A 57,671-nucleotide genomic window follows, 5' to 3' on the forward strand; every position below is an offset into this window, starting at 1 on the left:
AGAGGCCAACATAAGCCGCTACTTTTCCGGCAAATAAAATTCCTTGTCCGCCGAAACCGGCAAACAACACATTTAAATCTTTCATTTTTGCGCCTCCCAATCCTTGTATACACCAAGTGGGTAATAAGGCATCATATTCTCTTCCAACCATTTAAGGGATTCGACAGGCGAAAGTCCCCAGTTAGTCGGACAGGTGGAAAGCACTTCTACGATAGAGAAGCCTTTTTTATCGAGTTGATTTTGAAAAGCTTTTTTGATTGCTTTCTTTGTTAAACGAACATTTTTGACATCGTTCACATTTACGCGTTGAGCCAATGCTACACCATCAAGAGTGGCAAGCATTTCACAAATACGAATGGGATTGCCCGCTGTTTCTACATCACGCCCATAAGGTGTTGTCTGTGTAATTTGCCCTGGCAATGTTGTTGGTGCCATTTGACCGCCTGTCATGCCATAAATCGCATTATTAATAAAGATAACCGTGATATTTTCCCCTCTGGTTGCAGCATGAACTGTTTCAGCTGTACCAATTGCGGCAAGGTCACCGTCACCCTGATAGGTAAAGACTACGCTATCTGGTTTTGCTCGTTTCACTCCTGTTGCAACGGCTGGAGCACGGCCATGCGGTGCTTGAATCATATCACAGGCAAAATAATCATAACACATAACGGAACAGCCTACAGAAGCAATACCTACCGCTCTTCCTTCAATATTAAGCTCATCCATGACTTCTGCTACTAATCTATGCACAATACCATGAGTACAACCTGGACAATAATGCATGACTGCATCGGTCAGTGCTTTAGGTTTTTGAAATACAACTGCCATAATATTTTCCTTTAGAGATTTCAAAAAATCTCTAGCCTTTTGGCTCCTTTCTTACTTTGATTTTGAAGCTAATTCTTCAATCTTTTTCAATACCTCTATCGGCGACGGAATCATTCCTCCTGTGCGCCCTAAAAAATGAACCGGTGTGCGGCATTCTACTGCCAAACGGACATCATCTACCATTTGCCCCATGTTCATTTCAACCACCAAGATGTCTTTTACCTTCTGCCCATTGCTTCGCACAGCATCCACAGGAAAAGGCCACAAACTGATTGGTCTCACAAGCCCAACTTTGATTCCTTTCTCTCGTGCCTGCATGATAGCACCTCTGGCTACTCTGGCTGAAGCGCCATACGCTACAATCATCATCTCGGCATCTTCCATTTTATATTCTTCTGCCATCTGTTCAGTTTCTTGAATTTTTTGGTAACGCGCATAGCGCTCAAGCACCAAATCTTCGAGCTTATTGGGCGTTAAATAAAGTGAATTAATCACATTATGTTCTCTTTTATTGTCGTGTCCGCAAGCTGCCCACGGTTTACTGCTTGCTTCAGCAGTCTTTTCCTCCGGCAGTGTGACCGGTTCCATCATTTGGCCAAGCATACCATCTGCTAAAATCATAGCCGGCACACGATATTTTTCTGCGGTATCAAAAGCGTGCCCGACCATATCCATCATCTCTTGCACCGTGGACGGTGCATAGACCAAAATTTGAAAATCACCGTGACCTGTTGCTTTGGTTGCTTGCCAATAATCAGACTGCGACGGTTGAATGCCGCCAAGTCCCGGTCCACCACGCTGTACATTCACGATAAGTGCAGGTAGATCTGAACCAGCCATATAAGAGATTCCCTCCGCTTTCAGGCTGATACCTGGTGAAGAGGATGAAGTCATTGCACGCACACCGGCAGCTGCTGCCCCCAGTACCATATTAATTGCTGCTATTTCTGATTCTGCTTGTAAGTATGTTCCGCCCACTTTCGGCATGGTTTTGGCCATGTAAGCTGAAATTTCTGTTTGAGGTGTAATTGGATAACCAAAAAAGTGACGACAGCCTGCACTGACAGCTGCATGAGCCAACGCTTCGTTGCCTTTCATCAAAACTTTCATTTTACCACCTGCTTTTCTGCTTTTTCGCGAGTTTCTTTTTCCACTGTAATGGCGACATCAGGACACATCATGGCGCAGGACGCACAGCCAATGCATTTTTCCGGCTGTACACAACGTGCTGGATGATACCCTTTTGCATTAATTTCTTCTGCTAGTTCGATAATCTTGACCGGACAGGCAAACACACACATTCCGCAGCCTTTGCAGATGTTTTCATCTACTGTAATTTTGCCCATTTTCTTCTCCTTTTTACGACGGTTCCTTTTCCCAAGGAAATAGGACATATCGTTTGATAATTTTAATTTTGTAATTCATATTTTCCTTATATTTAAAATCTGATCCTATTGCGAAATCAGGTATTGTCGAATATAATAACGGCAACCCACAACGTTTGGCTGTTTCTTCTGCAAATGCAAATGAGTCAAGCACGGTCTGCGCCGTTGTTTCCACTCCTAGATGAGAATTATTGATGATTGCTGTCGCTTTCAGTCCACACGAATTCTCAATTTCACGCAACAAAACAGCGGATTCTTCCGCTGTTTGTGATAACACGCGATATTGATTAATGACATAAATCATTTCTGGTTTTTTGTCTGCCAATTGTTTTCTCATGCTGCCAAGCGCTTTTATCCCAACATCATCACCGCCGACATCCACAAAGACTTCCTCTCCGGGTTTATCAAAAGCGGCATACATTTGCGGCGGCAAAGACGGTGTATCCAATGTTGTATTGGCAAAAACAGGCTCAATGGTGTGGACACCATGCTGCGCCATAAAATGGTTGTAGTCGGAAGTGCGAAAATAAGGGTTCACAATATCCATATCTAAAACCGTAACCGATTTACCCTGACTGGCAGCTTCTAGCGCCAAGTTAATTGTTAGATTTGTTTTTCCTGAGCCATAGTGCCCACAAATTATATACATAAGCAATCAAATGCCCTTCTTAAAATCAATCTCGAAATCTCTCTATATAAATGAATTACTTTTACTCAATCTAGAATTATGAAACACATTTATCATATCACAATTTGCCGGTTGATTCAACTGAAAAGGAAGATTCTATTCCGATATTTTTAAAAATATATCCTTTTTTACCCGTATAATTCAACTGTATTCACAATGGACAAGTAAGAAAGTTGTCCTTTTTTGTTTAAAATTTATTAATGAATTACCCTAAAAAAGTTCAAGAATTTACCATTCTGTATTCATAAATAGATGTTACAATACTGTCATCAAGTAAAAGAAAGGCGGCGATATTCTGATTTTGTTCTTATTGTGAAAATAATCTAATTTTTATAAATCACTGTCTTTATCCTAACAGAATGAAATTCGCAAAAGCGTGTTTTTTGGAATTCTATGGATAAAGCAGACCAAAAATTATCACCCTTGCAAAATGAATGCAAGGGTGTTTTTAATTGTAAAAATAAATCTCACGCTTTGTGGAAGAGTAATTAAGGGCAGAAAATTGATGTGATGGAGGTGAATATTTGAAAAAAACTAAAAAAAATAATTCTTCAATTTCTAAAGCAATTAAACTGTTTGCTGTTTCTATGGGCGTAACGGCTGTTACCATGCTCACAAGCTCAGGTTTTATTGATTATCAAACTTCTTATTCTATTAATGATGTAAAAGAAGCGTCTTTGTTTAATCAAGACAGCTATTCCGCCGCAGCGCAAGCAAATGCATCTGAAAATAGTATAGACGGCAAAACCTATGTTATACCGCTCGGCACATCATTTGGTATCAAGCTCTTTACAGACGGCGTTATTGTCACTTCTCTAACGGAGATTCAATCCGGTGAGAATTTAAACTGCCCCGCACAAGACGCCGGTATCAAATCAGGTGACTATATTCTTTCTGTTAACGGTGAATCTGTCGCTAACAATGCCGGTTTGGCTCAATTGATCGGGCAAAGCGAAGGCAATCCCATTCAATTAAAAGTCAGACGAGGTGAAGACGTTTTTGAAGCAACGGTAACTCCCGTTTTTTCAGAAGGCGCTTTTAAAACCGGCATGTGGATTCGCGACAGTGCAGCAGGAATTGGTACCCTGACTTTTTATAATCCAGACAGCGGTGTCTTCGCCGGACTCGGCCACGGTATTTGCGATATGGATACCAATGGTATTATGGAGCTCAGTCATGGAGAACCGGCAGCCATTGAACTTTCTGGTATTGTAAAAGGTGAAATTAATAAACCAGGACAGCTAAAAGGTTATTTTTCCTCTGACGAATCATTAGGAGAATTACTCTCGAATAATGAGACTGGTGTATATGGTACTTTCTTTGCTCCCCCTCAAGGTGAGCTTATGGAAGTTGCTGCAAAAGAAGAAGTAAAAACTGGTGACGTTGAAATTATTGCAAGTATTGACGGAAACGGTCCGAAAAGATATCAAGCCGTCATCAAAAAAATCCTATCATCCGAAAAAAGAACTAAAAACTTAGTTATTGAAGTAACTGACCCTGCTCTTTTATCGCTAACTGGTGGAATTGTACAAGGAATGAGTGGTTGTCCCATCATCCAAAACGGAAAAATTATTGGAGCTGTGACACATGTGTTCACAGAAGACCCAAAAACAGGATATGGTATATTTGCAGACACAATGGTCCAAGAAAGTGTCGTATTTAGTATGTCGAAGTAAATCGTATTTCAGAATCTCTCGGTTTTGAGCCATATTTCGTCGTTTTTCGCTAAGATAAATTACCCAAAAATTCGTCTAAAACTATTGCTATAATTTGGAGCATATGGTAAAATAAATTCACTTTGAAAAATAAATAGGAGGTCCGTTATGGAAAAAGAATTAAAGGTAATTATTTGTGCGGAAGACGGCGAATGGGGCCGAGATGACACAGCACGTTTGCTTCAGAAAGGCCTCACCCCTATCTTCGTCAAACGCGACGGCAAAATCCTCTTACAAAAAATCCGAGAAGTAAAACCGCATCTTGTTCTCATGGAACTGTTTATGCCAAATCTTGACGCAATCGGCGTGATTCAATCGGCAGCAACAGAATCCGACATCAAAAAACCGCTCTACATTGTGACCTCGTCCTACACCACTCCTATGCTGGAACGCGAAATTCTCAACTCAGGCGCTTCTCTCTTCTTGCTATCCCCCGTCGATAAAACCGAAATTGCTGAAAAAATGGTTTCTATTTATGGGACAAAGGGTAAGCATTTTGAAAATGAGCCGTCTGCTCCTGGCCTGCGTATGCGTGTAACAGAAATTCTCCATCAAATTGGTGTACCTGCTCATATCAAAGGCTATCATTATTTGAGAGATTCTATTATCATGGCTGTAGAAGATCCAGAAATCATCAATGCTGTCACTAAACAATTATATCCAAACGTGGCAAAACAATACGCTACGACTAGCTCACGTGTCGAACGAGCCATTCGCCATGCTATTGAAGTTGCTTGGGATCGCGGCGACGTAGATGTTTTGAACTCCTATTTTGGGTACACCATCCACAACACACGCGGAAAGCCTACAAACAGTGAATTTATCGCCATGATTTCAGATAAACTCTGTTTGCAGATTGCTAATGTTTCTTGAGTACAATTTATCAAATTTAAAGGCTAAAATTTGTCGAAATCTAGGCAAACATATTGTTTTTACAAAGCTTTGATCATATCTACTATTATTTTACAATTTTATATGATTAATCACTACATATTGTACAATAATAACAAATGAGCTCGAATCACCACCAGTGGGAGATTCGAGCTCATTCATTTTTTGTTCTTATTCTTCAAGCTGTGACGTGTATAACTGCCAATATAAGCCTTGTTTAGCCAGCAGCTCATCATGGCTGCCAATTTCCGCAATCCCTTTATTGGCAATATACAATATTTTATCTGAATTCTTAATGGTTGACAGTCTGTGGGCAATAATAAAAGAAGTTCGTCCTTTTAATAAAGCTTGAATACCTGCTTGCAGTTGCCTCTCTGTCTTGGCATCTATAGACGATGTCGCTTCATCTAAAATCAAAATAGATGGATCAGAAAGAAGTGTTCTAGCCAAAGCAATTAACTGTTTTTGACCTTGTGACAGCCTAGAGCCTCTTTCGTTCACCTCGGTTTCATAACCTTTCTCCATTTCAACAATAAACTCATGAGCACAAACGGTTTTGGCTGCCTGCATAACTTGTTCATCAGTGGCGTCTAGCTTTCCATATCGAATGTTATCCATAATCGTACCGGAGAAGATAAAGCTGTCTTGCAGCATAATACCAACTTGTGAACGAAGCGAATGAAGCGTCACTTTGGCAATGTCATACTCATCTAACAGCAGCCTGCCTTCATTAATATTATAAAAGCGTGAGAGCAGATTCACTACGGTAGTTTTTCCTGCTCCTGTCGGGCCTACCAAAGCGATTGACTCGCCTTTCTTTACTTGCAGGTCAAAATGCTCTAAAATATTCATTTTGCCGTCATAAGAGAAGGTAACATCTTCAAAGGTAACTTGGCCCGTAATCGGCGGAAGTTCGATTGCATCTTTTTCGTCATCGACCTGAATTGGTTCATCTAAGAGTTCAAAAATTCTTTCTAAATAAGCCACAGCATTGATAAAAGTGTTATACAGATTGGATAGCTGTAAAATAGGCTGCCAAAAGCGCCATGCATAAGAAGCAATGGCAATTAGTGTACCAATTTGCATGGCCGGGCCTAACAGCATAAGACCAACAATATACATTGTGCCCACAACCCAAGTGGCAATGTTATCGACAAAGAACTGAATCAGCTTCGAGGTATATTGCGCTTTCATCCAGCTTTTGCGGTATTTCATGTTTAATTTATCAAAAATTTCTGCGTTTTCTTCTTCTCTTGTGAACACTTGTGTAATTTTCATACCTTCAAGACTTTCATGCAGATAGGCGTTCAGATTGGAACTCTTATTCGAAACATCTTGCCATGATTTTCTTTGCGCATTCTTGAGTAAAAATACGACAATCAAGAAAACCGGTACACCGGCAATTACGATAAAAGCCAATTGCACATTACAAATAAACATGAAAATGGCAATAATGATTAAGTTAAAAATTTCTAATACAAAATTGATAATGCCATTGGATAGAGCATCGGAAACGCCATTTACATAGTTAATAACACGTGTCAAAATTTTGCCGTGAGGGCGGTCATCATAAAACTGAAATGAAAGCTTTTGCAAATGAGAAAACAAATCCGTTCGAATATCATAGATAATGTCCTGCCCCACCACAATCATAATGCGTGAACGCCAAGTAGCCAACCAAACACTGACTGCAATAGAAACCAGCAGCGCAACCGCCAACAAAATCAATTGCTTAACGTCTTTTTCAGGTACTGCTACATTCAGTGCTCTTTGCACCATCAAAGGACCTAGCAGCCCTGTAATAGCCGATAGTAACGATAAAACCAAGGAAAGAATCATCTTTCCGCTATAGTTCTTTAAATAGACGCCTGCCCGCATTAAATGTTTTATATTAAATGGGGATTCGAGCCGTTCATCCACATCAAATCGGTTTCTTGCCATATGTATTTCCCCCTTTTAGCCAACTTGTTCTTCTTGAATTCCATTTTGCAGACAATATACTTCACGGTAATAACCGGGTCTTGCAATCAATTCTTCATGCGTGCCGATATCAACAATTTCACCTTCATTAAGTATGACAATTCTGTCTGCACGCTTAGTCGTTGAAATTCTCTGCGCCACAATTACTTTTGTACACTCAAAATCCAGAGAATCTAGCTGATTTTGAATATATTTCTCTGTTTCCATGTCAACGGCAGAGGTCGTGTCGTCTAAAATCAAAATAGAAGGACGTACGGCAAGTGCTCTGGCCAAAGCAATTCTCTGTTTTTGTCCGCCTGAAAGTCCTGTACCTCTCTCACCAATCAGCGTATCAAAGCCGTCAGAGAGCTTTTCAGCAAAATCGACAGCTGCCATTTTCGCAAACTCTTTCACCTTTTCTTCAGGTAACTTTGAATCACCATAAGCAATGTTGCCGTCCACTGTATCAGAAAAAAGAAAGACATCCTGCGTTGCAATGCCAATACATGACCGCAATTCTTTTAGGTTATATAAAGAAACTGATTCACCGTCTATTAAAACTTTCCCTTTGCCTACATCCATCATTCTGGGAATTAAATTGACCAAAGAAGTTTTTCCAGAGCCTGTCGGCCCCATAATGGCCACTGTTTCACCCTTATTAATTTTAAGATTAATATCTTTCAGTACCTCTTTTTTATCAATTTTGAGCGAGGCACCTCGAAATTCAATGTCACCCTTTATTTTTCCATCTTCCAACTTGAGCGCATCTTCTCGAGAAACAATGGTAGAACGAGCATAGAAAAGCTCGATGACTTTGTTGGCACTGGCAAAAAAGCGTTGCATATCGTTAATTAGCATGCCAATCATACGCATAGGGTTAGAAAGAGTCCAGCTAAGACCGTTAAAAAGCGTAAACTGGCCAATGGTAATGCGTCCTTGAATCAGAAAAAGACCGCCCACAAGCAACACCGCCACAGAAAGTGACTGAGAGAAACCTTCAATATAAGGTGAAAACTGCATCCACTTCATATTTGCTTTGATGTTGGCATCATGATAAGATTTATTTTTTTCGTCAAATTGCTTTTCTTCATATTCTTCACGGGCAAATGCTTTTACGACTCTGTTACCCGCTATATTTTCTTGCGCATTGGTATTGAGCTCTGAAAGCCGCTCTCTAATTTGAATAAACAGCGGATGTGCTGTTTTGGCAAAGCTTTTGGTCAGAAGAAAAATTATGGGTGTAATGACCAGCAGTGACAAGGCAAATTGCCAGTTAATCACTAAAAAGCAAACAGAAGCGGCGGTAAACATAAAAACGCAGTCCAACATCTGCGGCAAGACCCAGGCTGTGGCATGGCGTACCATATCCATATCACCAGTCAGTCTTGTCATTAAGTCACCGATTCTGTTGCGGGAATAGAACAACGAATCTTGCGCCTGCATATTGGCGTATATGTCTCTGCGCAGCTTATAAACCAATTTCTGTGAACAGGCCTCATAGGTAATAGTCGATAAATACTGAAAACTGGTTCGAAAGAAAGTAAAACCAATTAAAATTGAAACCAACATAATCAGCCGAGAACGAGCCTCTTCTGTGACAATACCGCTTTCTTGAATGGGATTAAACACGGTATCCATAATATTTGAGATAATGAGTGAGTTCCCAAGGCTTAATATCGCCAAGAGAATAGTCGAAAACAAGCCAAATACATAGCGTTTCCGACAACCTTCCAGATTCTTCCAAATCCATTTTACTTGAAACATTCTACACCTCCATGTGCTGTTTTGTTGTGGATGATTTTACAATTGGCAACTCCTCTTTCCCAATTGCTAAAAATCACCCTGGTTTAAAATCGTCTGTGCCCACTTTCTTCGACAAGAACAAAACAGGCTCTTTGCATTTAACTATTATAACGAAGATGAAAAATAATGAAAGGGTTTTTGCCAATTTTACCTTCGGCATTTTTAACAATCTTATTGATCAATTACTATAAACATTTATTACCGTTTTGGATTCCTAAAGGCTTCACCATTGGTTAGCTAAAACTTCGATAAAGAAAAGACAAAGAGAAAAAACCATTTGATTTACAAACAATTTTTTCTCTTTATCCTATATAGAACCTATCTTTTTCGTCGTTTTAATCTCTGAAATTATGCTATAAAACTCATCACTCTACCGTAGCAAATTGGAAAGGTTTAACGGTTTCATTAATTACGTCAAAACGGCAGCCTCTTTCTTTAAGCTGGCCGACAATCTGAGGTAAAACATCAATTACGCTATCTTTGCCGGGCATATTATGCATCAAAATCACATTCTTTGTTCTTTCAGAAGTTTCACGAAGAGTGCGCTCAACTTGCGCATCGGCTGCATAACCTTCGCTATCACCATTATGGGCGCTCCAATCGTGGTAGACAAAACCACGGCGATTCATTTCTTTTATTACATCATTGCGAATACCTGCATTGTACACCGCATTGCTCCCTCCAGGAAAGCGATAAATTCCGCTGCGTTTTCCGGTTGCTTCCACAATCACATCATCCATTTTTTTATAGTCTTGCAAGAAAGAATCTACAGAGCGATAAATATCTTTATAGGCATGTGTATAAGAATGAACAGCCACCTTATGTCCCCGTCTGTCAATCTCTTTAATACCATCTATCAAATCTTGTCCTTTGGCAAATTGAGCCGTTACAAAAAAAGTCGCTTTTACCTCTAAAGAATCCAAAACGTCCAAAAGTCTCGGCGTAGTTTTGCAAGGTCCGTCATCAAAGGTGAGATAGATCACCTTATCGTCTGGGTCATGTTCTATGTAATCTGTTTTCTGCACAGCCAAGTCAGGGTACAAATTCATATAGGCCGGTGAGCCCGACTCAGCGGGAGGCAGTACAACGTTATTTTCGTTTTGACTTGGCGGAGAATTCTCTGGTACATATACTGATGAACCCCCATTTTCGCCGTTTGGCACTGTACTTTCACTGTTTTCTGGAGATGAAGTCAGCGGTGCCGAGACCGCCGAAGATGTCTGTGTATCCTCTGGAATCACTGCATAATCTGATTCTGAAACGGCTGGATTAACCTCTCCTAAAGTCACATTAAGAAGACCTAATGATTTTGCAGAAAAAAGAGCAATTAAGACAACCGCTGCTGCCAAAGATATCTTGGCAACCCAGTTCATATGGGTTCGAGAAGATCCCTTCCCCATTCTTGACCGCCTGATTACTCCGTGTTTGCCTACTCTTGTACCTTGCGTTTCTTCTGCATTTTGCGTTACGTATAAAGGCGTAACTCTTTTCCTTCTCTTGATTTGGTGATTTCTCATATCCTCCCTCAAATCCCCACAAATTTAGCTCTTATGGCCTTTGTTTTAATTCCCTCTTTTGTAAACATGATTTCATGCTCTGTCAAATGATTTTCTATGTTAGTTTCTTGGTGCAAATCTTTGGTTTGAAAAAAGATAGAAAGTCCAGCTTCTTCAAAATAGCGCAAGGAAGCTAAATATAAATCATCGTTGTCTGTTTTAAACCAAATTTCAGCCCCCGGTGACAAAATTCTCTGATAGGCTTTTAATTGCTTTGTGTAGGTCAGCCTTTTTTTGTGATCTCCGGCTTTAGGCCAAGGGTTGCAGAAATTAATATATATTCTCTCTACTTTATCCGCCGGTGAAAGAACATCTTCCAGCTTTTCAATATTATAGGAAAAAAGAGAGATGTTTTCTACCTTTTTTTCTTCAAACTTTGCTTCTATATTTCTTCTGGCAACACCAAGAATATCGAAACTGATATCCACCCCTATATAATGCACGTCCGGATTTTCAAGTGCTATCTCTGCCAAAAACACGGCTTTCCCGCATCCTAAATCTAAATGAATCGGTTTTCCAGCTGCTATTTCAGTATTCCAAATGCTTTTGTTCTGCTGTGGATTTTGATAAAAATAGGAGCATGCTTCCAGCTCTGGTCTTGCCCAAGTTTTTCGTCTAATTCTCATAATGTATCCTTTTATTTTGATATTTTCATTATACCGAAGTCTCTTCGTCATTTCAAGGTGGCTTGCAAAGAAAAAATATATGTTGTAAAATATGAAATATGTTTTACAACAAAAAGAAGGGAAGTTACCAGCGAATGAAAAAAGCTTTAGTTTTAGAAGGCGGCTCTCTGCGGAGTATGTTTTCTGCCGGTGTCTTAGATGTTTTCTTGGAACAAGGAATTGACTTTAACGGTGCTTTCGGTACATCTGCCGGTTCCTTAACACTCATTAGTTTTATTGCCGGACAAGCTGGCAGAACCAAGCGAGTGAATCTCAACTTTGCACAAGAAAAAGACTATGTCGGCTATTACACCTTTCTTAAAAATCATAGTGTTTTCAATTTTAACTATATGTTCAAAGAAATTTCAGATATATTAATTCCGCTTGACCGAGAAAAATTCGAAAATTCTCCTTGCGATTTTACGGCCACTACCACCAGCTGCCAAACAGGAAAAACAGTTTATCACAACAAACACACTTCTTCTAACATTTATAAAGCCATTGAAGCGGGAAGCAGTATGCCAATTCTTTCTCCTATTATTAACATTGATGGTGAGCCTTATCTAGACGGCGGCATAACCGACGCTGCCCCCTATCAAAAAGCACTTGATGAAGGTTATGATAAAATTGTGCTTGTCCTCACACGTGAACACGGCTTCTTGAAATCGATGCCTTCGCCTATGCTTGCTCGTCTATACGCCAAGCACTATTCACAATATCCGCAGTTTTTTCATGCTCTTATGAATACATCGAGAATGTATGAACGACAAATGCGTGAAATAGACCGACTAGAATATGAAAAACGTATTTTTGTAATTAGACCTGAAAAACCTGTTAATGTTTCACGAATGGAGCGAGACACAACAAAACTGCTGCATTTGTATGAGGAAGGACGACAAAACGCTGAAAAAAATCTTGAGAATTTAGCTCAATATTTCGCAAATAAATGAATCTTGTTTTTCTTTTCTATTTTGGCAACTAGATATTTGATTTTTGTTGAAATTCATCGGATTCTATACTATAATGGTAGATAGTTTGTAAATTGGAATCACATCAAATATGCCCTGAAAGACAACTTTTGGAGAGTGGAACACAAAATGGTAGGAACTGATTTGGCTATTGACTTAGGCACATCGATGTTTAAAATATTTCTTGACGGCAAAGGGATTGTTCTGCGTGAGCCTTCCATTATTGCTGTTGACAAAACAAATGAAGAAGTTCTTGCTGTTGGCCGAGATGCCTATGAAATGTTTGGCAGAACTTCTCGCCGTATTTCCGTCATTTATCCTCTGAAAAATGGCGTTATCTCTGATTTTTCTTTAGCAGAGCATATGATTAAAACCTATATCAAGCGTATTAGCATGAATAAGATGTTTTTACCGCGCGCTGTTGTCAGTGTCCCCTGCGGAATTACTGAGGTAGAGAAGCGCGCTGTGGTTGATGCCATCGTATCAGGCGGAATCCGCAAAGTATGTATTATTGAAGAACCTGTTGCCGCTGCAATTGGCGCTGGGGTTGATATTTCTGAACCACACGGCTCGATGGTTGTTGATGTTGGTTCTGGTACAACAGATATGGCGGTCATCTCTCTTAACGGTATTGCTGTCTCTAACTCTATTCATATCGGCGGTGTGCATTTTAACGAAGCAATTGTTCGCTATGTCCGCAAGAAATTTAATTTAGCTATCGGCGATCAAACCGCTGAAGCCTGCAAAAGAGCAATTGGCTGTGCTTATCCGCATAAAAAATTGCTTACCCATACACTAAAAGGGCGCAACACTTTGAGTGGTTTGCCAGAAACAACCGTCATTAATTCAGATGAAATGATGGAAGCTTTGATTGAGCCCGCCATCCAAATTGTAAAAACTGTACAAAGTACGTTGGAGGTAACCCCTCCTGAACTGCTTTCTGATATTTTTACTGATGGCATTTATTTAACCGGCGGCTCTGCCAATTTATTTGGACTTTCTACGCTCATCTCAAAAAAGACGAAGGTTCCGGTCATTAATTTTGAAAAGCCGGAAGATTGCGTTGTTTTAGGCGCCGGAAAAGCAATTAAATTTATTGATAAAATGGACGGAACCAACAAAACAAATCCTTTGGTTTCCTACACATAGCCATCATTATTTTTGTTATGGGAGAATATTTATGCGTAGAAGAGATCGTCAAGTCGTCGATTTAGCTGAAATTCAAAAAATTGTTGAGCGCATGAAAGTTTGTCGTTTGGCTTTTCTTTCGGATGAAGCACCTTATATTGTTCCCTTGAATTTTGGTTGTGAATGGCAAGATGACAACTTAACCTTGTATTTTCATGGTGCCGAAAAAGGATTAAAAATGGATTTATTGGCAAAAAATCCTTCTGTCGGCTTTGAAATGGATGGTGGTCATGAAATAACCTTGACCGATGAAGATAATGCCTGCACCTATAGTTATCGCTTTGAGAGTGTAATTGGCAGTGGAACTGCGCGAATTCTCCAAACTGACGAGGAAAAACGTCATGGGTTGCTGAAACTAATGGAACAGCAAACCGGTCGAACTGATTTTGAATTTCCTCATCTTAGCGGTGTTGCCGTATTTGCTGTTTCTGTTAAAAATTTTACGGCAAAGCGTCATTTATAATTAACATTTATAGAAAAACTTGTATTTGCATTTGACTATGCTCATAAGGTATAATAGGACTCAACTTAAGTTGAATGTATTGCAGAAATGTATTGTCGACATAAAATACCCCCTGGCACAAATGTCTACGTCCATTTTAAAGCAGTTTTATGACTTATCTAGAAATTAACTGTTTGAAAACTTTTATCCTTATAGAAAGTTGGGATTATTTGAAATTTCATTCTTTAAAAAAATTTTTTGAGTCGAAAAATACAGATTCCGTTTTTATTTGGTATAGAGAGCATTATTCTGATCTCTACGCACAATGCGGTATTGTCAATATGCAAGGATTTACTCAACACGGAAAAACTTCTTGTTTGCTGCACTGTGCAGCTGTTTCTTATTATAGCTATCGATTGGCTCTTAACTTACGTTTACGCTTGAATTATCGAGATTTAATCAGAGGCGGTCTTTTGCACGACTATTTTCTTTACAATTGGCGTGAACCAAATACTCCTAAATGGCATGGCTTTTCTCATCCAAAAACTGCTCTTAAAAATGCTGAAGCAGAGCTGACGCTAACTGATGTTGAACGAGATGTCATCGTGAACCATATGTTCCCTTTAACATTAACGCCGCCCAAATATCGTGAAAGTGCATTAGTTTGCTTAATCGATAAAATCTGCTGTGTACATGAATTTTTTCATCGCAAAAACCCTTATCCTTTTTTAAATGATAACCTTGTAAAAGATACGACATCAGAACGTATTTTCACTCAAACTACAGAAATTTAATGAAAGCAGCCAAGGTAAAATAGAACTTACCTTGGCTGCTTTTTTGCATTCATACTAAATTTGCCTAATAAAATATTCCCATATCAAACGGCCATCCACTGTGTCGTTTCTTTTATGGCCAAACGACATTCGCTCGGGATGAAACTGCACAGCATATATTCTCTTCGTTTCATCTTGAAGAGCTTCACAAATACCGTCTTCGGCAAATGCTGTATAACTTAATCCATCCCCAGGTAACTGACAACCTTGGTGATGTGCACTGTTAACGGCAAATTCTTTCCCATATAATCCAGAAAGAAAACTCTCTTCTCTGCAAGTGATTTTGTGCACTTGATCTCCGCTTTTTTCTTGATAGGCATGTAAAACAGGACTTTTGATATCTTGCAGCAAATCACCTCCAAAAGCAACATTGATTACTTGCATTCCTCGGCAAACGCCAAAAATAGCACGCTCATTTTTGGTAAATTGCTGAATTAGCTCTAATTCATCTTTATCGCGTTTTTGGTCAATGTTAAAGCACGCCGTTTCTTTTTGCTGATAAAAAAATGGGGCCATGTCTCCTCCGCCCGCTAAGAGTAAGGCTTCACATGAATTTGCTTCCCTAATTTCTGTACTAAAACAAGCTACTGCCCCACACTGCTCAATTGCCAGCTTATAGTTTTTTAAGGTTTGGTCATTTCCATACACAAAAATCTTCTTCAATTCTACACTTCTCTCCCTTTCCTTATGATATTATAAAACCCAGCTTTAAAATATTATTTCTATGAAATCTTTTATAGCATATGCCGACCAAAAAAACAAAGATTTGAATAAAATCAAGATTACAGAATCATTCTATCTAAAATCATGAATTAACTTATGTTTATTTTTGCTTTTATTTGAATTTATGGTACAATAGAATATAAATACTAGGTTAGTAGTCGCCTTATACATAATATGATAGAATTCTCTACTCATACCAAATATGCATCGTAATTGTTTTTTAAATGCAAACTAAGTCTACGTTCGAGGAGTATCATATGCAAAAAAATTCACGTACGCGAAGGAGTTACCCTGCTAAAAACACTCAACAAACGCAAGGAATTCCCACAAAATATAGATTGCTTATTCTTTTGACACTTGCTGCTACTGTAGGTGTCACCATTTTTGCTGCAAAATCAGATTCAGTAAATCAAAAGGTCAACGGAATTTCAGTTCATCAGGCTAATTCTTCTGAGATTTCTGCCACCACTTACCGTCAAATTTCTCCTTCTGAAAACGCCACCCCTGTCGAAGAGCCATTGAATTCTCTTGTGCAATTAAATGACCCTCTCTTGGTTCTTGTCAACCATGACAATATTTTACCAGAGGATTATGAAGTGATTCCCCAATTGATTGATAACGTGACTGTTGATATAAAAATCTATCAGCCTATTAACGACCTGATTAATGCTGCTGGTGAAGAAGGATTAGTTCTTTGGATTGCTTCAGGATATCGAAGTGTAGCGGAGCAAACCTCTGTCTTAGAGCGAGCCGTCACGCAGCGAATGAGTGACGGTATGAATGATGATGAAGCCAGAGAAGACGCCTTCAAAACAATTTCTGTTCCTGGCTACAGCGAGCACCATACCGGCTTAGCCATTGATTTTAACACTGTCAATCGTGAGTTTGCTGATACCGACGAATATCTTTGGCTGCAGCAGCATGCTGAAGACTATGGCTTTATTCAGCGATATTGTTCTGAAAAAGAAAGCATTACTAAGATTGATGAAGAAGTGTGGCACTATCGTTATGTTGGAATAGAGCATGCAAAAAAGATGAACGAACTTGATATGTGCCTTGAAGAATACCTTGCCTATCTAAATGACAACCTTGGTTAACCACCATCAAATCTATATTTATTACGCAAATAGACTGCACAGAAATCAGATTTCTGTGCAGTCTATTTTTCTCAAAAGCTTATTGAGGAAAAGAGCGAAGCTGTATGGACACCCCATCCGGATCATAGACATAAAAATAGTGAGATTGATCATCTGGGTTTTGAATTGGTGAAGGGTTAAGCCCTTTTTCTACGGCAAGTTGATGCATATCGTCCAGTTTATTTGTTTCAAAACAAATAAACATACCTTTGCCTTCAAAAGTTTGTCCCTGCGGTATGTAAAGAAGTTCTATTTCGGTCTCCCCTTCTCCATTTGTTAAAAATGCTATTTCTGCTTCTCCCGCCTTAAAACGGCGTGCAATTGTCAATTTAGTTATCGCTTTGTAGAATTGAATTGATTTTTCCAAGTCTTTCACGCGTAGAGTCAAATGTTTTATATGCATACCATATCCACCTTTTAGTATTTTATATTGTAATATCAAAATTCCAGTAGATGCCACAAATTCATCAAGCAAAATCAGATATTGGCCAGATTGATTTTGCTAATGTTAAGGTCATTGTAACATAACTGCTAGTACTCTTCAAGTGAGATTCGAATTCTACCTAAATCGTCGTATGTTCGCCTTCAAAGACAATTGAGGTTATCTATCATTTTTTCTAGATTCTGTTTTATGGATAAGGTTCCATCTATTATAACAACCGGACAGTCAAATTTTGCTGCACATTCTTCAACTGCTTTTGAATCGCGATTTTCAACTATTTTTCTGAATTCCATTTGCTGTGCAAACATATCGCCGCCCTCAAGAACTCTCGACCCAAATCTTTTTTCTTCCCGCTCTTGAATTCTTCTCAATCTTTCTTCAAGTGGTGTTTGAACCCAAAAAGCAATATTAATATGAGCAAGAATCTCGTCATTCCAATTCATGGTGACCCCAGAAATAATAAATTCAGGATGAGCCTTTATGCTCTCCAAAATTGTATTTTCTACTATGTCCTTTGTTTTAGGATTAGAAAAAGGCAGTTCTCCCAAATGTTGTGTATGAATTATACTGCTATTTTCTAAAGCCCATTTTCTTGATTCTTTTTGCTCAGGGAAATAATAATCTTCCACGTCCATCTCATAGTATCCTATTTGTTTGGCCAATGCATGCGCAAGAGTTGACTTTCCTCCCCCATTTAGTCCAAAAACAGCAATTCCTCGAATCATATTTTACACCTCTGCAGATTTATTTTGCTTTCATAATGTAATCTGCCATAAGCTCATCTCTCATAGCTTTAATATTTGCCCCTACATCTTCAGGCTTATGAGCATCTGATGCATAACGTATGTCAACACCTTTACTCTTACAAATATTTAACAGCGTTTTATTCATGCCCATTTCATGATAATTGTAGTTTAGTGCCAGACCGCCACTCTGTTCTACGTACATATTGTGTAAGTTTAATTGATTGGCTAAATCAGAATATACATTTGACAGATTCTGCGGTGGTAAAATATCAAAACATTTTATAGAATCAGGGTGAGCGAGTCCTGTAAACAAGTTACTCTTAACAAGCTTTATCATACAGTCATAATATTGATTATATAGCCATTCAACATCAATACCGTCCCAAAATTCTATCTTATGGTCAAACCCAAAGCCATTCACCCAATGAATTGCACCCGTCGCAAAGTCAAAGTTATAGGAGTCAAGTATTTCAGATATTAATTGTTCATATTCAGGAAAATAGCAAATTTCAAGACCCCATCTTATTTTTATAGGAAACTGGTGCAATCTCATTTCATCAATTAGATTGGTAAATTGTTTGAGTTCAAATCCTGTTCTTTTAGTATACCAGGTTTGCTGATATTCGCTGAATTGGCAAATAGAGGAATACATAGGTGCAAATTCTTTAAAGCGATGTGAGTGTTCTAAAAGATAAATTTCATCAAGGCCCATATTCATTGCCTGTTCAACAAATTTATCTATCCATTCTTTGGTGTAGTTACCTCTTTCAATGTGAATATGTACATCTCTCATATAACCACCTCATTCTATACATTATATCAATCATATGTATTTTTTATTTTAGCATAGATAAAACAAAAAGTCATGTATGAGTCTATTATGCGAACCACATCAATACTAGATATCATCCTGTTTTCAAATGAAGATTTGAACTATTACTAAAAGCCATTATAGGGTTCCCGAATTAATCATTGAGGCAGCCCTGTATAGAAATAACTGCACTGCCCCCAACACAAATTACCTTATCCCCGTCAATTCGACTTTTAATAATTGAGGGTTTTTCCATGCTTTCCCCTTGAATAAAAGTATTCTCATCCTGTTCTGAAATTAGACCTTGACTATAAAGATAATAGGTCAATGCGCCATTTGACGTACCAGTTGCAGCCTCTTCATCAATGCCATAAAGCGGAGCAAAATTTCGGCATCGAGCCGTGACTTGGTCGGATAATTCAGGATAATACATATGAACACCAATTACTTGATGTCTTTGAGAAAGCCGAATTACTTCTTCTTTGTCCTGTGCAGAATTAGTGAGTTTATCTATACTGTCCACCGGGAGAAGAATATCCGCTAGACCTGTACTGACAATGCAAGCCTGCAATGTTGCTGGCTTATCCTCCGCGCAAAGTCCATAAGCCTTATAAAGAGCGGAAGTTTCCTCCTCGGATAATACTTTTATTAGCTTACCCGGTGCCATTCCCATCCAGATACAATCCGATTCTATTGTCACTGGAATTTCTCCTGCCGCCGTTTTGGCTGTATACTTGCCACTTGACAATGATTTTTTCTCCCGTAGGACTGTGAATGCAGAGATTGTGGCATGTCCACACAAATCTACTTCACCTTCCGGGGTAAAATATCGGATATGGAAAAGATGAGAATTGATTCTCTTTACAAACGCTGTTTCCGAATGCTTTAGCTCCGCGGCTATCTGTTGCATCAGGGCTGTGTCTGGAAAGTCTGCTGTTCTATCCAACAAGGCAACACCGGCCTGATTTCCTCCATAAATATGTTTTGTAAATGCATCTACAATGTATATTTCCATTTATTAACCTAACTTTCAAAATTTTTAATCAAGCGAAAACAAAAATAATGGTGAATATCTTGCGCCTATTTCTTTTTATATCATCGCATGGCTATGCTTAAATATATATTATCTGTCATAAAATAATATCTGTACCTTTAATTTTACCATAGATAAAACAAAAAGTCATGTATGAGTTTTTTATCCTCATACATGACTTTAATATGGCAACCCACGTCAGGTAGCATATAATTACACGTTATGTAAATTCATCTTTATTCTCACAGTGAATTTTCACCCAGAGGAAACGTGTAATTGGATATGTCAATAACTGGTTCTACAAGCCAAATCAATACTTGTGTAATGTGAAATTATTCTATGTCAAAGCAAAACGGATGTCCCTCCGGATCAAGCATAACCGCCCATTCCCCATATTGGTTTTCTGCCTTTTTTGCACCAAGAGAAACTGCAAAATCAATCCATTCTTGAAGTTTGGCTTTTTCCATAGCAAAGTCAAGATGCAGCATTTGTTGTTGTTTTCCCTGCTCTTCTGGCCATATTGGAGGAATATACATTTCGTTTTTCTGAAAACCTATGTTTACGTTATATTTTTCAGATACGATAATCACAAAATCATCTGTAATATAGCCTTTTTTCCATCCTAGCAACTGTGCATAGAATTCTGACAGAATGGCAGGTTCTCTGCAATCTATTACCACTTTATCAAACTTTATTTCGCCAAGGCTTTTCATTGTTTGTTTCCTTTTTTAGCTCTATTTTATCCATATTATAATAAAAACCTGTCATAAAATCAATAAGCAATTTTATGACAGGTTTCAACAGTATATGGTCGAGGTGACAGGATTTGAACCTGCGACTTCTACGTCCCGAACGTAGCGCTCTACCAAGCTGAGCCACACCTCGAAAAAAATAGTCCCGACAAGCGAGACTTTTGTTGTTGGCAGCGGCACCAGGATTTGAACCCAGACAAACAGAGTCAGAGTCTGCTGTGCTACCGTTACACAATGCCGCTGTATATTAATATTGTTTTTGACAACATTAATTATTATAGCAATTAAAAGAAAAAAGTCAAGCCTTTTTTACTTTATTCAAAATATTTTCTTTCATTTTATATCTTTTTAAATTTTTTTTTTGCCTCGAATCAGTCAAGTAAAATATCAATTTATTTGAAAAAATTCCCATTCATAAATCATTCCACGATATCCATAATACTTAATGCAAACGCAAATAGAATAAGTTTTAAGGAGAACCAAAATGAAAAATTCTACACCTGCTTCAAAAGAAGCCATGAATCGTTTCAAAATGCAGTCTGCCTCTGAAGTCGGCGTAAACCTAAAACAAGGTTATAACGGCGATCTTTCTTCCAGAGATGCTGGTTCCATTGGTGGCCAGATGGTCAAGAAAATGATCGAAAGCTACGAGAGCAACATGCAATAATTGTTTGCCACCGTGCTACACAGAAAGCGTCTTATCTTAACTGGATAAGGCGCTTTCGCCTTTTTATATGCTATTTGTGGTATTTTGTATTGGCTAAAATTTGCGTTGCCCGATAAATTTGCTCTGTCAGCATAACTCTTGCCAACGTATGCGGAAATGTCATTTTAGACATAGACATCATTTGCCCCGCTCGTTTCACATTTTCAGAAAGTCCAAATGAACTTCCAATTATGAATGTCATTTCACCAGGATATTGCATAACTTCTGCCATTTTTCCTGATAAATCCAAAGAGCTCAATTGCTTTCCTTCGATGCACATAGAAAAGATAGCGCCAGATGCTTTTGCCAGAATCTTGACGGCTTCTTTTTCTAATGCTGATATAATTTGTGTTTCAGAGGGATTGTCAGGTAACCGTTCCTCGGCAATCTCGATGCATTCAAATGCGCAAAATGGGCGCAGACGTTTTTCATATTCTGCCATTGCTTGACGAAAATAGTTTTCTTTTATTTTACCGATACAAATTAATTTTACACGCAGCATAATTCACCTAGAATACAAAAATTTCACGCCGATGATTCTCGGGTGATGCGACCGTCAGCATAAAGTCTTGATTCTCAGTCAGTCCACTCTCTGTGAGGGTCTTTAAAGACATATTTTTGGCTACCGAGGGTGAATTGTTATCCCTGCTTAAATGAGCTAATACAAAGCGTGTAGTACCGCTTGCAGCAAGCTTGGGTAAAAGAGCAGAACAAACTCGGTTTGAAAGATGTCCTTGATCTGAAAGAATACGTCGTTTTAGATAATAAGGATACTCTCCTGCTTTCAACATTTTTTCATCATGATTTGACTCAATAACCGCAAAATCTGCACCGAGCAAGCTATCCTCTACCTCTTGAGAAACAAAGCCTAAGTCAGTAGAAAAAACCAGTATACGATCGTCAGCTGTTTTGATTCTAAACCCTATCGGCTCTGCACAATCATGCGAAGTAGAAAAATGGCAGATTTCCATATCTGCTAATTGCAAATCCTGTTCGATTATGTAGGTCTTAGTTTCTCCCAGATTCCCCTCCATAGCCCGTAATGTTCCAGCAGAGGCAAACACGGGTATGTCATATTTCTTGGCTAAAACACGAACTCCGCTGATATGATCAGAGTGCTCGTGTGTCACCAAAATACCTTGAACCGCAAGAGGGTCAATCTCACACGCTTTGAGCATCATATCAATCTGTTTCGCAGAACGTCCGGCATCTATTAGAACTCCTGCTGATTTTGAACCCAAATAATAACTGTTTCCTGAGCTGCCGCTAAAGAGCGGGCATAGTCTTGCCATAAGGTCTGATTCTCCTTTTTCCAAAATAAAAAGCCTCGAAGATTCGAGGCCTGTGTGTTAACTAATCTTTTCAATCAGGCTTCGCGGCTTTGGGACACAATCAATCTCCGCACCTAACCCAATCAGTTTTTCAGCTATATTTTCATATCCACGTTCGATATATTGAATCTCTTCCACATACGTTGTTCCTTGAGAAACAAGCCCTGCAATCACCATTGCTGCGCCTGCACGCAAGTCAGTTGAGCTTACAGTTGCCCCTTTAAGCGTTTCAACACCTTCAATTGTCGCTATTTTTCCGTTCACTGTAATGTTAGCGCCCATTCTCTTGAGCTCATCCACATATTTAAAACGGTTATCTTCCCAAACACTTTCGTTCACCATGCTTGTACCCTGTGCAATCGTTAACAAAACGGTAATTTGTGGTTGCATATCAGTCGGAAAACCAGGGTGCGGCATTGTCTTCACATTGCATTTCACCAACGAATCTTCTCGAATGACACGAACACAATCGTCCCCTTCTTCAATGGTCACACCCATTTCAATCAGCTTAACCGAAATGGACTCCAAATGTTTAGGGGTTATATTTTTAATCAGCACATTGCCGCCCGTGGCCGCTACAGCAGCCATATAGGTTCCAGCTTCAATTTGATCGGGAATGATAGAATAGGTGACGCCATGTAAAGAAGCTACACCACGAATTTTAATCGTATCCGTACCGGCTCCGCTCACGTCTGCTCCCATCATATTCAGAAAGTTTGCTAAATCAACAATATGAGGTTCTCTGGCAGCATTTTCAATCACCGTCAGACCTTTGGCTTTAACAGCTGCCAACATAATATTCATGGTAGCGCCAACTGAAACCACATCTAAATATATGTTAGCACCTTTTAAAGCACCATCAGAAGAAACTGCAATCATTCTTTCATCTAAATGCGTATCGCAGCCCAGTGCTGAAAATCCTTTTAAATGTTGGTCAATAGGACGAACACCAAAATTGCAGCCTCCCGGAAACGGAACCACTGCTTTGCAGCAACGTCCCAACAGTGCCCCTATAAAATAATAAGAAGCACGTATTTTAGAAGCAGATTCATACGGCACAATATCCGTATTTACTGTTCTTGGGTCAATTTTGAGGGTATGCGTATCGATATATTCTACCTCTGCACCCAATTCAGATAGAATCGTCATAATTGTTTTTACGTCGGATATATCGGGTATATTTTCGATTCTGCAAGGAGAATCAGCCAGAATTACTGCAGGAAGAATGGCAAGAGCGGCATTTTTTGCTCCGCTGATATTGACTTCGCCGTACAGTTTTTTTCCGCCTTTAATAATATATTGATTCAATTTCACACTTCCTAACGACTCTTTTTTTGTTTATGCTGTAACTTGCCTGAATCTCCACTGAGTAACAAGCGGTTGGCAGGAATTCTACTCGTGAAAAAAGCCGGTTGAAATTTGATATTCACTAAGTTTAGTATTTAACTGTTGTTAATAATAATACATACAGCGCAAAATGTCAATATGAGGGATAATGTTATGGAACCATGAACCATGTAAGATTGCACTAATTTTGCGACTAATCTGGAAAGTTATGTCAATTACTTTTTGAAAGAAATTTGCTTTTCTTCCCCATTTCGTAGTCTTTTGATATTTGGGATATGCGTGAACAGAATAATGCCTCCAATAATAAAAGACGCCAATGTAATACACAAAATATACAGCATTGAAAATTCTCGGCCAAAATGCAGCGGAGAATTTTTATAATCAAATAAGAACATAATCAAGAAAGTGTAAACTGGGTATAATCCCATGCCCAATACAGATGCTAAAGAAACAATTTTTTTGAGAGCAAAAACAATGATAAAGGTAAGAACGGCCGGAATAAACACACGCCAATCTAACAACAAAACCAAAGCTGCCGCTGTTGTAACACCTTTTCCACCCTTAAAATGGAAATATAACGGTTTTATATGGCCTAGCATACAACCAACTCCAGCAGCATATTTGCCGATTTGCACCCAAATAAGAGAAATGCCAGCTTGGTTACAGGTGTATTTAAATATCTGATAGCCAATCGCAATTGCCAAGACACATTTCAAAAAATCAAGAACAAAAGTGATCACAGCGGCATGCAATCCAACTGAGCGCAAAACATTGGTTGCACCTGCGTTACCGCTGCCTTGTGTACGAATATCCTGACGGCTGATTATGCGAGTTAAAATAATTGAAAAACTTAGACTGCCAATTAAATAGCCGACCAAAATTGAGATGAGAGAAGGAATAAGAAGTTTCGATACTATTTCCATAAAAATAAACGTTCCTTTCGGTCAAGATTCTATTCTGTTATGATTTTTCACCGCGCTCACGAACAATCATCCTCACAGGTGTGCCCTCTAAGCCAAAAGTATCTCGAATACGGTTCTCTAAATAGCGCTGATAGGAGAAATGGAATAATTCTTTAGAATTGGCAAAACAAACAAAGGTCGGCGGCTTTGTCGCTGCCTGGGTCATATAATAAATCTTTAAACGTTTGCCTTTATCAGTAGGCGGTTGTACTCTGGCCACGGCTTGTGCCAAAATGTCATTCAGCATACCCGTCGTTACACGCAAAGCGTTGCTTGAAGCCACATGATTAATGGTCTCAAACATCAAATCGAGTCTTTGTCCTGTTTTAGCTGAAATAAATATAATTGGTGCATAAGACATAAAAGCGAATTCATTTTCCAAAATCGCTCTGTGTTCTTGCATTGTTTTATTGTCTTTTTCAATCGCATCCCATTTATTGACAACAATGACACAGCCTTTGCCGGCCTCATGAGCGATACCAGCCACTTTTGTGTCTTGCTCTGTAAAACCAACTTCGGCATCAATTAAAATCAGACAGACATCTGCCCTATCCACAGCCATCTCTGCTCGCAGATTGCTATAATGCTCGATAGAATCTGTCACACGGCTCTTACGGCGCAGACCTGCTGTGTCAATAAAAGTATACGTTCCATGTTCATTTTGAATTGTGGTATCAATCGCATCACGTGTTGTGCCTGCAATATCAGAAACAATAGAACGTTTCTCTCCAGAAATTTTATTTACAAGAGAAGATTTGCCCACATTAGGCTTGCCAATGACAGCAACCTTAATAATGTCTCCCTCTTCTTCTTCATTTTCATCAAAATTAAGGTGTTCCATAACACGGTCAAGCAAGTCGCCAGTGCCATGACCATGCACGGAAGAAACCATAACAGGGTCTCCGAGGCCTAAATTATAAAATTCATAAAATTCAGGCGGCGGATCACCCAATTGATCACCTTTGTTGACGCAAAGAATAATTGGCACTCTGCTTTTCAGCAGCATGGAAGCTACATCAGAATCTGTTGCCGTTACACCTGTCTTTAAATCGGTAACAAAAATAATAGCATCAGCTGCATCAATTGCTAACTGTGCTTGTTCTCTCATTTGCGATAAAATAATATCTTTAGAATCGGGCTCGATGCCGCCTGTGTCAATCACAGTGAACTTTTTGCCGACCCACTCGGTTTCGCCGAAAATTCTATCTCGTGTCACACCTGGTGTATCTTCGACTATGGCCTGTCTTTGACCGATTAATTTATTAAATAAAGTCGATTTTCCTACATTGGGTCTGCCAACGATCGCAACTATAGGTTTTGACATTTGTTTTTACCTTTCTAACACAATATGATATATTGTAGTATTTCTTTCAGTATTACATTTAATGCCGTTTTCGTCAAGTAAATTTTCAAAAAAAATAGAGAAGGAAAACCCCTCTCTGTTTTTTCGATTCAGACTGTCATTTTCATTCGAAATTAGGCTTCTTTTTTGATTACTTGTCTGCCGTTATAAAAACCGCATGTACCGCAAACTCTGTGCGGTGCTTTGTAATCTCCGCACTGCGGACATTTGGAAAGAGCGGGTGCTTCAAGTTTCCACACGTTAGATCTTCTTTTATTTTGTCTCGCGCTTGATACTTTTCTCTTTGGTACTGCCATCTGTAGCACCTCCTTATAGAAATTTATTCTTTGTGATCCATAAGCTGCCTCAGAACTTCCAAACGAGGGTCAACCTGCTTTTTATCACAAGAACAATCGCCTTCATTTAGATTTTGGCCGCACATGGGGCAAAGTCCCTTGCAATCTGATGAACAAAGAAATTTTGTGGGAAACTCTGTTATCACAGATGAATAAACAAGCTCGTCCAAGTTTAGCAACTTGTTTTCTGCAAGAATGTACCGGCCGTCCTGGTCTTCTTCGTTGAGCGCTGTGACGATTACATAAGAATTTGCTTCTGAATATTCTTCTTTAGCAACTTCCAAGCAACGATCACAAGGTTTTTGAATGATATAAGAAAACTGAATATCGAGCAAAACAGAATTTGAAAAACTTTTCAAATTTGCTTGCACTTTAACTGGAAAAGGAAAAGGATAAACACCGTCTATCTCAATTTCTTTTAAATCAACGGAAAACTGAAGGGAATCTTCAGCATCATCCGACAAGAAATATTTCTCCAAGTTTACAATCATATCATACAACCCCATCTCACACTTAAACAATTATAATAACCTAAACATTTTTTGTCAAGAAATATTTCTTATTTTCCTCATAAAACGCAGAAAAATGCAAAGAAAATTCCAGTTGACCGCTTAAACTGATTCGGTCAACCGGAAAACATCTTTATTTCAAAATGAATTCTTGCAGCGAAGCAGGGATTTCTTCATCAGATGCTGAAACAGAGAATACTAAATTCACATGTGAGCATTCTGAGAGATGTTTGAAGTTTTCAACTAAATGATCTAATGCAGAAGCATCAGCATCAATGATTTTTAATGTACGGTCAATCAAAATATCTGTCACATCATAGTTGCCTGCACAAATACCGCTGACAAAGCCAAATAATTCATCTGCTCCAACAATATTAAAAGCATCAGAATCGACCAAACGGGCTTCATGTGAAATGTCGTATGTCATCTTCAGACCTTTTTCAATTACTACAACACTGCCTTTTGAAGTTTCAACTGCCTTGTCTGTCAATTCAATCAATTTTTTTGTCTTTCCAGAACCTTTTCCGCCTGTTAAAAGAGTAATCATATGCACGTTCTCCTTTGTTATATTTTCCGCCGGAGCGGTATCTGCCTTTGTTTTTCCATTCTTACTTGGTCTGTTGCTTTAATTAAGAAAGTCTTTTTTCCAATTCTGCTTTGGCATCTTCATAGCCGGGCTTGCCAAGCAAAGCAAACATATTCTTTTTGTAGCTTTCTACACCGGGTTGATCAAATGGATTCACACCCAAAATATATCCTGAAACCGCACAAGCTTTTTCAAAGAAATAAATCAAATGTCCTAGTGTACGCTCAGAGAAGTCTTCTGCATTCAGTACAATATTCGGCACACCGCCATCATTATGAGCCAAAACAGTTCCTTCAAAAGCTTTGTCGTTTACAAAAGCCATGCTCTGACCTTCAAGATAGTTTAAGCCGTCAATATCTTCAGGGTCGTTGCCAATCAAAATTTCATGCTTTGGTTTATTGAAATGAACTACTGTTTCAAATAAATCACGTCGACCGTCCTGCATATATTGTCCCATAGAATGCAAATCGGTTGAGAAAATCACAGAGGCTGGGAACAATCCTTTTTGGTCTTTGCCTTCGCTTTCGCCATAGAGCTGTTTCCACCATTCATTCATCATGGTGTAGCATGGTTCATAGCTGACCATCACTTCTGTGCTTTTTCCCTTGTTATAAAGAATGTTGCGGATAGCGGCATACTTATAGCAATCATTTTCTTCAATGGAAGGAGTGTTGTATTTGTTCATTGCTTCTTTTGCACCTGACATCAGCGCTTCTATATCCGCACCGGCAACCGCAATCGGAAGAAGTCCAACAGCTGTTAGAACAGAGAATCGTCCGCCTACATCATCCGGCACAACAAAGGTTTCAAAGCCTTCTTTGTCAGCCAAATTCTTGAGTGTGCCTTTTGCTTTGTCAGTTGTGCAGAAGATGCGCTTTTTAGCTTCTTCTTTGCCGTATTTTTTCTCCAAAATTTCGCGGAAAACACGGAAAGCAATTGCTGGTTCTGTTGTGGTGCCTGATTTTGAAATCATGTTAATTGAAATGTCTTTGCCTTCACAGATAGAAACCAATTCAGCCAAAGCTGATGAGCTAATACTGTTGCCGGTAAAATAAATATTCGGCGTATCTTTTGTCAAATCATTATATTTGTCTGATTTTAAAAATTCGATAGCAGCACGAGCGCCTAAATAAGAACCGCCAATGCCGATTACAATGAAAATATCAGAATTATTTTTGATTCGTTCTGCTGCAGCCTGAATTCTTGCAAATTCTTCTTTGTCGTAATTTTCAGGTAAATTCACCCAACCTAAAAAGTCATTGCCAAGACCAGTGCCTGCCATTAATGATTCATGAGCTGCTTTTACATTTTGCTCCATCCCTGCATATTCATGAGCAGAAACAAAACCTTTCAAATATTTATCTTCTAACTTCAACGGCATAATAGTATACCCTCCCATTGATGATGCCTTAGTATGTGCTTTTATTCTACAATACATGGGGGGATTTTGCAAGATGATTGCAACACTTTATCAAAAAGTTCAACCTTCATTCACAAAGCCTACACACGAAAGAAATGATAAAGTAAATAGAAAAAAGAAGATTTTATGCCGATAGATTCTACACTTTCTGCCGCTTTAATTTCGCTTTGTGCCAGTTCTTTTTCACCGCTGACATAACGCACATATCCTACAATATCACCTTCTTGAATCGGCGCCTCTAAGTTTTCTGTTAAAACAATTTTGCTTTCTACTGCTGATTTTTCTGATGTTTTCATTAAAATTGATGGCGGGTCTTGCGTCACCGTTTTCAGAGTTTTCTTCATGCCGCCCTGAATCGGTATCTCTCCGACAACTGGGTTCTCAGGGATTACAACACTCCAATTGGCAAAGCCATAATCTAACATAGCCGCCGCATCTTGAAAGCGATTTTGCGTGCTTGAAGCCCCCAAGACAACAGCAATCAGACTTAAATTCTCTCTTTTTGCGGTTGCCGTAATACAACTGCCCGCCTTCGAGGTTGTTCCTGTTTTCAGCCCAGTGATTCCCTGATAGGTCTTAATAAGCTTGTTGGTATTGACAAGCTGAGTCTCGCCGTTTCGAATATAGTCAATCCAAGTGAGGGTATAGTCCATGATTTTAGGATGGCGCATGAGTTCACGGCTCATCAGCGCCACATCATAGGCCGTTGTCACGTGTCCTTCTTCATCTAAGCCATTACAATTCTTGAAAACACTGTTAGTCATTCCTAGAGCCTGTGCCTTCTCGTTCATGGCCGCAACAAAAGTATCTTCGCTGCCTGAAACAGACTCTGCAAGCACAACAGCAGCGTCATTGGCGCTCATAATGACCGTGGATTTAATTAAATCATCGACGCTCATCATTTCGCCTTCTTTTAGCCAAATATCAGAGCCGCCCATAGAGGCCGCGTGCGCTGAAGCTGACAGCATATCCTCTAAAGCAAGCCGACCCTCATCAATGGCATCAAACACCAAACATAGCGTCATTACTTTGGTAATAGACGCAGCTGAACGTGGCTCATGCGCATTTTTTTCATACAAAACTTCTCCGTTATCCTCATTCATTAAAATCGCAGACGGAGCACTAACATCAAAGCCGGTTGTTTCCGCTTTCGCAGATAACACAGGAATACACAGCATTCCTACTAAAGCAACTATCATAATCCTTATGCTATTTCTCTTGCCATTCCTCTTCATTTTATCCAGCACCCCTTCATGAATACAGAAATTATATTTGTTTCTGCCAAAAATCGTATCAATGCCCATTTACCTTCCCCTAAATATATGCATAACCAAGTAAGAAAAGAAGTTCTCCTTTGGCTCTCGTCCCAGCTAATTTTCTCTTTATTCTTATGCACTCTACTGCCTTCAAAAAATCTCTGCCCATTTTTTATCTTTTCTTGTTGACAATCGCAGAATTGATATGCTATAATAGCATCCGTTGATTAAGCGCGAGTGCTGGAACTGGCAGACAGGCACGTTTGAGGGGCGTGTGTTTCACGACGTATGGGTTCAAGTCCCATCTCGCGCACCAAATGATAGAAAAATGAAGAAAGAGACGAGTTAATTTCGTCTCTTCCTTTTTTATATACAAAAGCAAATCATTATCTTCTGCACGTCATTACCCTCACATAAAAAAACATATTTTGAGAATTAGAAAAGGAATCTTTTTTGTCTTTATAGGTCACTTTTTAACACTTGACAATCATGTTATAATAAACAAATTAGTTGAGTCTAACTATGTTATTTGTCACTGAGGTGTCGATATGTATATAAACCAAAATTTACCGTCGCTTACCAAAGAAGAAATTGCCCATGCTATCCGCATTTGGAATAGTTCTGCTATTTCTCTTTTAGATATTCGCCATAACTTAATTTCATTGCAAGAACCGCTTTGCCATTATCGCCTACCCGCAAGCACTTTTCTTTTTACGAGTGGTGGCGAAGCCGAAATTTTGCTAAATGATGCTTCTTTTCATGTAGAGAGGTTTGGATTGTTTCATGGAATCAAAGGAACACTGTTGAGCATTCGACCTGAATGTGAATGGTTCGAATATTATATGGTGCTTTATAAAGCAGGCGAACCGCCTTTTCACAGACGTGAATTTCATAAACAACTGGCCTATAGCAATCCATTTCAGCAGCAATATGGATTTACGCCAAGTAATCCCCTGTTTTTTGCTCACCAACTTCACCGCATGTACGATAAATGGAAAGGCTTCTCTCCTCTCAATTTATTCTATGAAAAGGCCGCCTTTTATCAATTGGTGTATGAAATCTATGAAGAACTGGAGCAAGGCTGTGTTCGTGTTTTCGAGCCAAATGTAATCGCTATGGCAACACGATATCTGGACGAACACTATGGCGAAAGTATTAGTATTCAAGAAATGTGCGGTGTTCTAGGCATTAGCTACAGCCATTTTCACCGAAGATTTAAAGAAAAAACAGGCAAAAGCCCTCAAGAATATCTGATTGCTGTCAGGCTGTCTTCTTCTAAAAAAGCTTTGTTAGAAAGCAATGCTTCCATACGTGAAATTGCCGATTCCTGCGGTTTCTCTGATGAATATAATTTCCACCGTCTATTTCTCAAAAATATTGGAATGACTCCGGGAGAATATCGAGAGAATTCATCAATTCAGATGAGAGATTACATCATTGGAAACGAAGTTCCTTTTCCCTATAATGAGAAAGGTCAAGTTAGCTTTGACGAACTCAATAAAAAAGGAGCCTCCTCAATGTTCAAACAAACAAGAAATAAAGCGGTTATGGCAGCAGCGTTATCGCTGGTCATGCTAATGTCTGCTTGCGGTACCACTACAGAAAAACCCAGCACCGCTGAATCTGCCCCCACTTCATCAGTAAGCAGTCAAGTAGAACCTGCTGATACGGAAGCTAAAGAAACCAAAACCATTCATATGGATTACGGTGATGTTGAAATACCGGCTGACCCGCAACGCGTCATTGTCATTTTTGTACAGGGTGATGTTATGGCACTTGGTGTAACTCCTGTTGGCACCTCTTTTAATGACGGTGCTGCTTTTGGAGATAAAGCGCAGGACGTTACGGTAATTGATGCGTTTTCTATTAATGAAGAAGAAATTTTGGCCTTAGACCCTGACTTAATTTTGTGGAACACAACAGACGAACAAGTTTATCAATCTCTTTCCAAAATTGCCCCCACTTTGGCAACAGACTACTATAACATGCCATACGATGAAAGACTTAGATTTTTTGGAGAAGTGTTTAATCGTTCAGAAGAAGCAGAAACATTGATTAATGATTTTGATAAAAAGCTTGAGAATGCTAAAACGCAATTAAAAGAAGCTGGTGCACTGGATAAAACTATAATTTGTGTTGATATTCGAGAAGATTTTATTCGTGCTTTCAGAGGCGGGCGGGGTGGCGAGCTTGTCTATGATAAAATAGGTTTTGCCATACCAGAAAAATTGCAGACAAACGAGGATTTTCAAGGAGACTCTAGTATGATTGACCTTTCCTATGAGGTTATTCCAGAATATGCAGGAGACTATATTTTACTAAATACTGACACTGATAATTTAGTGGATAATGCTGTTTGGAACGAGCTTCCTGCTGTCAAAGAGGGTCGTTTGATTCAAGCCTCTACTGACATGTTCTGGTTTAACGACGTGATTTCGATGTCTAAACAAATTGATGTTATTACGGAAGCTATGCTGGACAGTCAGCAATAAAAAATCATTTTTCTACTCAAGCTTATTTAAGGTTACAAGATATTATCCTGATATCTTGTAACCTTTTTGCCGCTATGCTATAATCAGTTAGTCAATCCTAATCAAGCCATTTACCATAGAGGTGCACCGATGTACATCCAGAAAAACTCGTCCGAACTCACTAAAGAGGAAATATCTGCTGGCATCCGCATTTGGAACAGTGCTGCCATTTCCCTTTTAGATATTCGTCACAATTTAATCTCCTCGAGAGAAGCCCTTAGTCAGTACCGCCTGCCTGCCAGTGCCTTTTTCTTTACTAGCGGCGGTGAAGCTGAATTATTACTCAACGATACCTCGTTTCACATCGAAAGATTTGGCATTTTTCATGCCGGCAAAGGAACTTTATTAAGCATTCACCCCAAATGTGAGTGGCTCGAATATTACATGGTACTATACAAGGCGAGTGAACCTCCTTTTCACAAAAGAGAATATGCTCATTTAATAGAAAGTAACAACCCTTTCCAAACGCAATATGGATTCTCTCCAAATAATCCTATTTTCATTTCAGAACTGCTGCGAAAAATGTATGAAAGCTGGAAAGGCCCCACTCCCCTGAATTTATTTTTTGGTAAATCTGCTTTTTATCAACTAGTATATGCTGTTTACGAAGAGCTTGAAAGAGGCCCTGTTCGCATGTTTGAACCCGACAACATTGCCATGGCTATGCGATATCTAACGGAGCATTATAACCAAGAAATTTCTATGCAGGAGCTCTGCGAAATGATGGGTATGAGCTACAGCCATTTTTATAAGAACTTTAAAGAACAAACAGGTGTCAGTCCGCAGGAATACTTAATTCAAGTACGTCTTTCTACCGCAAAACGCTGGTTGCAAAACAGCGAAATGCCGATGCGAGCTATTGCCGATTCTGCCGGATTCGCAAACGAACGCAATTTTTATCGCAGCTTTGCCAAGCATTACGGTGTTTCGCCCAATACATTCAGAAAGAATGTGTCACGTCCAGAGAACGATGAGGCCATTGGAAATATCATTCCTTTTCTCTATAATGAGGAGAGTCAAGTTAGTTTTGACGAACTCAAAGAAAAAGGAGTCATACAAATGGTTAAACAAATGAAAAATAGAGCGGTCATGGCAGCTGCCTTGTCACTGGTCATGCTACTATCTGCTTGTGGAGCACCGTCAGAAAGCAGCGACACGGAAAGTAAAGTTTCTTCCACATCATCAGTGAGTAGTCAAATAGCAGAAAGTCAGAATGAACAATCCGCAAAAGAGGATACAAGAATGATTAGTACCGTAAAAGGTGATGTAGAAATTCCAACAAACCCAAAACGCATTGTAACAGATGCCGGTATACTGGGTAACGTTTTAGCTCTTGGTGTGGTTCCTATAGCGATTGAGGATTATACTTCTACTGATGTCGCTTATAAAGATTTAATTCAAGATTCTGCCGTCTTAGAAAAATGGGAGCCAGAAGCAATTATGGCGCAAGAACCAGATTTGATTATCACGGTCTATGAAGACAGCTATGATCAATTATCCAAAGTCGCACCAACTGTTTATATCCCTAGCGATGATATCAGCGTAGAAGAAAAGCTTACCTTTATCGCAGATGTTTTAGGCAAGGATCCCGCAGAAGGAAAGCAGGTTGTCGATTCTTTCTATGAAAAAGCAGCTGAATCAAAGGCTAAACTCAAAGACGCCGGATTCTATGACAAAACTTTCAGCGTTATTCGCGTGCAAGGTGAGAATAAAATTGGTGTACGCTGGAGCAATAATCTTGGGGGTCAAATTCTATTTGGTGCCCTAGATTTGCCTAAATCTGAAGGCGCTTTAAGAGAAATTGAGGCAGGCGAAGATTGGGGTGCCACTCTCTCTTTTGAGGCCTTGCCAGAATATATGGGAGATTATATTCTAGTCACCGCTTCAAGCGAATTTGGCTATGATTTAATTAAAGACAACCCTGTATGGCAGTCACTGCCCGCCGTTCAGGCCGGCAATATTATTGTTCTTTCAGAACCTTATATGTATTTAAACGATATCTACTCTTGGTCGGCACAATTAGACCTCGTAACCAACAGCCTTTTGGCGTTAAACAATCCATAACCTTCTCGGTTCTTAACAAAATGTCTTCTAGCTTTATAGGTCATGCGCAAAAAAGAACTGACCATCAGAGCTGCTAAAGCACTATTTGGCTTGAATTTAACTTAAGCTGTTTCTTATTTTCTTCATACCAAAAGCCACCTAAAGCAAAAACACTCCTGCGTTTTCAGGAGTGTTTTTGCTTCTTTGCTTCAGTAAGAAAGATTGTATGTATTTCTAAATTAGCAAAATATTTCGTCATCTACTTTTAAGTTCATTTAGTTTTTCTTTCATTAAAGTGATTGCCCAACCATTATCCGCCTCATATCCACGATAAACGTGTTCTTGTGCTGCAATTATCAGCAGATAAATATCGTAATAATATATTCGACGTTTTTCGGCTACCGTAAAATGTGTTTTTCCATAACCGTTCAAGAAATCTGCTGATTGTGAATAGGAACGAAACCCTACTTCCATTAAAAAATCTCCCCACAAACAGCGCTCCCAATCAATTAAACCAGTAATCTTACCATTTTCTATAAAAATATTGCCATCCCAGATATCCCAATGCACTAAGCTCGGTCTCTTTACTTCGGTAAAAATAGACTTGTCCTCTTGAAGCAACGCGAGCAACTCTTCAAGTGAAATAGAAATTTCAATACCTGATTTTTTTGTATCCTGCACCAAGGCTCTCATCATAGCAAAAAACACACCATACCAATCATCGCCTTGTAACGATGGCTGACCAGGAAGGCCGAAATAAATATTAGTTAGCTCGTTAATCTGTCTATTGATTTTGCCGGTTTGGGCATAAATGCTACTCAGTTCAGCAGGTTGCAATTGTTCTTTTAGCGAGGATAGGCTGTTACCTGAAATTCTTTCCATAAAAAAATAGGGAGCATTACATAAGGTGCATGAAAAATCGCTAACCTGCACTTTAGGCAAAGGTATGCTCGTCTGCTCTGCCACAAGTTTCATACTTGCTACTTCTGTAGCCATAATATCTTTTTCGTATGTCATGATTGTTGTGTCAGGATGTGGAGCTATTTTCAGCACAAACTCCGTGCCATCCTTAAAAGCGACCAAATAAGCAATGTTGAAAAAACCTTCTGTCAGCTCTTGAATATGCCTGAATGCTTTATTAGGAAATGCCTGTTCAACCAATTTTTCAAGCGCAGCTCTACTTTGTATGTTTTTTGTTAACATAGTACCCCATCACACTCCATTCAATATCGTATGCCAATTTTAATCTATATCATGAATTCTATGTACAGCGTATCTGTAAAAGTCAAAAATTCGATTGCAACTGGCTGTTTTTCTAAAAGATTTGTGTAATCCTGTAAGAATAAATGTAAATTTTTATTCTCTTCTAAATCGTTTGCTCTGTTAAACCTCATACTCATTAGCACCTAAAAGCGCCTTGTTAATAAGAAAATCCTCAACAAACTGATTGCCGCATCGACTCAGCTCACCCATAACGCGTTGAATTCCGTAATCGGTTTTATACCAGTTATCTTTTGTAATATCATAGCTCAAAACAGGTGACACAAAAAACTTTGTATTCGGAAAAGCCATTTGATAAGACATCAGACTTCTTCTGGCGTGAAAGGACTTACATATAAGAATTGCTTTATTCATTTCAAGTTGATTATTGTTTACTACTTCACGGGCAAAGAGAGCGTTTTCTTTTGTGAAAGAGGACTTATTTTCTCCATAAAAGGCTGATTCAGGTACACCATTTTTCAATAATACATCGACAAAAAAGTCGTATTCTGTTTCATATTGCTTGTTGTAAATCTCTGTTTTTGAGCGTGGACCAGGAAATTTTCCGGTTTTTATACTTACACCGCCAGATATTAAGATGACAGGTGCTCTTTGATTTTTCCATAACTCTGCCGCTTTTTCTCCTAATTCTGGGTGAGAACCTCCCACAATCATAATTGCATCTGCTTTTTCTATTTCATGCTCAATGAAAATGAAATCACCAATATCTTTTATAATCTCTTGCACCATTTTGACACCTCCTGAAAGAACAACCTCGCATTCATATATTTATCTAACTATAATATAAAAAATCAAGGCAAAACACATATAGTATTGTGTTCTGCCTTGATTGCTTTGGTACAGGTGACAGGACTTGAACCTGCACGGGGTTACCACTAGAACCTAAATCTAGCGCGTCTGCCAATTCCGCCACACCTGCATATTAAAAATGAAGCTTCATTATCATACTACATCTTTTGCAAAATTGCAAGACCTTTTTTGATATTTTTTGCTTAAATCTGCAAAAGTGTTGATTTATATAGGCAAAAAGAGTATTCTTTTGTTTGCAGTTCTCTGCGGTCAGTCGCAAAATCCTGACCTTAAAAAAATACTAGGAGGCATACCTTTATGCAAAATTTAAAAAAAGTTCGCTATCTCGTTCAAGCGGCCGTCATTGCCGCACTCTATGCTGCTCTAACTTATGTGGCAAACGCCCTCAATTTGGCCTATGGTCCGGTGCAGTTTCGTTTTTCAGAAGCTTTGACACTCTTAGCCGTATTTACTCCGGCTGCTATTCCTGGCCTGACAGTGGGTTGTTTTTTATCCAACCTGACAAGCCCTTTCGGCGTGGTCGATTGGATTTTCGGCTCTTTGGCTACGTTTTTAGCAGTTGTTTGCAGTCGGCAAGTGTCTAAAATCCGCTTTAAAGACACACCTATTCTTTCTCCTTTCATGCCAGTTTTATTTAATGCAGTGATTATCGGTTTTGAGATTGCTTGCTTTTCAAGCACCAATCAATTTTCTTTTGCTCACTTCTCGTGGCCTGTATTTTTCGCCAATGCACTTTCAGTCGGTGCGGGCGAATTGGTGGTCTGCTATGCACTCGGATTACCCTTCTATTTTGCAATCAGACAAATCCACTCAAAATACCCCAAACTTTTAACCTATTAGTTCTCTAATAGCGAAGTTTAATTCAGCTCTTTAGAGAATCTCTCCATTTTTTTGAGTTGCGAAACTGATTTCTCTGATTCTCTTGGTTAGTATAATCTTATTATTTTAGTTAGTTGGGCAAACCGCTTTAAAGAGATTCTTTATCTCAAAATTTTAGCGTGTTTGCCTATATTTTTTCTATAAGATTAGTGGAGGTTACACGGTTTTAATTCTTTTATAGATTTATTATTAATATCAAAAATGGTAATATATTAGCATAACGGATTAAGTTCGTCATAACTTTATCATATTCTCAAGGAGGAATATCTTTCATGGCAAGAAAAATGAAAACCATGGATGGTAATACTGCCGCTGCGCACGTTTCTTATGCGTTTACCGACGTAGCTGCCATCTATCCTATCACCCCGTCATCTGTAATGGCAGATGAAACGGACAAATATGCTGCCGCGGGCCGCAAAAACTTATTTGGCAGAGAAGTTAGAGTGACTGAAATGCAGTCAGAAGGTGGTGCTGCCGGTGCTGTTCACGGTTCTTTGGCTGCTGGTGCTTTAACTACCACTTACACTGCTTCTCAGGGTCTTCTTTTGATGATCCCAAATATGTTTAAAATGGCCGGTGAATTGCTCCCCAGCGTTATTCATGTTTCAGCCAGAACTGTTGCTTCACACGCTTTGAATATTTTCGGTGATCACTCCGATATTTATTCTGCTCGCCAGACCGGCTATGGTATGCTGTGCGCAAACAGTCCTCAAGAAGCAATGGACCTTGGTGCTGTTGCTCACCTTTCTGCTATTAAAGGCAGAGTGCCGTTTGTTCATTTCTTCGACGGTTTCCGTACTTCTCATGAAGTGCAGAAAATTGAAGTTTGGGATTATGAAGATTTAGACGAAATGCTTGACTGGGATGCCGTCAACGCTTTCCGTAAAAATGCTTTGAACCCAGAACATCCTGTTCTTAGAGGACAAGCTCAAAACGGCGATATCTTCTTCCAGGCAAGAGAAGCTTCCAATAAATATTATGATGCTGTTCCTGAAGTTGTTGTTGACTACCTAAACAAAGTCAATGCAAAAATCGGCACAGACTACAAACCTTTCAACTACTACGGCGCCCCTGACGCTGAAAAAGTAATCATTGCTATGGGTTCTGCTTGTGAAACCATTGAAGAAGTCATTGATTATCTTGTTGCTGCAGGCGAAAAAGTTGGTCTTGTAAAAGTTCACCTCTATCGTCCATTTGTTGCTAAATATCTTTTAGACGTTATTCCTGAAACGGCTAAAGTTATTTCTGTTCTTGACAGAACCAAAGAGCCCGGTTCTATCGGCGAACCTCTTTATCTTGATGTACTGGCTGCTCTTAACGGTACTCCGTTCGGCGCTTGCCCTGTTCTCTCTGGCCGTTATGGTCTTGGTTCTAAAGATACCAAGCCTTCTGACATTATTGCTGTTTACCGCAATATGGAGAAAGCAGAACCCAAAAAGAGATTTACTATCGGTATCGTAGACGATGTCACTCATCTGTCACTCGAAGTTACAGAAGATCCTGACACCGCACCTAAGGGTACAACTTCTTGTAAATTCTGGGGTCTTGGTTCTGACGGTACTGTCGGTGCTAACAAAAACTCCATCAAAATTATTGGTGACCATACTGACATGTATGCTCAGGGTTACTTTGATTATGATTCCAAAAAATCAGGCGGTTTGACTATCTCTCACCTGCGTTTTGGTCATAGCCCAATCAAGTCCACTTATTATATCTCCAAAGCTGACTTTGTTGCTTGTCATAACCCTGCTTATCTTGAGCAATATGATATTGTTACAGATATCAAAAAAGGCGGCAGCTTCCTGTTGAACTGCCAGTGGTCAGTTGAAGATTTAGACAGCAGAATCCCTGCTAAAGTGAAGAAATATATCGCTGATAATGATATCAACCTCTACATCATTGATGGTTTTGATATTGGTAAAGAAATCGGTCTGGGCACCAGAATCAATACAATTCTGCAATCTGCTTTCTTTAGCATTGCTAAGATTATTCCGGCAGAAGATGCTAAACAGTATATGAAAGATGCTGCTACTCGTTCTTATAGCAAAAAAGGTGATGCCATCGTTAAGATGAACCACGATGCTATCGAACGCGGTGCTACCAGCTATATTAAAGTAGAAGTTCCTGCTGATTGGAAAAACGCAGTAGATGAATCTGAAAAGGTCTTAGCTACTGGCGACAGAGCAGATCTTGTTGATTATGTTAACAATGTCGTGCACCCAGTAAATAGCTTCCACGGTAAAGATTTGCCTGTTTCTGCTTTTGAAAAATATGCAGACGGTACTTCTCCACAAGGTACTTCCGCTTACGAAAAACGCGGTATCGCTGTTGACGTTCCAGAGTGGATTCCTGAAAACTGTATCCAGTGTAACCAGTGTGCTTATGTTTGTCCTCATGCTGTCATTCGTCCTGTTGCCATGACAGAAGAAGAGAAAAACGCTGCACCAGATATCATGATGTCAAAACCAATGACAGGTATGCCCGGCATGCATTTTGGTATTGTCATTTCTACTCTTGACTGTACCGGTTGTTCTTCTTGCGTACAGACTTGCCCTGCTAAAACAAAAGCTCTCAAAATGTCTCCTATCGATTCACGCAGACCACAGCAAGAAGTCTTCAACTATGCTGTTAAACTGCCTGTTAAAGAAGATGTTTTGGCTAAATTTAAACCAACTACCGTTAAAGGCAGCCAGTTTAAACAACCCCTTCTCGAATTCTCCGGCGCTTGCGCAGGCTGTGGTGAAACACCTTATGCTCGCTTGACCACACAGCTCTTCGGCGACAGAATGTATATCGCTAACGCAACCGGCTGTTCTTCTATCTGGGGCGGTTCTGCACCGGCTACTCCTTATACCGTTAACAAAGACGGTCATGGTCCTGCATGGCAGAACTCTTTGTTTGAAGATAATGCTGAGTTTGGTCTTGGTATTTATCTTGGACAAAAAGCTATTCGCGATCGTTTAGCTGAAAAAACAGAGAAATTGATTGCTGTTGAATATTGCACTGCTGAACTAAAAGAAGCTGGTCAAAAATGGCTTGATACAATGACAGATGGCGAGCTTTCTAAACAAGCAACTGCTAACTTCATTAAAGCTCTTGAGTGTGGCGTAGCTACCATTGATGAGTCTCTTGACTATGCAAAATCTATCAATTCAGCTGAAATGATTGCTGAGCTTGAGCAGAAAAAAGCCAACGGTGAAACACTTTGCGGTTGTGAAGCTTGCTCATTAGCTCTCGAAATTTTGAAAGATAAAGAATTCCTTGCTAAGAAATCCATTTGGATTCTCGGTGGCGATGGTTGGGCTTATGATATCGGTTTCGGCGGCTTAGACCACGTTATCGCTTCTGGCGAAGATGTCAACATTCTTGTCTTTGACACCGAAGTTTATTCTAACACAGGTGGTCAGGCTTCTAAATCTTCTCCAACCGGTTCTGTTGCTCAGTTTGCTGCAACTGGTAAACCTACGAAGAAGAAAGACCTTGCTGCTATCGCTATGAGCTATGGTTATGTTTATGTCGCACAGGTTGCTATGGGTGCTGACATGAATCAGTGCATTAAAGCTCTAAATGAAGCTGAAGGCTATAAGGGTCCGTCACTTGTCATCGCTTATTCACCTTGTATCAACCATGGTATTAAGGGCGGCATGGGCGCTTCTATGGCAGAAGAGAAAAAGGCTGTTACTGCTGGTTACTGGCATAACTTCCGTTTTGATCCTCGCCGTGAAGATGCAGGCGAAAACCCATTTGTGCTTGACAGTAAAGCTCCTAGTGCTTCTTATCGTGAGTTCATCATGAGCGAAGTTCGTTACAGCAGCTTGACACGTTCTTTCCCAGATCGTGCTACTACACTGTTTGCACAAGCTGAAAAAGATGCTGAAGCTAAATATGCAAAATTGCTGAAATTAGCTGAAAAGTAATTTTTCAAATTTGAAATAGTAATTATTTAATATGATGTACGAATTAATCCGAACAGATTTATTTCTGTTTGGATTAATTTTTTTATGCTAGATTTTTGGAACATCTTCTTGTATAATGAAAATATTGATTACCCCTAAGAGAGGACTTACTATGCGAGCGGTTATCCAACGAGTGCATCACGCTGAAATCACCATTGACCACCAAGAAAAAAGACAGATTAAAGAAGGTTTAGTTGTATTCCTAGGCGTTCTAAAGGGAGATACTGAGAACCAATCTGCTTTTTTAGCTGATAAAATTTGCAATCTACGCATTTTTGAAGATGAAAATGAAAAAATGAATTTTTCCCTTAAAGATATTAATGGAGATATTCTGATTGTTTCTAATTTTACACTTGCTACTGACTGTGAACATGGTCGTAGGCCTTCTTTTGACCTCTCTGCCCCTTTTGCTGAGGCAAAAGCATTGTACGAGCATTTTGTCGAAGTAGTCAGAGCGCAGAACATTGTGAATGTACAGACCGGAGAGTTTGCTGCTCATATGGATGTTGATGTTAGCAATAACGGGCCTGTTACTATTATTATTGATACCGAGAAAATCGGAAAATAGGAGGCTTCTATGAATCAAAATTTTATGATTACTCTCATGCATGAGTTAAATTTTCCCGAACCAGCACAGACAGAATTTGAACGATGCCTTTCTCTTTTAGAGGCGCAAGGCTACACAGATACCTTTGACGGTGCTATAGAGTTCTTCTATGAACAAGACTTAGATTGGAAGCTAACAGAACCTCTGTTAGAAAAGCTATCTGTAGACTCACAGATTCATCGATATACCATCGATATACTGTTTTGGCTTGCCTGCTGCGAAACTCTGCGCCAAACTTTTGCAGAAGATGAGGATTCCGTTTTTTTAGAAACCATGGGCGATTTATATGCCAAAGTAATGGAATGCCATGAAGTATATGGAATTTGGGGCACTTTTGTTTCTTTTTGGTATCCTATTTTCTTTTCAAGAGATATTGTAAAATTGGGCCGTTTTGAGTATGAAAATATTATTTTTGACTATGATTTGTGCTACGAAAAAAATGGAATTACTATTCAAAAAGGTACTCCTGTTAAAAGCATTCACATTCCCTCGCACTTTGGAGCTTTAACCAATGAAATACGTATGGATTCCTATCGCAAAGCCTACCAATATTTTGCCGATGAGCTTGAAGGTAAGCCTTTGATTTGTATTTGTCATTCTTGGCTATTACATAACAGCACAAAAGATATACTTCCTCAAAATTCAAACATAGTCTCTTTCTATCATGATTTTGAGCTGATTGAGCAAGAAGACAAAGAGGAGTTTGATGATGCTTGGCGCGTTTTTGGTGCAACTGCCGATAAGCAGCTAGCTGAACTACCTGAAAAAACATCCATGCAAAAAGCCTATAAGCAATATTTATTAAGTGGAGGCAAAACCGGTGTAGGATTAGGCGTGCTAATTTTCGACGGTGAAAAGATTATCTAATCATCCAATAAATAAAAAAGCTCTGAATCTAATATGATTCAGAGCTTTTTCTTATAGAAAACCTTTTTTACGTTTCTTTCGTTTATAGATAATAATGGCTATATAGGTTGCTAAAAAAGCTAAGATAATTAAAACGAGCACAACCGATTCACCAGGACCACCCATCTTCACTTCTGCCCACAAGCGGTCCATCAAAAGACTGGTCGATTCAGGTAGATTGGTGAAAACCTCTGTTTTTTCCAGTGTTTCTTGGTCAGGATAAAAAATCGGATTCTCCACAATTTCTTCATCCATATATTCTTTGGCTGCTGATTCTGGCGTTGCATAGCCAATATAGCTTACATTTTCAGCCGAAATTTCAGGATCACAAAGAAAATTGATATAGGCTTCAGCATATTCTTTTTTTGTAGATGTTTTCGGAATACAAAGAGCATCGACGAAATAATTTGTCCCTTCTTCGGGAATTACAAACTGAATATTATCATTGCTCTCTACCAAAATTGCAGCATCACCTGAATAATAGGGCGCAATCCAAGCTTCGCCGCCAGCCATCTTATCAAAAATCTGATCCATAACATAAGCCTGCACGAGTGGCTTTTGCTGTTTCAGCAAAGCAGCTGCTTCACCCAATTCGTTTTCATCAGTGCTGTTCATAGAATAAGAAAGCATCACCTGTGCAATCGCAAAAGAATCTCGTGGATTGTCAAACATCAATATCTTGCCTTGGTAACGGTCATCCCACAGAGAACTCCAGCTGGTTACTTCATCAATATAGTCTGTGTTATAAAATAATCCCACTACACCCCAAGTATAAGGAATGGAATAGAGATTTTCTGCATCATAATCAGGGTGTAAAAAATTCTCATCAATGTATCCCGCATTAGGGATATTGTCAAAATTCAATTCAGCAAGAAAACCCTCTTGCTTTAACTTGCCAACCATATAATCAGAGGGAACAATGACATCGTAATCGGCACCGCCACCGGCTAACTTTGAATACAGCGATTCATTACTATCAAAGGTAGTATAATTCACTTTAATACCCGTTCGCCTTGTGAATTCTGCATTGATATCCAAAGAACCGTCTGTTCCATTGGCAATATATTCGCCCCAGTTATAGACATTAATGGTTACACCTGTATCAGGTGCAGATTCCTCTGCCTGTACAATCATCGGCATCGATAGAAAAATCACCGCTGACAATAGAAGTGCACTTACCCGCTTTTTCATACCTCTCCCCCTTTGGCTGCTTTTTCAGAAGGAGCTTTTTTCTGTCTGAAGTTTGCAAATAATAATAGAATCAGCACAACAGCAAACAGTAATGTCGATAATGCGTTAATTTCAGGACTAATACGCTTTCTCGTCATAGAGTAGATATAAATTGGCAACGTTTGTGTCGTTCCACTTGTAAAATAACTGATGACAAAATCATCAATAGACAGCGTAAATGCCATTGTCGCTCCTGTAATAATACCTGACATGATCTGCGGCAAAACAACTTTCCAAAAAGATTTGAAAGGAGAACAGCCCAAATCTTGTGCCGCCTCATATAGGTTCGGATCCATCTGTCGAAGCTTGGGTAAAACAGACAAAATCACATATGGCAGACAAAAAGTGATATGTGCCATAATGAGCGTTCCCATACCAAGTGTTCTACCGTTTAAAAGAGATACAGCAAACACAAACAAAAGCATCATTGAAACACCTGTTACAATCTCAGGGTTCACCATGGGAAAGTTAGTAACATTCATCATAATCTTGCGCCCAAGGCTCTTCATAGAGTTAATGCCAATCGCTGCTATCGTACCAAGAATAGTGGCAAAAAAGGAAGCAGAAAAAGCAATGATTAAACTGTTTCGCAAAGCCTCCATAATTAAACGGTCTTCAAAGAGTTTGCGATACCAACGCAGCGTAAATCCACCCCAAACGCTGCGGCTCCCCGTCACAGTGTCGTTAAAGGAATATACAATCAAAACAATGATCGGTGCATACAAGAAAAGAAAAATGAAAAAAGTATAGATTTTAGATTTCATCTTCATAGCAGCATTCCTCCTGTATTCTCTCCGTCATCAAACTGGTTCATAATTCCCATGCAAATCAGAATAATCACCATCAGAACCAATGAGATTGCCGAACCCAAATTAGGATTATAAGCACTGCCCAAAAATTGCATATCAATCAAATCACCAATTAAAAGGTTTGCACCCCCGCCCAACATTTTTGAAATGATAAAGGTGCTGACTGCAGGAACAAACACCATGGTAATTCCCGAAATAATACCAGGCATACTCATGGGAATAATAACTTTCAGAAAAACGCTACGCCTGTCTGCTCCTAAATCCTGTGCTGCTTCAATGACGCTGTTATCAATTTTATTGAGCACATTATAGAGCGGAAGAATCATATAAGGAATATAATTATACACCATACCAAGCACCACTGCACCGGCTGTGTTAATCATTTGCACCCTTGGCAAGCCCACTGACGCTAATAAATTGTTGATAATCCCATTGTTCTCAAGCAAAGTCATCCAAGAATACGTTCTCAAAAGAAAATTCATCCACATGGGCAGCATAACAAGCATAATCATCACATTTTGCATCTTTTCTGTGCGCTGAGAGATGATATAAGCTAAAGGATATCCCAGCACAAGGGAAATAGCTGTCGCCAATGCACCCAGCCAAATAGAGCGAATAAAGACGTTAGAGTACTCCCCTACTTGAATAATGTTTTGCAGTGTAAAAGTTCCCTGTTTATCTGTAAAAGCAAAATATCCGACCAAAATTACGGGGACAATAATAAAAATCGTCATCCAAATGGTATACGGCGCTGAAAGCATTTTTGATTTAGACTTCATTCTCATCCTCCAGTTCTGCTTCTTCTTCGAGAATCATGTCTTCTTCCATCTCGTCGCTGAAGGTACTATAGTCACCGAAGGTTCCTGAATAATCTGATTTTTCCATAACATGAATAGCATCAGGGAGAATAGAGAGACCAATTTTTTCTCCAATAGCCTGATAAGCTGTTGACTGAATCATCCATTTAAAGCCGTCTACATCGACAATAATCTCATAATGCACACCTTTAAAGGTGACATTGGTCACTTCGCCTTTAATGTGCGACGCATCCTGCGGAACAAATGTAATATCTTCAGGACGAATCACCACATCAACCGGTGTATTTTTGCTAAAGCCTTTGTCTAAACAAGGGAAAAGATGTCCGGCAAAACGAACTTTAAAATCTTCTAACATCAAACCGTCTAATATGTTTGACTCACCGATAAAGTCGGCTACAAAGGCATTTTTCGGCTCATTATAAATATCTATTGGTGTTCCTATTTGCTGAATTTCACCTCCATCCATAACCACTACTGTATCAGACATGGAAAGCGCTTCTTCTTGGTCATGTGTAACAAAAATAAAGGTAATCCCTGTCTGCTGCTGAATTTCTTTCAGCTGCACTTGCATATCTTTACGAAGTTTCAAATCAAGAGCACCCAGCGGTTCATCTAGCAGCAATATCTTTGGTTCATTGGCAAGAGCTCTGGCAATAGCAACACGCTGTTGCTGCCCGCCAGAAAGCTGTGCAATTCCTCTATGTGCATAACCACTAAGATTTACAAGCTCTAATAATTCGACCACGGTCTTCTTAACTTCGCTCTCTTTTTTCCTTTTAATACGCATACCAAAAGCAATGTTATCGTAGACATTCAGATGTGGAAAAAGTGCATATTTTTGAAAGATTGTGTTAAGCTCGCGCTTATGCGGAGGTAAGTCGTTGATTTTGGTTTCATTAAAAAAAACATCTCCCGCTTCAGGTGTGACGAAGCCAGCTATTGTTCGCAAAACAGTTGTCTTGCCACAGCCGGAGGGTCCAAGCAAAGTTACAAATTCACCATCGTGAATATCGAGGTTAAAACCTTTTAAAACTTGCTCTCCATCATACGAAACCGAGATGTTCTTCAAAGAAATAATAGAATGTGTCATAAAGCATCCCCTTTGCGGTGGTGGCGACGAGCGCCCCTAAAGTTAGCTGCGTATTTTCTCTAGTCATTCGCAAATAACCCAGCCCCACTCTTATTAGATTTGCCCCCCGCAAAGGATTATACACGAATTTTTAAAAAAACTCGCGGCAAATGAAGTAAGGCCGCTTTTATACTGTCTTTTTATGAAGATAAAAAGACTTTTTTAGACGCAAACGCAATGAAGTAAATATACGAAAAAAAACGAGTTTTGTCAATTGATTTTCATAAAAAGTTTAATTTTTATGAATTGAATCAAAAAATCATTTGCATTATGGTTACTTTGTTCATACTTGTTTTTTCATACTACCAATTTATCTTCTATATACGAAAGAAAAGTGAGATACTGTGTAACCAGCATCCCACTTTTTATAATAGAAAAGAATGATTATCTTAGAAAATTGCGATTTCTGTTTCTTTATCAAACAAGTGCATTTTCTCAAGTTCAAAAGCAATCTGAATTTTGTCGCCAGATTTAGCAGTTGAAGTTGGTTCAACACGAGCTGTCAAAGCATTGCCTTCGCAGTTTAAGTACAGATATGTTTCAGCACCCATAAGTTCAGTTACTTCTACGTCAGCTCCAACATGTGCGCCGCCAACTTTCTCGATAAAGGCTGGCTCATCATGTACATCTTCTGGACGAATACCGAAGACAACTTCTTTGCCAACGTAATCAGCAATGGTAGAACCTTCTGCTCTTACAGCTGGTACTTTGACAGTGCAATTGCCAAAAGTAACTGTATAATCTGCACCTGATTTACCGATAGTTGCATCGATGAAGTTCATTTGTGGTGAACCCATGAAACCAGCAACAAATTCATTCACTGGGCGCTCATATAGATTTTGAGGAGAATCGACCTGCTGAATGAAACCGTCTTTCATAACAACGATTCTGTCACCCATTGTCATAGCTTCTGTCTGATCATGTGTAACATAGATAAAGGTTGTACCCAATCTCTTATGGAGTTTAGCAATTTCAGTTCTCATCTGTGCACGCAATTTAGCGTCCAAGTTTGAGAGCGGTTCGTCAAGAAGGAAGACTTTAGGATCACGAACGATAGCACGACCCAAAGCAACACGCTGTCTTTGTCCGCCAGACAAAGCCTTTGGTTTTCTATCAAGCAAATGAGAAATATCTAAAACGCGAGCAGCCTCTTCAACGCGGCGCTTAATTTCATCCTTTGGTGTTTTACGCAGTTTTAGACCAAAAGCCATGTTATCAAACACTGTCATATGAGGATATAGCGCATAGTTCTGGAACACCATGGCGATATCTCTGTCTTTAGGAGCGATATCATTAGAAAGTGAATCACCAATATAAAGCTCACCTTTACTGATTTCTTCCAAACCAGCGATCATACGAAGGGTTGTTGACTTACCGCAGCCAGATGGTCCAACCAAAATAATGAACTCTTTGTCTGCAATATCCAGGTTAAAATCGGTAACTGCTGTTACGCCGCCTGAATAAATCTTATAAATATTTTTTAGTGTTACGCTTGCCATTAAATCATTCCTCCAAATTTCAGCAGTGTGTAAATCAAATTATCTAAGTTTGCTGTTTGCTGTTTTTTTGATACATTAAGTATATCAGATAAACTTCGCCATGAATAGCGATTAATTCCACAAAGATTCTCACTTACATTTATATAATTCGAATAAAACCTTACATTTAACTTAGCTTTTCCGACAAAATTCATTTAAATATTTTGTCTTTCTCCTCTTTTGTCATTATTTTGCATTCTCCATAGTCTAAAGAGGTATCAAGCGGCAATTCTCCAATTTGCACTCTTTCTAATTCTATTACTGCATTACCTGTTACTTCAAACATCCGTTTTACTTGGTGAAACTTGCCTTCTCTAATTTTCACAAAGGCATATGACCGCTCTCCCACTTTTTCTTCCCAAAGCTCTGCTGGTGCAAATTCAGTGTTCGTTTCTTTAATCCCTAGTTCAAATTTTTTTATATCATTATCCGTAATTCTTCTTTCGGTCACTGCCTTATAAAGCTTGTACACGTGTTTTTTAGGAGAAAGCATTTGATGAGCAAAATCACCGTCATCCGTGATAATCAGCAATCCTGTTGTATCTTTATCCAGCCTGCCTGCCGGAAACATCCCCTTTCGCCGCCACTGCTCCGGCAAAATATCGAGCACCGTTTGCATATGCCTGTCCTCAGTAGCACAAATTAAACCTTTTGGCTTATTCATCATAACATAAAGATATTTTTGATAGTCGACAAATTTGCCGTCAACTTTCACAGCAGTGAAACCCGGCATAATTTTTGCATCGGGTTTCACGCTGATTTCTCCATCTATTTTTACTTTTCCGCTTTTGATAAGTTTTATCGCTTCTCGGCGGCTGCCTATGTTTTGTGATGTCAAAAATTTATCTAATCTTTGCGGTTTTTCCTGCATTTTATTCGTCCTTTTCTCTATGTAATTAATCTGTCGGATAGGCCCCAGCATCCACCGGTGCTTCTTCAGGTGTTTCTCCGACAACTTCTGCAGCGCTATTGGCATCTTCTGCCGGTGCATCCGCTGCGTTATTATTGGGTACATTTTCGTTGGGTGCGTTTTCATTTGGTGTACTTTCAGGTGCTTGGCTAGAGGCTTCTCCGACATTGGGTGAAGGAGCTGCCTGATTTTCGGCCTCAGATGCTGCTTGGTTAGCATTGTTCTCAGACTCTTTTTGTCCATAGTGAGCACTGTTTGCCGCAAACCCATGCATAAAACCATCTACTTTTGCACAGGCAAGATCACCGCCCAGCAATTTGCTGTCATACACTAACAGGGTTGCAAAAACCTCTGTGTCTGTCGGGTGATTATTCACCTTATATTTGTACTGTATGCATCTGAATCCAGCATAAGGTTTCAAATCGAAGCCCTGGGCTTTCTGCATATTATTATAGGTAGTATACACATCATTAAATTTTTCGGGAATCATAACTTCTCTGGTTTCTATCGGTTCTACTTCAATCGTCCAACCAAAAGACTGCAGATAAGTGACCCTTTCTTCATTGCTTGCCAACATAACATCTGGTTTTTTCTCTGTCTGGTCTATTTTGATTTTTAACAATAAGCTTGCGCCCACAACAATTGCGGCAAGAACCAAAAAAGCCAGAATACGTTTTTTATTTGCTTTTAACGATACGACCATCTCCACCGTTCCTCTCTGTTTTAGGATTCTGCTGCACTTTCTATTTGTGAGGTTCGCCAAAGCACCCTTTTGTGAACCGGCACATAGAAGTTTCGGATATCCCTTTGCTACTGTGCAATAATATGAAACAGAGAGGAAAGTTATGTCCTCTTTTTTTGTTTTTTTACAAGTCGCGAATAATTTTTATAGGCATAGGCATTTCTTCTCCACAAGCCGAGAGTAAATATAACTGCCCTTTCTCTTCTAATTGTTCTTGTTGAAAAGGCAAATGACTGTCTTTCAGTTGAGGTATGTCACCATACCAAACAAACCCTGCTTTCTTTAATCCATAAGAAAGTCCTTTGCCCAAATATTTGACATAGCTTTCTTTGAGTGTCCAATACTGCATGAATCGCTTATCTTTATTTCCTGCATTTTCAATATCTTGTCGTTCTGTTTCATCACAAACTTTATCCCAAATTAAACGTGACTCGCGATCAGCCCTCTCAATGTCAATACCAATTTCTCTTTTACCTACCGCACAGCAAACCGCACCCTCGCAGTGACTAATATTATATTGTATCGGCAAGTGCAGAAAATAGGGTTTTCCATGCTCATTTTTTCTTATCTGTGAAAAATCAGCTGACAAAGCAAATTCATCTTCTATGGCCTTGGCAAGCAGCTTTTTAGAAAGCGATTTCTGTTCTTGTACTCTCGCTTTTCTTGATTTTTCGTTAGACTTAAAAAAAAATATATAAATCATAAATTCTCCGTTATTCATATTTTCTTTTCTATTTTATCATTCTCCCAAAAATATAACAAGCCATTTAGAAATGATTCAGAAAAGGTATTGCCTGCACTTGATAGAGGATATAAATCGTGGTATAATTTTATATCAAGTTTCTTAAAGATAGAATATAATCCTTTATCATTTTATGAGATAAAATTTAATCCGAAAGGACTGTCACTCTTATGTCTTCTCAAAAAAAACTGACTGTTGCTGTTATTTTTGGCGGAGCTTCGTCTGAACACGAAGTTTCTTTGATGTCTGTTACTTCTGTTTTAGCTAATCTTTCTGAGGAAAAATATGAAAAAGTAATGCTTGGCATCACAAAAAACGGGCACTGGCTGTTATATCAGGGTTCAATCGATAAAATTATCACAGGTGAATGGGAACAAGATGAATCTTGCGTACCTGCTTTCCTTTCTCCTGACAGTCACACACATGGTATTATTGTCTGCAAAGATCACAATACTGAAATTTTACCCGTTGATGTTATCTTCCCTGTTCTGCACGGTAAAAACGGCGAAGATGGTACAATACAAGGACTTTTCCAACTAAGCGGTATTCCTTTTGTTGGCTGTGACACACTTTCTTCTGCCATTTGTATGGATAAAGCAGTGACACACTCCCTTCTTACTGCCACCAATATTGAACAAGCGAATTATCTTTGGTTTTATGCCAGCCGTTATGAAACTGCTGCCGACGTAATTCGCAACAAAATCGTTGCCAGATTGGAATTCCCTGTTTTTGTGAAGCCTGCTAATGCGGGTTCCTCTGTGGGGGTCAGCCGCGTAAACTCAGCTGATGAGATTGATGCTGCCGTGCGAAAAGCTGCTAAGGAAGACAGTAAAATCGTGGTCGAAAGTGGCATTATGGGGCAAGAGGTAGAATGCTCTGTATTGGGCAACGGCTATGAAGCTAAGGCTTCTATTGTCGGCGAAATCGGTGCTTCTGCCGAGTTCTATGATTATGACGACAAATATCGCAACGGTACTTCGCAGCTTTATATCCCAGCCAGAATCAGTGAAGAAACCGCTGAAAAAATAAGAGAAACTGCTGTTCGTGCCTACCGCTGGCTTGGCTGCTCTGGTCTGGCTCGTGTTGACTTTTTTGTGCGTGAAAGTGACGGTGCTGTCATCTTAAATGAAATCAATACATTGCCTGGTTTCACCTCTATCAGCATGTATCTCAAACTATGGGAAGCCACCGGTCTGCCTTTTACCGAATTATTAGACGAACTCATCACGTGCGCGCAATCAAAATAAACCTATGAAAGGCAAGGCAAACATTATGAATAACCGCCCTATTGGTGTTTTTGATTCCGGCCTTGGCGGACTGACAGCCTTTAAAGAACTGGAAAAACTTCTGCCCAATGAAGATATCATCTATTTTGGCGATACCGGCCGAGTACCTTATGGTACAAAAAGCAAAGAAACCATTCGAAAATACACCATTCAAATTATTGACTTTTTAAAGCAGCATAATGTAAAGGCTATTTTAGCGGCTTGCGGTACTGTCAGCTCTGTTGCCAGTGATATTGGTATGGCGTGCGGCATTCCTTTTGTAGATGTCCTTCACTCCACTGCTGAAGCCGCTGTATTTGTCAGCACAAGCAAGCGCATTGGTATTATTGGAACGCCGACCACCATTGCCAGTGGTTCCTATGAGCGTGAGATAGCCACTCTCTCCCCTGACATCCATACCGTTGCCAAAGATTGTCCGTTGTTTGTTCCGCTTGTTGAAAACGGCTATATCTCACCACAAGATGAAGTCACTCGCTTAGTAGCTGAACGATATCTTACTCCGGTTAAGAATGAAAACATCGACACTCTTATTTTAGGATGTACACACTTCCCTATTATCAGCCCCATCATTTCTTCTGTCATGGGAGAAAATGTTAAATTGATCAACAGTGGAGAACAGGCAGCCTGTGCGCTGACAGATTTACTGCGAAAAAACAACTTGCTGAAAACGTCTTCTTCACCGGCAACCTATCAATTTTTTGTTTCAGACACGCCCGATAATTTCTCTTCTATTGCTGAAATCTTTTTGGGGCACGAAGTGAAAGGACGAACAGATCAGGTGCAAATCTAGGAACGTGAAAATTATATTTAAAGGAATTTGAAATGAATAAGGAAGATTTTGATATTTATGTTGTCGGATCGCAGAAATTTTCGGAAGGCGACGACACACAGGAAGTACAGACCGTTGGCCAATACTATCAAAAAGATGGCAAACGCTATATTGGTTACCGAGAGTATGACGAAGAAAACCCAAACGATTTCCACTCGGTTTTGATAGAGATAGATGGCGAAAAAGCGGTCATGAACCATGAGAACACTTCAACAAGTCTCATACTTGAAAAAGGAAAGCGCTACCTCTGTGCTTATGAAACCGATTATGGCATGATCCAGCTGGGTGTGTTCACACGTTCTTTTTCTTCTACTTTAGACGACAACGGCGGTGAACTGCAAATTCATTATACACTGGATATAGACTCTAAGCTTTCTAGCACCAACGAAATTAAAATCAGAGTCAAACGACGATGACTTTTGTCTTAGCTATCATTTTATTTTATTAAAATTAAGGAGTTTGACCCATGACTTATTTGGTTCAAGAAGCTAAAAATCAATTGACAGACATCTTGCAAAAAGCACTTAATCAAGCTTTTGCCGCAGGAACTCTACCCGAAACAGAAATGCCTGCTTTCTCTCTCGAAGTGCCCGCAGAGCGAACTCACGGCGATTGGTCTTGCAATATCGCTATGACATCTGCTCGAGTTTTTCGCAATTCCCCTGTGAAAATTGCAACCATCATTGTTCAGAACACTGACCTTGCAGGGACTTATTTTACAAAATGTGAAGTGGCCGGACCAGGTTTTCTGAATTTCTTCTATGATGACCTTTTTTATGCACACGCATTAAATGAAGTTCACCAAAAGGGTGAAGATTATGGAAAAAGCGACTTTGGCGGCGGCGAAACAGTATTAGTCGAATTTGTTTCTGCCAACCCAACCGGACCTATGCACATTGGCAATGCAAGAGGCGGCGCCTTAGGCGACTGTCTTTCTGCTGTTCTGCAAACTGCCGGTTTTGAAGTTTCAAAAGAATTCTATGTAAATGACGCTGGTAACCAGCTTGAAAAGCTAGGACTTTCTCTCGATATTCGTTACCAACAGCTTTTTGACAAAGAAAATGCACCTGAAATGCCCGAAGACAGCTATCACGGAGAAGATATTATAGAGCATGTCAAAAACTTTGTCGAAGAACATGGCGATTCTCTGCTGGCAATGGATGAAAAAGAACGCCGCAAAACACTAACAAGCTATGTACTCCCTAAAAATGTTGCCAGAATGCAGAATGACTTGGCACGCTACGGCATTTACTATGACAGATGGTTCTTTGAAAGTGAACTTCACAAAGACGGTTCGGTCAATGCTGCCATTGAAATCTTAAAAGACAAAGGGCTTACCTATAGCAAAGACGGTGCTCTTTGGTACAAAGCAACCGATTTAGGTGGCGAAAAAGACGAAGTTATCATCAGAAGCAATGGAAACCCGACTTATTTTATTGTGGATGTAGCCTATCATCTTAGCAAGTTTAACCGCGGATTCTCTCTTCTCATTGACTGTTTAGGTGCTGACCATCACGGTCATGTTTCCCGTATGAAGACTGCCATGAATGCTGTTGGCAAAAATGGCGACAAGCTTGAAGTTTTGTTATATCAGCTTGTTAACCTTGTACGAAATGGTGAAACCGTCAGAATGAGCAAGCGTACCGGCAAAGCCATTCAGCTGGCTGATTTACTTGACGAAGTTTCGAAAGATTCTGTGCGTTTTACCTTTAATACACACGAACCAAACATTGCCATGGATTTTGACTTGGATTTAGCGGTAAAACAGGATGCACAAAATCCTCTCTATTACGTTCAGTATGCACACGCCAGAATTTGCAGTATCTTACGTAATCTCGCAGCTGATAATATCCAGCCCAGAGCTTGCAGCAATGAAGAGCTGACGCTCTTACAAGCACCTGAAGAAAGAGCACTGATTCGCCATATCTCAATTTATACGGACGAAATCATTCGCTGCGCTTCAAAGCTAGATCCTTCTGGTATTACCCGATATGTGATTAATCTTGCCACATTGTTCCACAAATTCTATAACGCATGCCGCGTTAAGGGTGAGAACGAGTCTTTAATGCAAGCAAGAATCTCATTATGTCTAGCTACTCAAACTGTCATCAAGAACGTGCTCGAAATGTTCCACGTGAATGTACCCGAAACCATGTAATGTATTTTACTATATAGGAGTCTACTATGAAGCTATTGTTTAAACAGCGCCTTTTTTCTTGGTTTGACTCATACGATATTTATGATGAGGCCGGAAATGTTGCCTTTGTTGTAAAAGGACGATTATCTTGGGGACACCTCCTTGAAATATATGATGCCGCAGGCTATCATATTGGCACGCTAAAAGAAGAAATCTTTCATTTTATGCCAAGATTTTCTATGTATTTTGGCGACCAATATGTCGGACAAATCCGAAAAGAATTCACCTTTTTTAAACCCTCTTTTCAGCTTGATTGCAACGGTTGGCAAGTCAGCGGAGACTTATTTTCATGGAACTATCAAGTATACGAGCCTTCTGGCAATATCGTCATGAGTGCTGAAAAGCAAATTTTCAATTGGACCGACACCTATGTAATTGATATTGCCCATACAGAAAATGCTCTGATTTCTCTGATGATTGTTTTGGCAATTGATGCTGCTAACTGCGAAAAAAGAGATTAAAGTATTGACGTCTAAATAAATAATACGAGGTTTACCATGATACTCTCAGGAAAAGAAATTGAAAAAAACATCGGCAAAGATATTATTATTGAGCCTTATGATCATCGGCGTTTAAACCCTAACAGCTACAATCTTTCTCTTTGCAACGAGCTGTTGGTTTATGAAAATCGTGAATTGGATATGAAAATCCCGAATCCTGCCAAAAAAATAATTATTCCCGAAGAAGGGCTTTTACTTGAGCCGAACAAGCTCTACCTAGGCCGTACCAATGAATATACCAGAACAGAGAACATGGTACCCATGCTAGAAGGACGTTCTTCTATTGGCCGTCTGGGCATCTTTATTCATGTTACTGCCGGCTTTGGCGATGTTGGTTTTTCGGGCTTCTGGACACTAGAGATTTTTTGCATTCAGCCAATCAGAATTTACCCCAACGTGGAAATTTGCCAGATTTATTATCATGATATTCACGGTGAATATGAACCCTATAAGAGTGGTAAATACCAGAATAATACCGGTATTCAGCCCAGCCTACTCTATAAAGATTTTGAAAATAAATCTTAAATTTGCATAATCATTTCATATTCTACAACAAATATTATCTATCTAAAATAAAAAAAGCAGAGATAAAGCCGTGATAAAAGCTTTATCTCTGTTTTCTTATTTTAGCTTCTTCTCCCCAATATCTCTTTGTTTTAAAGACATAAAAAAGCACTCTCTTTCGAGAGCGCCAAAGCTTACTTACGTATTCTTCATAACAACGCTTTCTACGATATCAGCAATATCTTCGCAGTTATCGCAGCACTTCTCTAGTCGAGAGAAAGCTTCTGTCCATGCAATAATTTCAATCGGGTCTTGGCAAGTTGTGTAGAGGTTTCGAATTGCTTTGGTATATAAAGTATCGCCCATTTCCTCTAAACGGTTAACTTCAATAATGCATTCTTTAATCTTAGTTGATTTTTTGAAGTTATGGAAATCTTCCATCATAATTTTCAGCTGCTTGCAAGATTCTACGATAATACCTGAGAACTCAAGTGTTTCGGGTCTTACCGCTGTGATGTTGTACATATAGATTTTCAGAAGCACATCGTCAATTGCATCTGTTACATCATCCACTTCTTGTGCTAAAGACATAATGTCTTCGCGCTCAATTGGCGTGATAAATTCGTGAATTAGCTTGTTAATCATGTCATGTTTTTTATGGTCTGCCTCTTGTTCAATATGATGCATAATCTCAATGGATTCTGCCAACTTGTCTGCGTCAAAGTTTACAAGATTTTCATGCAGTGTTTCTGCTGCTTTACAGCAATAATCTACCAGTTCAACGAACATTTCAAAATAGTTATTTTGTTTCTTAGCCATTTTTCACAGTCCCTCTCCTAAAAAATATACATAAACAGCTTTGCCATTAGAAATCCGATTAAACCGCAACCTGGAAAAGTTAAAAACCATGCTGCCATCATTTCTTTTACAATCGCCCAGTTCACATTGGAAATGCGTTTTGCCGCTCCAACACCCATAATGGCCGTTGTTTTTGTGTGGGTGGTACTAACAGGAATACCCGTTAAAGATGAAAGTAAAATACAGC

57 protein-coding genes and 4 tRNA genes (2 of these 61 cut by a window edge) are annotated in these 57,671 nt (G+C 39.3%); 21 read left to right on the forward strand and 40 right to left on the reverse strand.

The genetic code is table 11. From position 1 onward, the window contains the following. The 5 genes in view from CS931_RS03620 to CS931_RS03640 are tightly spaced (at most 51 nt apart) and all read right to left on the reverse strand, a layout consistent with a single transcriptional unit that may run on beyond the window. On the reverse strand, window positions 1–85 hold the 5' end (the start) of the coding sequence (locus tag CS931_RS03620) for a 2-oxoacid:ferredoxin oxidoreductase subunit gamma family protein (protein WP_099204382.1). It extends 452 nt beyond the left edge of the window; only the first 85 of its 537 coding nucleotides appear in the window; its start codon is at window positions 83–85; its stop codon lies beyond the left edge, outside the window. Then, window positions 82–828, reverse strand: a complete 747-nt coding sequence (locus CS931_RS03625) for a thiamine pyrophosphate-dependent enzyme (protein WP_099204383.1) — start codon at window positions 826–828, stop codon at window positions 82–84. Before CS931_RS03625 ends, CS931_RS03620 begins: the two co-directional genes overlap by 4 nt. Window positions 829–879: 51 nt before the next feature. Then, window positions 880–1,938, reverse strand: coding sequence for a 3-methyl-2-oxobutanoate dehydrogenase subunit VorB (locus tag CS931_RS03630; RefSeq protein ID WP_242964890.1), 1,059 nt, complete (start codon window positions 1,936–1,938; stop codon window positions 880–882). After that, complete coding sequence (locus tag CS931_RS03635; RefSeq protein WP_099204384.1) at window positions 1,935–2,174, reverse strand: 4Fe-4S dicluster domain-containing protein; 240 nt, start codon at window positions 2,172–2,174, stop codon at window positions 1,935–1,937. Before CS931_RS03635 ends, CS931_RS03630 begins: the two co-directional genes overlap by 4 nt. A 13-nt stretch (window positions 2,175–2,187) precedes the next feature. Further along, window positions 2,188–2,862, reverse strand: coding sequence for a nucleotide-binding protein (locus CS931_RS03640; protein WP_099204385.1), 675 nt, complete (start codon window positions 2,860–2,862; stop codon window positions 2,188–2,190). Window positions 2,863–3,425: 563 nt separating this feature from the next. Between CS931_RS03640 and spoIVB the strand changes: the two genes are divergently transcribed. Together spoIVB and spo0A are read left to right on the forward strand one after the other, a co-directional pair. Next, entirely contained in the window at window positions 3,426–4,577 is a 1,152-nt protein-coding gene (gene spoIVB, locus CS931_RS03645) for a SpoIVB peptidase (protein WP_099204386.1), read from the forward strand. Window positions 4,578–4,724: 147 nt separating this feature from the next. Continuing rightward, entirely contained in the window at window positions 4,725–5,489 is a 765-nt protein-coding gene (spo0A, locus tag CS931_RS03650; protein WP_099204387.1) for a sporulation transcription factor Spo0A, read from the forward strand. Window positions 5,490–5,678: 189 nt separating this feature from the next. Here spo0A and CS931_RS03655 read toward each other — a convergent pair whose 3' ends face one another. From CS931_RS03655 to trmB, 4 genes are all read right to left on the reverse strand, one after another. Next, window positions 5,679–7,448, reverse strand: coding sequence for an ABC transporter ATP-binding protein (locus tag CS931_RS03655; protein ID WP_099204388.1), 1,770 nt, complete (start codon window positions 7,446–7,448; stop codon window positions 5,679–5,681). Window positions 7,449–7,463: 15 nt separating this feature from the next. Beyond that, window positions 7,464–9,230: an ABC transporter ATP-binding protein gene (locus CS931_RS03660; protein ID WP_099204389.1), complete on the reverse strand. Its 1,767-nt coding sequence runs from the start codon at window positions 9,228–9,230 to the stop codon at window positions 7,464–7,466. A gap of 404 nt (window positions 9,231–9,634) precedes the next feature. After that, the gene (locus tag CS931_RS03665) at window positions 9,635–10,786 is read right to left on the reverse strand and encodes a polysaccharide deacetylase family protein (RefSeq protein ID WP_099204390.1); all 1,152 of its coding nucleotides are present in this window, start codon (window positions 10,784–10,786) and stop codon (window positions 9,635–9,637) included. 8 nt (window positions 10,787–10,794) lie between these two features. Continuing rightward, complete coding sequence (gene trmB, locus CS931_RS03670) at window positions 10,795–11,451, reverse strand: tRNA (guanosine(46)-N7)-methyltransferase TrmB (RefSeq protein ID WP_099204391.1); 657 nt, start codon at window positions 11,449–11,451, stop codon at window positions 10,795–10,797. A gap of 134 nt (window positions 11,452–11,585) precedes the next feature. On the opposite strand from trmB, the gene CS931_RS03675 reads away from it, so the two are divergent. The 4 genes from CS931_RS03675 (at window position 11,586) to CS931_RS03690 (ending at window position 14,882) form a co-directional block, all read left to right on the forward strand. Continuing rightward, window positions 11,586–12,440, forward strand: a complete 855-nt coding sequence (locus CS931_RS03675) for a patatin-like phospholipase family protein (protein ID WP_159459730.1) — start codon at window positions 11,586–11,588, stop codon at window positions 12,438–12,440. A gap of 147 nt (window positions 12,441–12,587) precedes the next feature. Next, complete coding sequence (locus CS931_RS03680; RefSeq protein WP_099204393.1) at window positions 12,588–13,607, forward strand: rod shape-determining protein; 1,020 nt, start codon at window positions 12,588–12,590, stop codon at window positions 13,605–13,607. Between the two features lie 31 nt (window positions 13,608–13,638). Next, window positions 13,639–14,109, forward strand: a complete 471-nt coding sequence (locus CS931_RS03685; protein WP_099204394.1) for a pyridoxamine 5'-phosphate oxidase family protein — start codon at window positions 13,639–13,641, stop codon at window positions 14,107–14,109. Between the two features lie 209 nt (window positions 14,110–14,318). Next, on the forward strand, window positions 14,319–14,882 hold the full coding sequence (locus tag CS931_RS03690; protein WP_159459731.1) for an HD domain-containing protein: 564 nt from the start codon (window positions 14,319–14,321) through the stop codon (window positions 14,880–14,882). A gap of 54 nt (window positions 14,883–14,936) precedes the next feature. Here CS931_RS03690 and CS931_RS03695 read toward each other — a convergent pair whose 3' ends face one another. Continuing rightward, window positions 14,937–15,584 carry a gamma-glutamyl-gamma-aminobutyrate hydrolase family protein gene (locus CS931_RS03695; protein ID WP_099204396.1) on the reverse strand — a complete coding sequence of 216 codons (648 nt, stop codon included), beginning with the start codon at window positions 15,582–15,584 and terminating at the stop codon, window positions 14,937–14,939. A gap of 317 nt (window positions 15,585–15,901) precedes the next feature. Here CS931_RS03695 and CS931_RS03700 point away from each other — a divergent pair, with 317 nt between their 5' ends. Next, window positions 15,902–16,741, forward strand: a complete 840-nt coding sequence (locus CS931_RS03700; protein ID WP_159459732.1) for a M15 family metallopeptidase — start codon at window positions 15,902–15,904, stop codon at window positions 16,739–16,741. 79 nt (window positions 16,742–16,820) lie between these two features. Here CS931_RS03700 and CS931_RS03705 read toward each other — a convergent pair whose 3' ends face one another. From CS931_RS03705 to CS931_RS03735, 7 genes are all read right to left on the reverse strand, one after another. After that, window positions 16,821–17,183 (reverse strand): VOC family protein, encoded by a 363-nt coding sequence (locus CS931_RS03705; RefSeq protein ID WP_099204398.1) that lies wholly within the window; start codon window positions 17,181–17,183, stop codon window positions 16,821–16,823. Window positions 17,184–17,365: 182 nt separating this feature from the next. Beyond that, complete coding sequence (locus CS931_RS03710) at window positions 17,366–17,947, reverse strand: AAA family ATPase (protein WP_099204399.1); 582 nt, start codon at window positions 17,945–17,947, stop codon at window positions 17,366–17,368. Window positions 17,948–17,966: 19 nt separating this feature from the next. Next, entirely contained in the window at window positions 17,967–18,761 is a 795-nt protein-coding gene (locus CS931_RS03715) for a PHP domain-containing protein (protein WP_099204400.1), read from the reverse strand. Window positions 18,762–18,933: 172 nt separating this feature from the next. After that, window positions 18,934–19,794 (reverse strand): PhzF family phenazine biosynthesis protein, encoded by an 861-nt coding sequence (locus tag CS931_RS03720; protein WP_099204401.1) that lies wholly within the window; start codon window positions 19,792–19,794, stop codon window positions 18,934–18,936. 350 nt (window positions 19,795–20,144) lie between these two features. Beyond that, window positions 20,145–20,525, reverse strand: a complete 381-nt coding sequence (locus CS931_RS03725) for a VOC family protein (protein ID WP_099204402.1) — start codon at window positions 20,523–20,525, stop codon at window positions 20,145–20,147. Between the two features lie 95 nt (window positions 20,526–20,620). Then, window positions 20,621–20,697, reverse strand: a tRNA-Pro gene (locus tag CS931_RS03730). A gap of 35 nt (window positions 20,698–20,732) precedes the next feature. Further along, a tRNA-Gln gene (locus CS931_RS03735) sits at window positions 20,733–20,806 on the reverse strand. A gap of 242 nt (window positions 20,807–21,048) precedes the next feature. Between CS931_RS03735 and CS931_RS03740 the strand changes: the two genes are divergently transcribed. Beyond that, the gene (locus CS931_RS03740; RefSeq protein ID WP_099204403.1) at window positions 21,049–21,231 is read left to right on the forward strand and encodes an alpha/beta-type small acid-soluble spore protein; all 183 of its coding nucleotides are present in this window, start codon (window positions 21,049–21,051) and stop codon (window positions 21,229–21,231) included. Window positions 21,232–21,301: 70 nt separating this feature from the next. On the opposite strand, the gene CS931_RS03745 is transcribed toward CS931_RS03740, so the two are convergent. From CS931_RS03745 to CS931_RS03790, 10 genes are all read right to left on the reverse strand, one after another. Further along, entirely contained in the window at window positions 21,302–21,772 is a 471-nt protein-coding gene (locus CS931_RS03745) for a 23S rRNA (pseudouridine(1915)-N(3))-methyltransferase RlmH (protein WP_099204404.1), read from the reverse strand. 7 nt (window positions 21,773–21,779) lie between these two features. Beyond that, entirely contained in the window at window positions 21,780–22,562 is a 783-nt protein-coding gene (locus tag CS931_RS03750) for an MBL fold metallo-hydrolase (protein WP_099204405.1), read from the reverse strand. A 57-nt stretch (window positions 22,563–22,619) separates the two neighbouring features. Continuing rightward, window positions 22,620–23,909: a UDP-N-acetylglucosamine 1-carboxyvinyltransferase gene (gene murA, locus CS931_RS03755; protein WP_099204597.1), complete on the reverse strand. Its 1,290-nt coding sequence runs from the start codon at window positions 23,907–23,909 to the stop codon at window positions 22,620–22,622. A gap of 254 nt (window positions 23,910–24,163) precedes the next feature. Next, the gene (plsY, locus tag CS931_RS03760) at window positions 24,164–24,871 is read right to left on the reverse strand and encodes a glycerol-3-phosphate 1-O-acyltransferase PlsY (protein WP_099204406.1); all 708 of its coding nucleotides are present in this window, start codon (window positions 24,869–24,871) and stop codon (window positions 24,164–24,166) included. Between the two features lie 37 nt (window positions 24,872–24,908). Beyond that, complete coding sequence (gene der / locus CS931_RS03765) at window positions 24,909–26,234, reverse strand: ribosome biogenesis GTPase Der (RefSeq protein ID WP_099204407.1); 1,326 nt, start codon at window positions 26,232–26,234, stop codon at window positions 24,909–24,911. Window positions 26,235–26,386: 152 nt separating this feature from the next. Beyond that, a complete protein-coding gene (rpmF, locus tag CS931_RS03770) occupies window positions 26,387–26,569 on the reverse strand; it encodes a 50S ribosomal protein L32 (RefSeq protein WP_099204408.1) in 183 nt (60 codons plus the stop codon). Window positions 26,570–26,592: 23 nt separating this feature from the next. Continuing rightward, on the reverse strand, window positions 26,593–27,099 hold the full coding sequence (locus CS931_RS03775) for a YceD family protein (protein WP_159459733.1): 507 nt from the start codon (window positions 27,097–27,099) through the stop codon (window positions 26,593–26,595). A 151-nt stretch (window positions 27,100–27,250) separates the two neighbouring features. Beyond that, window positions 27,251–27,664 (reverse strand): hypothetical protein, encoded by a 414-nt coding sequence (locus CS931_RS03780; protein ID WP_099204410.1) that lies wholly within the window; start codon window positions 27,662–27,664, stop codon window positions 27,251–27,253. An 82-nt stretch (window positions 27,665–27,746) separates the two neighbouring features. Further along, window positions 27,747–29,084 (reverse strand): glucose-6-phosphate isomerase, encoded by a 1,338-nt coding sequence (locus CS931_RS03785; protein ID WP_099204411.1) that lies wholly within the window; start codon window positions 29,082–29,084, stop codon window positions 27,747–27,749. A gap of 119 nt (window positions 29,085–29,203) precedes the next feature. Further along, the gene (locus CS931_RS03790; protein ID WP_242964891.1) at window positions 29,204–30,427 is read right to left on the reverse strand and encodes a D-alanyl-D-alanine carboxypeptidase family protein; all 1,224 of its coding nucleotides are present in this window, start codon (window positions 30,425–30,427) and stop codon (window positions 29,204–29,206) included. Between the two features lie 183 nt (window positions 30,428–30,610). Between CS931_RS03790 and CS931_RS03795 the strand changes: the two genes are divergently transcribed. The 3 genes from CS931_RS03795 to CS931_RS03805 all read left to right on the forward strand — a co-directional run bounded on the left by CS931_RS03795 (window position 30,611) and on the right by CS931_RS03805 (window position 34,974). Then, window positions 30,611–30,695: transfer RNA gene (locus tag CS931_RS03795), tRNA-Leu, on the forward strand. A gap of 232 nt (window positions 30,696–30,927) precedes the next feature. Next, a complete protein-coding gene (locus tag CS931_RS03800) occupies window positions 30,928–32,871 on the forward strand; it encodes an AraC family transcriptional regulator (protein ID WP_099204412.1) in 1,944 nt (647 codons plus the stop codon). 129 nt (window positions 32,872–33,000) lie between these two features. After that, a complete protein-coding gene (locus tag CS931_RS03805; RefSeq protein WP_099204413.1) occupies window positions 33,001–34,974 on the forward strand; it encodes an AraC family transcriptional regulator in 1,974 nt (657 codons plus the stop codon). A 234-nt stretch (window positions 34,975–35,208) separates the two neighbouring features. Here the strand turns inward: CS931_RS03805 and CS931_RS03810 are convergent, their stop codons facing one another. The 3 genes from CS931_RS03810 to CS931_RS03820 form a co-directional block, all read right to left on the reverse strand. After that, complete coding sequence (locus tag CS931_RS03810; RefSeq protein ID WP_099204414.1) at window positions 35,209–36,156, reverse strand: phosphotransferase family protein; 948 nt, start codon at window positions 36,154–36,156, stop codon at window positions 35,209–35,211. A 180-nt stretch (window positions 36,157–36,336) separates the two neighbouring features. Continuing rightward, window positions 36,337–36,963, reverse strand: a complete 627-nt coding sequence (locus CS931_RS03815; protein WP_099204415.1) for a YdcF family protein — start codon at window positions 36,961–36,963, stop codon at window positions 36,337–36,339. Window positions 36,964–37,069: 106 nt separating this feature from the next. Further along, window positions 37,070–37,153 (reverse strand) — tRNA-Leu (locus CS931_RS03820). A gap of 188 nt (window positions 37,154–37,341) precedes the next feature. Here CS931_RS03820 and CS931_RS03825 point away from each other — a divergent pair. The 4 genes from CS931_RS03825 to CS931_RS03840 all read left to right on the forward strand — a co-directional run bounded on the left by CS931_RS03825 (window position 37,342) and on the right by CS931_RS03840 (window position 43,353). Then, the gene (locus CS931_RS03825) at window positions 37,342–37,884 is read left to right on the forward strand and encodes a QueT transporter family protein (protein ID WP_099204416.1); all 543 of its coding nucleotides are present in this window, start codon (window positions 37,342–37,344) and stop codon (window positions 37,882–37,884) included. A 311-nt stretch (window positions 37,885–38,195) separates the two neighbouring features. Then, a complete protein-coding gene (nifJ, locus tag CS931_RS03830; RefSeq protein WP_099204417.1) occupies window positions 38,196–41,840 on the forward strand; it encodes a pyruvate:ferredoxin (flavodoxin) oxidoreductase in 3,645 nt (1,214 codons plus the stop codon). A 151-nt stretch (window positions 41,841–41,991) separates the two neighbouring features. Next, window positions 41,992–42,447, forward strand: coding sequence for a D-aminoacyl-tRNA deacylase (gene dtd / locus CS931_RS03835; RefSeq protein ID WP_099204418.1), 456 nt, complete (start codon window positions 41,992–41,994; stop codon window positions 42,445–42,447). A gap of 9 nt (window positions 42,448–42,456) precedes the next feature. After that, on the forward strand, window positions 42,457–43,353 hold the full coding sequence (locus CS931_RS03840; protein ID WP_099204419.1) for an acyltransferase domain-containing protein: 897 nt from the start codon (window positions 42,457–42,459) through the stop codon (window positions 43,351–43,353). A gap of 51 nt (window positions 43,354–43,404) precedes the next feature. Here CS931_RS03840 and CS931_RS03845 read toward each other — a convergent pair whose 3' ends face one another. The 8 genes from CS931_RS03845 to CS931_RS03885 all read right to left on the reverse strand — a co-directional run bounded on the left by CS931_RS03845 (window position 43,405) and on the right by CS931_RS03885 (window position 51,271). After that, window positions 43,405–44,583: an ABC transporter substrate-binding protein gene (locus tag CS931_RS03845; protein WP_099204420.1), complete on the reverse strand. Its 1,179-nt coding sequence runs from the start codon at window positions 44,581–44,583 to the stop codon at window positions 43,405–43,407. Continuing rightward, a complete protein-coding gene (locus tag CS931_RS03850) occupies window positions 44,580–45,392 on the reverse strand; it encodes an ABC transporter permease (RefSeq protein ID WP_099204421.1) in 813 nt (270 codons plus the stop codon). The genes CS931_RS03845 and CS931_RS03850 overlap by 4 nt, the downstream gene beginning before the upstream one ends. Next, window positions 45,389–46,210: an ABC transporter permease gene (locus CS931_RS03855; protein WP_099204422.1), complete on the reverse strand. Its 822-nt coding sequence runs from the start codon at window positions 46,208–46,210 to the stop codon at window positions 45,389–45,391. The genes CS931_RS03850 and CS931_RS03855 overlap by 4 nt, the downstream gene beginning before the upstream one ends. Continuing rightward, window positions 46,200–47,339 (reverse strand): ABC transporter ATP-binding protein, encoded by a 1,140-nt coding sequence (locus CS931_RS03860; RefSeq protein ID WP_099204423.1) that lies wholly within the window; start codon window positions 47,337–47,339, stop codon window positions 46,200–46,202. The genes CS931_RS03855 and CS931_RS03860 overlap by 11 nt, the downstream gene beginning before the upstream one ends. 428 nt (window positions 47,340–47,767) lie before the next feature. After that, entirely contained in the window at window positions 47,768–48,877 is a 1,110-nt protein-coding gene (locus CS931_RS03865; protein ID WP_099204424.1) for an ABC transporter ATP-binding protein, read from the reverse strand. Between the two features lie 190 nt (window positions 48,878–49,067). After that, complete coding sequence (locus CS931_RS03875; protein ID WP_099204426.1) at window positions 49,068–49,787, reverse strand: pseudouridine synthase; 720 nt, start codon at window positions 49,785–49,787, stop codon at window positions 49,068–49,070. A 25-nt stretch (window positions 49,788–49,812) separates the two neighbouring features. Next, a complete protein-coding gene (locus CS931_RS03880) occupies window positions 49,813–50,529 on the reverse strand; it encodes a DUF4830 domain-containing protein (RefSeq protein ID WP_099204427.1) in 717 nt (238 codons plus the stop codon). Window positions 50,530–50,692: 163 nt separating this feature from the next. After that, window positions 50,693–51,271 carry a 4'-phosphopantetheinyl transferase family protein gene (locus tag CS931_RS03885; protein ID WP_159459734.1) on the reverse strand — a complete coding sequence of 193 codons (579 nt, stop codon included), beginning with the start codon at window positions 51,269–51,271 and terminating at the stop codon, window positions 50,693–50,695. A 209-nt stretch (window positions 51,272–51,480) separates the two neighbouring features. On the opposite strand from CS931_RS03885, the gene CS931_RS03890 reads away from it, so the two are divergent. Genes CS931_RS03890 through dcd form a run of 6 tightly spaced genes read left to right on the forward strand, consistent with a single transcriptional unit; the run spans window position 51,481 to window position 56,647 of the window. Beyond that, entirely contained in the window at window positions 51,481–52,557 is a 1,077-nt protein-coding gene (locus CS931_RS03890) for a D-alanine--D-alanine ligase family protein (RefSeq protein WP_099204429.1), read from the forward strand. A gap of 25 nt (window positions 52,558–52,582) precedes the next feature. Next, window positions 52,583–53,386, forward strand: coding sequence for a glutamate racemase (gene murI / locus CS931_RS03895; protein ID WP_099204430.1), 804 nt, complete (start codon window positions 52,583–52,585; stop codon window positions 53,384–53,386). Between the two features lie 32 nt (window positions 53,387–53,418). Beyond that, window positions 53,419–53,841, forward strand: a complete 423-nt coding sequence (locus CS931_RS03900; RefSeq protein WP_099204431.1) for a YwiB family protein — start codon at window positions 53,419–53,421, stop codon at window positions 53,839–53,841. A 50-nt stretch (window positions 53,842–53,891) separates the two neighbouring features. Further along, complete coding sequence (gene argS, locus CS931_RS03905) at window positions 53,892–55,583, forward strand: arginine--tRNA ligase (protein ID WP_099204432.1); 1,692 nt, start codon at window positions 53,892–53,894, stop codon at window positions 55,581–55,583. Between the two features lie 26 nt (window positions 55,584–55,609). Continuing rightward, window positions 55,610–56,083, forward strand: a complete 474-nt coding sequence (locus tag CS931_RS03910; RefSeq protein WP_099204433.1) for an LURP-one-related/scramblase family protein — start codon at window positions 55,610–55,612, stop codon at window positions 56,081–56,083. 36 nt (window positions 56,084–56,119) lie between these two features. Then, the gene (gene dcd, locus CS931_RS03915) at window positions 56,120–56,647 is read left to right on the forward strand and encodes a dCTP deaminase (RefSeq protein WP_099204434.1); all 528 of its coding nucleotides are present in this window, start codon (window positions 56,120–56,122) and stop codon (window positions 56,645–56,647) included. A 177-nt stretch (window positions 56,648–56,824) separates the two neighbouring features. Here dcd and CS931_RS03920 read toward each other — a convergent pair whose 3' ends face one another. Next, window positions 56,825–57,445, reverse strand: coding sequence for a DUF47 domain-containing protein (locus tag CS931_RS03920; protein WP_099204435.1), 621 nt, complete (start codon window positions 57,443–57,445; stop codon window positions 56,825–56,827). A gap of 17 nt (window positions 57,446–57,462) precedes the next feature. Continuing rightward, a protein-coding gene (locus CS931_RS03925; protein WP_099204436.1) for an inorganic phosphate transporter crosses the window boundary here: on the reverse strand, window positions 57,463–57,671 show its 3' portion. Its footprint extends 844 nt past the window's final position; the window shows 209 of its 1,053 coding nt (coding positions 845–1,053); its start codon lies beyond the right edge, outside the window — the gene reads right to left on this strand; the stop codon is at window positions 57,463–57,465.

Source organism: Scatolibacter rhodanostii, from assembly GCF_900197595.1.
GTDB lineage: Bacteria > Bacillota > Clostridia > Oscillospirales > Acutalibacteraceae > Scatolibacter > Scatolibacter rhodanostii.

Bases quoted from the DNA above. Each gene is read 5' to 3' on its own strand.
- CS931_RS03625 (WP_099204383.1), bottom strand. From the start codon at position 828: ATGGCAGTTGTATTTCAAAAACCTAAAGCACTGACCGATGCAGTCATG.
- CS931_RS03630 (WP_242964890.1), bottom strand. From the start codon at position 1,938: ATGAAAGTTTTGATGAAAGGCAACGAAGCGTTGGCTCATGCAGCTGTC.
- CS931_RS03635 (WP_099204384.1), bottom strand. From the start codon at position 2,174: ATGGGCAAAATTACAGTAGATGAAAACATCTGCAAAGGCTGCGGAATG.
- CS931_RS03640 (WP_099204385.1), bottom strand. From the start codon at position 2,862: ATGTATATAATTTGTGGGCACTATGGCTCAGGAAAAACAAATCTAACA.
- spo0A (WP_099204387.1), top strand. From the start codon at position 4,725: ATGGAAAAAGAATTAAAGGTAATTATTTGTGCGGAAGACGGCGAATGG.
- CS931_RS03655 (WP_099204388.1), bottom strand. From the start codon at position 7,448: ATGGCAAGAAACCGATTTGATGTGGATGAACGGCTCGAATCCCCATTT.
- CS931_RS03660 (WP_099204389.1), bottom strand. From the start codon at position 9,230: ATGTTTCAAGTAAAATGGATTTGGAAGAATCTGGAAGGTTGTCGGAAA.
- CS931_RS03665 (WP_099204390.1), bottom strand. From the start codon at position 10,786: ATGAGAAATCACCAAATCAAGAGAAGGAAAAGAGTTACGCCTTTATAC.
- trmB (WP_099204391.1), bottom strand. From the start codon at position 11,451: ATGAGAATTAGACGAAAAACTTGGGCAAGACCAGAGCTGGAAGCATGC.
- CS931_RS03675 (WP_159459730.1), top strand. From the start codon at position 11,586: ATGAAAAAAGCTTTAGTTTTAGAAGGCGGCTCTCTGCGGAGTATGTTT.
- CS931_RS03680 (WP_099204393.1), top strand. From the start codon at position 12,588: ATGGTAGGAACTGATTTGGCTATTGACTTAGGCACATCGATGTTTAAA.
- CS931_RS03685 (WP_099204394.1), top strand. From the start codon at position 13,639: ATGCGTAGAAGAGATCGTCAAGTCGTCGATTTAGCTGAAATTCAAAAA.
- CS931_RS03700 (WP_159459732.1), top strand. From the start codon at position 15,902: ATGCAAAAAAATTCACGTACGCGAAGGAGTTACCCTGCTAAAAACACT.
- CS931_RS03705 (WP_099204398.1), bottom strand. From the start codon at position 17,183: ATGCATATAAAACATTTGACTCTACGCGTGAAAGACTTGGAAAAATCA.
- CS931_RS03710 (WP_099204399.1), bottom strand. From the start codon at position 17,947: ATGATTCGAGGAATTGCTGTTTTTGGACTAAATGGGGGAGGAAAGTCA.
- CS931_RS03715 (WP_099204400.1), bottom strand. From the start codon at position 18,761: ATGAGAGATGTACATATTCACATTGAAAGAGGTAACTACACCAAAGAA.
- CS931_RS03720 (WP_099204401.1), bottom strand. From the start codon at position 19,794: ATGGAAATATACATTGTAGATGCATTTACAAAACATATTTATGGAGGA.
- CS931_RS03725 (WP_099204402.1), bottom strand. From the start codon at position 20,525: ATGAAAAGCCTTGGCGAAATAAAGTTTGATAAAGTGGTAATAGATTGC.
- CS931_RS03740 (WP_099204403.1), top strand. From the start codon at position 21,049: ATGAAAAATTCTACACCTGCTTCAAAAGAAGCCATGAATCGTTTCAAA.
- CS931_RS03745 (WP_099204404.1), bottom strand. From the start codon at position 21,772: ATGCTGCGTGTAAAATTAATTTGTATCGGTAAAATAAAAGAAAACTAT.
- CS931_RS03750 (WP_099204405.1), bottom strand. From the start codon at position 22,562: ATGGCAAGACTATGCCCGCTCTTTAGCGGCAGCTCAGGAAACAGTTAT.
- plsY (WP_099204406.1), bottom strand. From the start codon at position 24,871: ATGGAAATAGTATCGAAACTTCTTATTCCTTCTCTCATCTCAATTTTG.
- der (WP_099204407.1), bottom strand. From the start codon at position 26,234: ATGTCAAAACCTATAGTTGCGATCGTTGGCAGACCCAATGTAGGAAAA.
- rpmF (WP_099204408.1), bottom strand. From the start codon at position 26,569: ATGGCAGTACCAAAGAGAAAAGTATCAAGCGCGAGACAAAATAAAAGA.
- CS931_RS03775 (WP_159459733.1), bottom strand. From the start codon at position 27,099: ATGATTGTAAACTTGGAGAAATATTTCTTGTCGGATGATGCTGAAGAT.
- CS931_RS03780 (WP_099204410.1), bottom strand. From the start codon at position 27,664: ATGATTACTCTTTTAACAGGCGGAAAAGGTTCTGGAAAGACAAAAAAA.
- CS931_RS03785 (WP_099204411.1), bottom strand. From the start codon at position 29,084: ATGCCGTTGAAGTTAGAAGATAAATATTTGAAAGGTTTTGTTTCTGCT.
- CS931_RS03790 (WP_242964891.1), bottom strand. From the start codon at position 30,427: ATGGGCATTGATACGATTTTTGGCAGAAACAAATATAATTTCTGTATT.
- CS931_RS03800 (WP_099204412.1), top strand. From the start codon at position 30,928: ATGTATATAAACCAAAATTTACCGTCGCTTACCAAAGAAGAAATTGCC.
- CS931_RS03805 (WP_099204413.1), top strand. From the start codon at position 33,001: ATGTACATCCAGAAAAACTCGTCCGAACTCACTAAAGAGGAAATATCT.
- CS931_RS03810 (WP_099204414.1), bottom strand. From the start codon at position 36,156: ATGTTAACAAAAAACATACAAAGTAGAGCTGCGCTTGAAAAATTGGTT.
- CS931_RS03815 (WP_099204415.1), bottom strand. From the start codon at position 36,963: ATGGTGCAAGAGATTATAAAAGATATTGGTGATTTCATTTTCATTGAG.
- CS931_RS03825 (WP_099204416.1), top strand. From the start codon at position 37,342: ATGCAAAATTTAAAAAAAGTTCGCTATCTCGTTCAAGCGGCCGTCATT.
- nifJ (WP_099204417.1), top strand. From the start codon at position 38,196: ATGGCAAGAAAAATGAAAACCATGGATGGTAATACTGCCGCTGCGCAC.
- dtd (WP_099204418.1), top strand. From the start codon at position 41,992: ATGCGAGCGGTTATCCAACGAGTGCATCACGCTGAAATCACCATTGAC.
- CS931_RS03840 (WP_099204419.1), top strand. From the start codon at position 42,457: ATGAATCAAAATTTTATGATTACTCTCATGCATGAGTTAAATTTTCCC.
- CS931_RS03845 (WP_099204420.1), bottom strand. From the start codon at position 44,583: ATGAAAAAGCGGGTAAGTGCACTTCTATTGTCAGCGGTGATTTTTCTA.
- CS931_RS03850 (WP_099204421.1), bottom strand. From the start codon at position 45,392: ATGAAGATGAAATCTAAAATCTATACTTTTTTCATTTTTCTTTTCTTG.
- CS931_RS03855 (WP_099204422.1), bottom strand. From the start codon at position 46,210: ATGAAGTCTAAATCAAAAATGCTTTCAGCGCCGTATACCATTTGGATG.
- CS931_RS03860 (WP_099204423.1), bottom strand. From the start codon at position 47,339: ATGACACATTCTATTATTTCTTTGAAGAACATCTCGGTTTCGTATGAT.
- CS931_RS03865 (WP_099204424.1), bottom strand. From the start codon at position 48,877: ATGGCAAGCGTAACACTAAAAAATATTTATAAGATTTATTCAGGCGGC.
- CS931_RS03875 (WP_099204426.1), bottom strand. From the start codon at position 49,787: ATGCAGGAAAAACCGCAAAGATTAGATAAATTTTTGACATCACAAAAC.
- CS931_RS03880 (WP_099204427.1), bottom strand. From the start codon at position 50,529: ATGGTCGTATCGTTAAAAGCAAATAAAAAACGTATTCTGGCTTTTTTG.
- CS931_RS03885 (WP_159459734.1), bottom strand. From the start codon at position 51,271: ATGATTTATATATTTTTTTTTAAGTCTAACGAAAAATCAAGAAAAGCG.
- CS931_RS03890 (WP_099204429.1), top strand. From the start codon at position 51,481: ATGTCTTCTCAAAAAAAACTGACTGTTGCTGTTATTTTTGGCGGAGCT.
- murI (WP_099204430.1), top strand. From the start codon at position 52,583: ATGAATAACCGCCCTATTGGTGTTTTTGATTCCGGCCTTGGCGGACTG.
- CS931_RS03900 (WP_099204431.1), top strand. From the start codon at position 53,419: ATGAATAAGGAAGATTTTGATATTTATGTTGTCGGATCGCAGAAATTT.
- argS (WP_099204432.1), top strand. From the start codon at position 53,892: ATGACTTATTTGGTTCAAGAAGCTAAAAATCAATTGACAGACATCTTG.
- CS931_RS03910 (WP_099204433.1), top strand. From the start codon at position 55,610: ATGAAGCTATTGTTTAAACAGCGCCTTTTTTCTTGGTTTGACTCATAC.
- dcd (WP_099204434.1), top strand. From the start codon at position 56,120: ATGATACTCTCAGGAAAAGAAATTGAAAAAAACATCGGCAAAGATATT.
- CS931_RS03920 (WP_099204435.1), bottom strand. From the start codon at position 57,445: ATGGCTAAGAAACAAAATAACTATTTTGAAATGTTCGTTGAACTGGTA.